Origin of the sequence: [Scytonema hofmanni] UTEX 2349 (genome assembly GCF_000582685.1) — a bacterium.
In the GTDB taxonomy this organism is placed as follows: Bacteria; Cyanobacteriota; Cyanobacteriia; order Cyanobacteriales; family Nostocaceae; genus Hassallia; species Hassallia hofmanni.
Genome location: NZ_KK073769.1, coordinates 1,079,955 through 1,137,625 on the forward strand (window position 1 = coordinate 1,079,955; position 57,671 = coordinate 1,137,625).

Consider the following 57,671-nt stretch of genomic DNA (forward strand, 5'->3'; position numbering starts at 1 on the left):
TCGTAAAAGGTGTATAAGATATTCTACTAAATTAAAATTTGGTGAATAGGGAGGAGTATAGAAAAATTCTACATGAATTTTATCTTGAATATTCAAATCGGATAAATGAGATTGTAAATATGTTTGCATTTTTTGCTTATGAGTTGAGTTATTATCTAAAATCACACTAAGTTTTTGAACACCCTGCTCAATACAATCGCTAATTAGTTCAGCCAAATAACTAGACACATCTTCCGACTTGGATTTTTCTTTTAATTTTAAGTATTCTTCACCCGTAACCGGCATCTACACAGAGCATTCCATTTAATTTATTTCGACGTTTCTTTTCATTACTTGGTACTTGAGGACGAGTATTTTTTTCACCCCAACCGTAAAAAATACTTGGGCGCTCATAAACTGCAAATTCATCAAAAAATACTATTTTCTCCTTCTCTTCTCGGCACTCCAGTTTTTTTTAAAGTAGATACAAATTGTTTCTGTTGCTCTTTATCTGCGTTAGCATAGTCTCGATGAGCTTTTTGGTAAGATAAGTTTAATTCTGCTAAAATTTCATAAATTCGGGCTGATTTCAATTCAATGTTCCATCGATATTTAATTACATTACTTAAAATTTCTCCTGTCCAAATATTTCTATCTATTCCATATTTGATAGGTTTTTGTTCTAAAATCATCCTTTTTAATTCTTGTTTTTGTTCCCTGCTTAATCTGGTCTTTACTTGATGTTTTATTGGTTTTAATAATTCTGATAATCCTCCAGAGATAAACTTATCTATCCAATTTGATAAAGTTTTATATGAACAATTAACCAATTGTGTTACCTCTTCTCTACTTTGTCCTTCATATAAATATTTAATTGCCCATAATCGTTGTCGTTGATATTCTTTTTGATGTAGATAGTATAACTTTTGCCACAAATCTAAATCTAATTGGCATACTTCTAGTCGGAATGTGCGGTTAGCCATAGAGAAAACTGAAAATCCTATTGAGCGTTAATGTGATGGAATATCTTAGTTTTTATTATAAAAAGTCCAATGAGACAAAGGAAGTAATTAGCGATCGCCCTATAGTACAGGTATGAACAAACGGCCATAGCCATCTCCCTTCCCGGACACCCCCTTTGCCTAATTCACAGTCTTTATTGAGTATAAACTCTATTAAGTACTAACCTCAGCTAGATTTATGTAATATGTAAATTACTATCTTACAGTTTAGGGAGTCTTCTGGCAGGAAGGGAGTAAACGCCGATGAACGCAGATAAATTTGTACCTCACCAGACTAGGAAGTGCTATACTACGGTTTTTAAGATTTGTGGTAGTGTTTCGTTTAGTTTGTAGTTCCAACCATTATGAAAAAAGGAATTGAGGATTATGCTATTTAATGGTTCATATCTACCGACGGGTATTGTTTGAGTTACTGTGTTTGATTTGGGTGTAAATTGATTTTGCCAAGTTTCAGCAGAATGCTGTGGCTTTTCTAATTTGATAACTTCGTGCTGCAATATTTGATGTTTTAGTTGTAGTCGAGTTCCACCATCAACAGGTGTTAGCGTCCAAGTAACAATTGATGGCTGATACATCAATTTGTCTTGCCAAGTGTAGGAAAGTCGCTTTGGTTCGTCAAGTTCAATTACTTCGCAATCAATGCTTCCGTCTATTCCTGGTAATGTCGAATACTGAAATTGAAATTTGTGTCCAACACGCGGTTCAAAGTCGTTTTCCATCAGCCATGCTGCCAGTGATTTGGGATTAGTAATAACTTGCCAAACTCGCTGCGGGGGATAAGCATAAAAAACTTCTATATTCAAGTTTCGGAGCATGAATCTTCCTCCAGATAGGTGCCAAGGGCATTGAGTTTTTCTTGCCAGAAATGCTCGTAATGGGCAATCCAATCAGATATCTGCTTTAGTGGTTCTGGGTTGAGTCGATACAAACGCTGTCGTCCTGCTTTTCGCATTTGGACTAAACCAGCTTCACAAAGTACCTGCAAGTGCTGAGATATGGCTGGTAAGCTCATGGCAAATGGTTCAGCCAACTTTTTGACGGGTTGTTCACCACTACGTAACCGATCTAATAACGCTCGTCGAGTCGGATCGGCGATCGCCATAAATATATCCGCACTGGCAGCATGTCTACTCATACCGATTTTCGATGCTTCCTGTACAAGCTTCCAGATGTTTTCCTCGTTATTTAAGTATTTGCTTAAATAATATATTAATTAAACATTCGCTTAAATGTCAAGTCTTGCGCTAGGGAAAATTTAAGGATTTATTAGTAGAGACGTTCCGGTGGAAGGTCTCTAAATGTAGATACATAATTAAGTAAGGCGATCGCGATATTGTAAATAGCAAATTGATGGTCTAATAGCGGGACTAAGAGCGTGAAGTACTTCTTTCTATCAGAGGGATGGATAATTGGCAGAGTTTGGGCATCTGAGGGATTATGGCAGATAACCGCATGGCGACGCCAACCAGATATTCAGCAAATGAATATTTGTCTAGTTGAAGAAAATGAATTGTTATGGCTTTACCGAGTCGAAGAAGCCGTTTTAACCGTTGAAGTTAAGCCCACAGCATCGGTACAAGTAGCCCCCATTGGTCAAGTCGTGCTCAAGCGTCTAATGAGTGCCGAGCAGGTAATTGAGCGCTTAGGTAGCGCTGAAACGAGGTGCCATCTGCAAAATATCGATTTGGTTGTGCGGTAGGGATAGGGGAGTGGGGGAGTGGGGGGACAAGGAAGATAAGGGAGCAATATCTTCCTCATCTCCCTCATCTTCCTCATTTTCCTCATCTTCCTAATCTTCCAATACGGTTCGGATAAGAAAATTCGATAAACCAAAAATCTTGTAGAGACGCAAGGGTATCGCGTCTCTACATACCCTAAATCACCACGAAAAATCCTTAACCGAACCGTATTGCCTCATCTCCCCCATCCCTTCTTTTTCACAAGACTTCCCAGCCGGTTCCTTTGTAACCATATTGGAAAATTTCCGGATGCAGAATTTCTGCCAAAATTTCTAAAGAATCTGCTAATCGCGGTCCGGGACGGTTGAAATAGGCATTGCCATCAGTAATATAGACCCTACCACTTTGGGTGGCGTGGAGTTTTTGCCATTCTGGATTTTGAGTTAATAGCTGCGCTTCTTGACGAGTGCGATTTAAATCAAAACCGCAAGGCATAAAAATAATCGCATCTGGATCGCTAGCTATGAGCGCTTCCCACTGCAACTGACATGAAGGCTGACCGGCAACGCTAAAGAGTGATTGTCCTCCTGCTAAGTTCACTAATTCGGGAATCCAATTGCAAGCAGTCATTAAAGGGTCAGTCCATTCAATACAAGCGACTTTGGGCAGTTCTGTTAAAGAAAGTCCTTGGACTTTTTGCTTGACAATTTGGACGCGAGCTTCTAGGTTTTCTAACACCTTGACTGAATCAACGTTGAAGGCTTTGCTGACTCGCTCAATGTCCGTCCAAACATCCTTTAGAAGATTGGGTTGCAAGGAAATAATTTGGGGTGAACTATTGGTTATAGTGGCAACTGCCTTTTCCACATCGCCCAGACTGACCGCACAAACATCACACTGGTCTTGTGTGACAATGTGAGTGGGGTGCAATTTTTCTAAAACATCTGTTTTAATTTCATAAATGCTGAGGGCAGATTGCAACAAATTGTTAACTTTATCATGAATTTCGCCACTTGATGCATTGGTGTTTAGCCTTGCTTGGGTGCAAATAGGGCGATCTGTAATTTCTGGGGGATAGTCACATTCATGCGATCGCCCCACAATCATATCAGTTAAACCCAATGCGGCTAAAATCTCCGTTCCACTGGGAATTAGGGAGACAATTCTCACGTTACTCTCTCTCATTGCTCCACCTTCGCAACAGCTTACCATTTCAATTGTTGCAAAATTTGACCTTATTATATATCTTCCTTCCGGATCATGGACAAGTGCTAATGGGAAGATAAAAATATAGGTAGAGGGTAAATGGACATTTTTTTACAGTGAATGATCATTTGGATTAATTAAATTCACTTGTGTTATGTCAACTAATTAATTTGTTTTGTGTTTGGGAGCATTTAGAAAGTTGATATTATAAATATATTATCATTCCAAGATAAAAATTGAAACTTGTGTACTATAAAGAACTCAGTATGTATTGCTTCCCTGGGACAAGGTTTGAAAGAATAGTATTACATAATTATGAAAAACTTGATGAACTCATTGTAGTTAAAAAACACTTCTACTTTGACCATTAAACTGCAAAGTAGAGTTATTCCCAGGAGCAATAAATGCGAATGTTGGCAGTGAGAGATGTTAGAGAACGTGAGCAAACGGAAGAAAATTTGCTCAGACTGGAAAATTATCTGCGATCGCAAAGTCAAACACTGATGCGACTGGCAAAAAGCAATACATTCAATCAAGGCAATCTGAACGCAACATTAAGGGAAATCACTGAAGCAGCAGCGCGATCGCTTTTAGTGCAGCGAGTTGGGGTATGGTTATACAACTCAGACCAATCAAAAATTGAATGCATTGATTTATATGATGTCGGCACAAACCAACATACCGCCGGTCTTTCTGTTTTAAAAGCAAATTGTCCAGCTTATTTTCAAGCTCTGGAAGAGGAACGTAGCATTGCAGTAAATGATGTTTACAACGACAAAAGAACCCAAGAATTTGCCGAATCTTATCTTTCTATGTTTGGGGTTAGATCGGTGCTGTATGCACCGATTTGGTTAGGAAGTCGATTGGTGGGGGTAGTTTGCCACCAACACGTTGGAGGTATTCGGCAGTGGACAATGGAAGAAGAGAATTTTGCTGCCTCCATTGCAGATTTAGTCAAACTAGCAATGGAAACGAGCGAGCGACATGCTGCACAATTAACACTAAGAAATAGTGAGGCAAAATTTCGACCTGTGTTTGAGCATTCTTCTATTGGTATTGGCTTGGCAAATATGGATGAACGGATAATAGATAGTAATCCAGCGTTATATCAGATGCTAGGTTACAATCAAGAACAACTATGCGAAAAACGCCTCAGCGATTATATTTATCCGGAAGATTTGACTACATATTTAGAGTGCCAACAAATATTAGCAAAAAATCGTGATTGCTTCAAGAAAGAATTGCGCTTTCAACATAAAAATGGTAGTTTAGTTTGGACTAACATTTCGGTTTCTTTAATTTGCGACACAAATAATCAACCTGAGTTTTTCCTGACCTTTATAGAAGATATTACAGAACGCAAGCGAACTGAGTTGAAATTGCTTGAAACTAAAGAAGCCGCAGAAGCAAGCAGTCGGGCAAAAAGTGAATTTTTAGCAACTATGAGCCATGAATTGCGTACACCTCTAAATGCAATTATGGGTTTATCTCAGTTGCTGCAACAAAAAATAGTTGGCACACTCAATGATAAGCAAGAAGAATATATAAATTATATATATAGTAGTGGTGAACAGCTGCTGGCACTGATTAATGATATTCTTGATTTGTCTAAGGTAGAAGCCGATAAAGAAGAACTAATGCTGTTGCCTTTGCAAGTGCAAGATATTTGTAAGTCTGTAATATCCACAGTGTGCGATCGCGCTTTAGAAAAAAAATTGCAACTCACAACCAAAATAGATTTAGAGGCAGATGTTTGTATTGCTGACGAGGAACGAATTAAACAAATGCTACTAAATTTGCTGACGAATGCGATAAAATTTACCCCAGCGGGTAAAGTCTCCCTGATAGTGGAAAAAGTACCGCAAGGCATAATATTTACAGTTTCTGATACGGGTATTGGTATTGACTCAAGTCAATTTCAATTTTTGTTTGAACCATTTAAACAGCTTGACAGTCGCTTAAATCGGGAGTACGAAGGAACTGGTTTAGGTTTAGCTTTGACACGTAAGTTAGCACGAATGCATGGTGGAGATGTGACAGTAGAATCGACTTTGGGAGAAGGTAGTCGATTTATGCTATTTCTGCCAGATCAAACCTCAGTAGAAGAGAGGGGAAGTAGAGACGCGATTAATCGCGTCTGTACAAAAGTGGGGAAGCGGGGGAAAGAAAATAATTCTTCATTTTCTAGTTTGAATGTCCCGGTTAGTACAACCAATAAACGCATCTTGCTGGTAGAAGAGGAGGAAAACACTGCCATATTGCAAGATTATCTTCAGACAATTGGTTATGAGGTGCAGAAAACTTGCGACTCAAAAAGCTTCTTGCATGGGGTAAGAAATTTTCAACCAGATTTAATTTTGTTGGATGTGGATTTAAACGGAGATATCAGCGGATGGGATTTACTCAAACTTGTGCGACAAATATCTTCTTGGCAAGATTTGCCAGTGGTAATTATGACACCAATGGAAATGATTGTAGATCGCGATGCTGAGTACCGCAACCTTAGGGAACGCTTGTGGGAAGCTGGTGCTAACGACTATCTCAGCAAACCGATTGGTATCGTTAAATTAGAGTCAATATTGATGCAATATTTAAGTTAAGTTGGGCAATGGGCAATGGGCATTGGGCATTGGGCATTGGGCATTGGTAATAATTCTTTTCCTAATCCCCAGTCCCTTGTCCCCAGTCCCCAGTCCCTAGTCCCTATAAATCTGCCATGCTTTAATTATATTTCCTTGCATGAGATAGGCAGCGGCTGAAAGTCCCTTTAATTCAGTGATGTTAGGGTTTTTGGCTAAACCAGGTTCTAGGGATTTTTGTGCTGCTGCTGGTTGCCAATTGTAAAGATGGACAAATGCTAGATACCCGTAAGCATAAGGATTTTCTGGGTCTAATTGAGTTACTTTAGTAAAAGATGCGATCGCATCATTGACTCTTGTTTGCAATACGTTTGCTAAACCTAAAGCATACGCCCAATCACGATTTTCAGCAATATGCTCTAATCTATATTCTAAAGTTAATCTTCCTTGTACCAAATAATCCTGATTTGGGTCGTACTGATTGATACGTCCTACTTCATCAAATACTTTTTCCAGTGCTGATTCACCCTTGGATAAATTAGCTCCTAATATTCGTAATTGCGTTACTAAATCTAACTCTGGTGCAGCTATGGCAGTGGCTTTGGGGTCAATTTGCAAAGTAACTTTTGGCACTTTAATCGGATAACTTTCGCCAGAAATTCGGTTGAGATAAGTTGCTTTTAAGGTGTAAGTTCCTGGTACTGTATCAGCACTTGGTAGCATCGCCATTCTTTCAGTAACTGATAAATGCTCATTTGAGGTGGAATACAAACTCCCCATCCCGATACCGTGATCGTGTAACCATTTGAGCTTTGGGGTTTGGGATTTGGGATTATTTATATTTTGCCAAGTTAATAATACCAAACCTTGTTGTAACTCTTGCGAAAAGCCAGACCACTCATAAGTCACTCTTACAGGTATTCCTGGCGGCGCTTTTTCTGGAACTGTGACTCGTGATAGAATAATCCCAGGGGGAGTCTTTGTGGAGAGAGATTTTACTTCTACTGGTGGCAGCTTTTGATGATAAAGTTTCAGAATACTGCTATCGGGCAACTTCCAAGACTTATTTAGCTGGAAATCTGGTGATGTTTGCACAGCTTCAACTATGGCAGCTTGGTTTGGTGGGATTGAACCTTGATTGCCGGTTTTGGTGAGAAACCAAGAAAGCGATCGCCTATCTTGTTCAAGAAACTTTTTCCTTGTTCCTACCTGTCGTCCATAAACTCGAAAGTTCTCTAATGCCCCATAATAATTGAAATTGTGTTGGTTAATTTCTCCGGTTGAAGGCAAAACTCCCAGGGTAGAATGCAGATATGGTTCTGTTTGGATAATTTGGGCTATTACTTGTTGGTGTGGGAACTCTTGTCCCATATAAGGATAAAATTGCGATCGCGGACTTAAAGTTTGCGTCATCCAACCACCAAAAGCACCTCCTACAGGAAACAAGTTGAATAACATCAAAATTATTGCCAAACCAACAGTAAAAATGCGGGTACGCTTTCCCCAAAGATGACGAGAACAAGTTAACCCGTAAGCCAACAACAATGAGAGTACTGGTAAGTAGGGTAAGACATAGCGCTCTTGTTTGTTCGGGTTAAGGCATGATAACAGATAACTTCCCACCCAAAATATTGCGATCCATTTTAGGGAATAGGAGAGGGGAGGAGTGGAAGAGGGGGGAGATGGGGAAGCAGGGGAAGCAGGGGGAGAAAAAGAATTATCCTCTAAGGACTCTCTTTGTCTCCTTGTCTCCAAGTCTCCTTGTCTCCAAGTCTCCTTGTCTCCAAGTCTTTCTTCCTTAATATGTCCCCAATAGAGTAGTAAAGCAAATATGGGTACAAGTAATAAAGGTAAAGAAACTTGACTTGGTAATTGGCGCCAGTAATAAGTCCAAGCTTCGATTGTATTTATGGGAGCTTGATTTTCAGCGATCGCAGAATCTATTGTTGCTCGTTTACCAGAAGTGAGGATAACTAACCAATTGGTGCGATACCAGGGAGCAAACACCAAAAAAGACAAGCATAAACTACCTAGTAGCTGTGCTAAACGTCCCCACCGTTGTTGACTTAGCGTTGCAAATCCTACCCAAGCGATCGGCGTTAATAAAAAGAATAACGCAGTTTGCTTCACTAAAAACGCTAATCCTAAAGATAAACCAAAAGCAAAGGCACAGAGGAGGGAGGGGAGGAGGGGGGGAGGAGAGGAGGGGGGGAGGAGAGGAGGGGGGGATGGGGAGAAAGAAGAATTATTCTCCTTGTCTCCTTGTCCCCAAGTCTCCCTATCTCCCATAACTTTCCAAACTGTGAGGCAATAAAAACTTAGGGTAACGATAGATGTCAGAGGATAATCTAAGAGAAATTCTAAACGCAGGCGATAAAGACCTGGTAAAATTTGACATAATGCAGCTGCACATAAACCTACAAAATCATTAAATAGCAGTTTACCCAAGCCATAAACTGACCAGAGCAAAATCGCACTAAATAACAGCATTACTAAAGTGGCTTGATCTGGACCAGTACCAAAGATATTCTGAACAATAGCAGTAATAATATAAGTTAAAGGCGGTATTTTAGAAGATAGTAGCCAAAAACTTCGCCACCATTCTACATCCCACCATTGAGCATTTTGTAAAGCTTGCAAATAGGTTAACGTGCCGGTTAAGTAATCTGCTTGATCCCAACCTGGAATTGAGCGATCTAGTGTCAGCCAAATGCGATCGCATAAAGCACCTAACAGCCAAATTATCCCCAGAATCAGCAGACTATTATATTTATATCGCTTTTTTTTGGCAGTCATAAATTGCTTTGCTTCTGCGATCGGTTAAAAGTGAAGAATTATAAATTATAAATTTACAGGAGATTGCGCTTTAATCGAATACACGTAACAGACTATTCTGTGCTACGTCTCTACAAGGTTTTGGATTTTATATACTTTCTAAACCTAAAATCTGCTGTATATAAAATCTTAACTCTGTAGAGACGCGAAATTTCGCGTCTCTACAACTTTTTCCTCATTTTGACATGAGGAATACCCGCTTCTATAAATATTTCTCCCTCTTCGACAAAACCGAATTTGTAGTATAAACCTTTTATATACACTTGGGCGTTAATTACAACTTCCGGAATCTTTTTGTTTGCTATAATCAACAACGCCTCATTTATAATTTTTTTACCAATACCTTGACCTCTAACCGTAGATAAAACAGCAAGCCTTTCTATCTTGACAGTTTTCTCATCCAAATATCTTATCCTCGCCGTTCCCACAGCTTTATTATCTAAATAAGCAATCAAATGATCGCATATTTCATCTTTACCGTCAAACTCTAAAGCTTCTTCAACCCCTTGTTCTTCTTGAAAAACGACCCTTCTAATAGCCTTAATCTGCGAAAAATCCTCAGAAAAATCCGCTAACCTAACCACTAAATCCCTCATCAAACTCTCTCTGCGCCCTCTGCGCCTCTGCGGTTCGATATAAAATTAAGCTGGGGAAACCTCAGCTATACCAAATAAACATAGGAGTGAAAATGAATTATGCGTTGTCCGAAACCCTTGTAGAGACGTAGCAGTGCTACGTCTCTACGTATTTTCGGGAGATGTTTAATTAATCAGCACCTTCAATCGGAGCAAAACCTTGACGTTGAATATTTTCCGTTATCGTGCGTGGTTCCAAGAATTGTAACAGATAATCGGGACCTCCAGCCTTAGAACCTACCCCCGAAAGCTTAAACCCACCAAACGGTTGACGAGCAACGATCGCACCTGTAATATTGCGATTAACGTACAAATTACCGACTTCAAACTCTGACTGCGCTTGTTCAATGTGCGAAGGAGTTCTGGAATAAAGACCTCCAGTCAAAGCATAATTTGTTCCGTTCGCAACTTCCAACGCTTCCTGAAAATCTTTTACGCGAATTACAGCCACAACTGGACCAAAAATTTCTTGTTGAGCGATCGTTGAATCTGCCGATACTTCACTAAAAATCACAGGTCCGATAAAATAGCCTTGATTAGGCGCTGGCATTTGTAAAGCAGCTTTCGCTTCAGCGTGTCCTATTTCAATATACTCCCGGATGCGATCGCGTGCCGCAGCATCAATCACAGGTCCAACTTGAGTACTTGGTAACTCCGCTTCCCCAATATTTAGCGATTTCGTCGCTTCGACAAAGCGCTCCACAAAGGTATTATAAATCGACTCAACCACAATTACACGCGAACAAGCAGAACATTTTTGTCCGCTGTAACCAAACGCCGATTGGACAACTCCCACCACAGCCGCGTCTAAATCAGCACTTTCATCCACAATAATTGCATTCTTCCCGCCCATCTCTGCAATTACCCGTTTCATATGCTTTTGACCTGGTTTGAGAATTGCCGCTTCTGCGTAAATCCTACAACCAACTTCTTGCGAACCTGTAAAAGCGATGACATGAGTATCAACATGATTCACCAAATAAGCACCAACTTGGGAACCCTTACCCGGAACGTATTGAAAAACACCTTTAGGAATTCCCGCTTCCACCAAAACTTCTGTAAATTTAGCTGTAATCACAGAAGAAGTTTCCGCCGGTTTGAGGAGAGTACAATTCCCTGCAACCAAAGCAGCAACCGTCATCCCGCAAGCGATCGCCAACGGAAAATTCCAAGGAGAAATCACCACCGCAATTCCCCGTGGGAAGTAAATATAACGATTATTTTCCCCAGAAACGTCATAATTAACACCCTCATCCAGCCGTTCCATCTCGTCCGCATAGTAGCGACAAAAATCAATCGCCTCAGAAACCTCCCCATCCGCTTCCCGCACAGGCTTACCGACTTCCAAAACAATCCAAGCGGAAAACTCAGCACGGCGTTCTTCCATTAAATCCCCAGCCTTCCGCAAAATCGCCGCACGTTCTTTAACTGGAGTTTTCCTCCAACCAGGAAAAGCAGATTTTGCAGCTTTCATCGCTTCTTCTGCTTGTTCCACACTCAGAAGCCCAACTTTCCCCACAATTTCCCTGTAATTCGACGGATTAACAGAATCAACAACATCCTGAGTTTGGACATATTCCCCATTCACCAAAGGTAAATACGTCTTCCCAAACTGCCGACGAACACTTTGCAAAGCTTCCTGAGAAAGCTTTATTTTCTCCTCCTCAGCATAATCTGTATCTGCTACACCGAGGAAAGAGGAGTGGGGGAGGGGGGGAGTGGGGGAGGGGGGGAAGTCTTGTTGTTTTTCTTTTAATTTGACAACTGGGGGTGCAATTAACTCCTCAACTGGACGATTCTCCAAATTTTGCCGTAAAAAGGAACTATTTGCGGTATTTTCCAACAAACGGCGAATTAAATACGCCATTCCCGGCAGCAACTCCCCATAAGGACAGTAAACTCGAACTCGATAACCCCTATCAACCAACGCTGAAGCTAGTTTATCACCCATACCGTACAGCACTTGCATTTCAAAGCAACGCCGGGGGACATTTAAACTTTCAGCTATAGCGATCGCTCTTGCTTGCGATCGCACATTATGACTACCAATTGCCGCATACACATATTCATGATTCTCCAGCAACAACTGCGTTATCGTTTCAAAATTCGCATCCGTTGCCGCCTTATCATTGTAAACTGGTTGTTGCCAGTGTTTTTGTGCAGCTTTAATCGTTTCCTGATCCCAATACGCGCCTTTTACCAAACGAATTGTAATTGGATAACCGCGCTCTTTTGCCCAGGCAATCAAATTACGTGCATCTTCCTCACTATCCCGCAGATAAGCTTGAATAGTCATCCCAATATCTGTGCGTTGCTGAAACTCATCTTCCAACAAGACTTTTTTCAAAATACCGAAAGTTAAGTTTTTATAAGCGTACTGTTCCATATCAAAGTGAACAGCAGCACCCAACTCTTTCGCACGACGCAACAAAGTACGAATCCGCGAACTTACTCTCTCCTCACTACCTATAGCATCTAACGGGTCAAATTGCGAATAAAACGCAGTTAACTTTACAGAAACCTGGACTTTTGCCACATCAGCTTCATCAATTGCCGGAACTTTACTCCAACCCTTAGACGCTTCCACAAGTTGTTGCATCAATTCCAAATAACGTTCCAGATAAGATTGCGCTTCAGTTTCAGTAATTACCGCTTCACCAAGCAAATCGATGGTGAAAGCCATTTTTTCCTTACGCAGTCTCTCAACCGTTTTGATGACTTGTTTAATATTTTCCCCAGAAATATATTTATGCGCTAGAGTTTCAACCGCAGTCCCTACGGTTGTCGCAGCAACTTGTCCCGGCATAGAATCAGGATTAGCAAAATTTAGCATCCCCTTCAAAGCAGCCGGTAACTCTACAGACTCATCCCCTAAATATTCTTGTAAATGCGCCGCAATTTCTGCTTTACTATTTAAAGCAGGTAAAGTATCAATAAACCGAAATAGCTGCACCCGCAACCCAGGATTACTCATAGCCCAAGCTAGCAATTTATCATCCCAGCGCATTTGATCGCGCAAAGCAGCGAAAAAAGAACGATTTTCTGACGTCGCAGCTAAAAGCTGTTTGGCAATTTCTTGAGTTTTCGCTTCGTAAGCACTTTTTTCTACTTGTAATACCACTCTCTACAGACTCCAATTTTAACGCGAGGCTTTCTTAACAAAGCTTATGTCTTCTATTTTCGCTCTTGGATTCTGTGAATACCACATATATATATGATGCACGAATCATACAAATAGTCAAGATTCATCAGGAATAAAACCTCAAAAAAACTCTGCGTACCTTTGCGCTTACCTTAGCGTTCCTTTGCGTTAAAAAAAGCTAAGAATCAACCTCATCCCGATAAAATAAAAGCAATTCCACCAAAAGGCAGCAATTATGGCAACCCAAATCGGTGAAGGAAAATCTTTGACTGAACTGGTAATTTCTTGGGAAGCTTTACCAGAAAGTTTTCAACTTGAGGATGAACCTGTGGAAAATACATCACAGCCAATTTTAGCTGGTGCGTTGCGTGAAAGCTTAGAAATTGCCGGATTTATTCAACCTCAAATGTTGATTGCGTCAAACTTTGCTCTTTGTGCTACTTTAAACGAGCAATTTATCGCTAAAGCACCAGATTGGGTTTATGTTCCAACTATGAATCAAAATCTCGGAGAACGCAAAAGCTATACACCCAATTTAGAAGGTGATATTCCCGCAATTGTGATGGAATTTCTTTCCGATAACGATGGGGGAGAGTATTCAGTTAAACGAACTTATCCACCTGGAAAATGGTTTTTCTACGAGCAAATTCTCAAAGTTCCCATTTACATAATTTTTGACCAAAATGGAGGGTTATTAGAATTTTACCAACTGGAAAATGGACGATATGAATTGCAACAACCTAATTCAGATGGACTTCATTGGATTGATTCAATGAGCTTATTTTTAGGGACTTGGCAAGGAACAAAAGAAGCGAGAACGGGTTATTTATTGGTTGCGCTGGTGGGATGAGTCAGGTAATTTGTTGCCGTGGGCAATAGAAAGGGTAGAACAAGAGCGTAAACGTGCTGAAATTGAACACCAACGTGCTGAACAAGAACGTCAGGAGAAAGAAAAACTGATTGCCTATTTGCAATCTCAAGGCATCGATCCTAATACTTTACTTTCAGAATAAATCGATTCAAAAATGATATTAAGAGACGTTCCGCCGGAACGTCTCTACGACGATCGCTTTTTATTAATGTTAATTAAACCGACATGATATGAAATATTATTACGCACTTTCACCCCTACTTTTTGGCGTATGTTTATTAAAGATAGGACTTACGCAAAAAGACCAAAAAGTGATAGCCAAAACCGACAAATCGAGAACATTTCACAGGAATTACTCAGAAGTGAAAGTGAAGGTGAAATTTAGTCACAGATGGTCGAAGCAATTGGAGAAGCACTCCTTGTCTGATTCAATCTGGGTTAGCGTGGGAGATCGAGGCAGTGACATTTTTTCCTACAGCTGACAGCATACTTTCCGAATTGACTACAACTTGCTCAATTTAATCTGACACGGAAGCGAACAAAACCGAAGTTGCTACCAGTTGCTTGTGGTAAATTCCCAACGTTGACAATCACAGCACCGTTGCGATTAGTTTGATCAATGCAAGAATTACCCGCAGGTAAAGGTGAAAGAACTGGGGAAAAGCTGCCTCTATCTGTATCTGCCGCATTCGTTACAGATGTATTTGTCCCAGCTAAACCTAATAGTACACCACTGCCCACCCCGAAACTATCGGGTACAAAGACGGTATCATCGGGAATTAAATCGCAAAATCTAGCGTTTTGAATTGACTGTGTACCATCGCTGAGAAAATACAGAGTATATTCAACTTCATCACCACTCAACAAACCAGATTGAGAACTTAAACTGATAACTCCCAATGGTGATAATTGCGACCATCCGGCAGCATTATCGTTGCTGTCGTTGGGGTCATCAATAAAACTATTAAAGTTAGCTATTCTCAGCGGTGCGTTGTTGCGGAATGCGTTGGAAATCCGCTTGACAAAACGCAGATTTGGTGTTCCATTTAAGCTGACTGGTGTCGGCACATTATTGTTAGTGGGATCGCCATCATTATTATTTGCTCCAACTGTACCACCAAAATCTGGGTTTACACCATCGGTTGAGTCATCAGTTACAGGTGTGGTGTTACCAGGACTAGTTGCACTAGCTCTTGCAGTATTGTTAAATGGACCGAGATTACTACCCGGTGTAACTCTAACACTAAAATTAATTGTGGCACTACCACCTATAGGTAGAGTTTCTGTACCTGGGAGCAAATTGCGATCGCTATTCCCGTTAAAGTTAACATTAGCTGCTGTCAGCGCACCACTCACAGTTACAGGACTGGAAATAGCCACAGCAGTAGCCCCATTAAATGTACTATTAGCATTACCAAATAAATCTTCGCTGACTTGGACGTTATTTAAGGGGACAGTTCCAAAGTTGCGGACAATGATGGTGTAAGGTACTGTGTAGGTGCGATCGCTATTATTCACCACACTACCAGCTTGCTTGGCAACACCAATACGCCGTCCAGGAGTCAGGCTGACAGAGGTAGGACTAGTATTGTTATTGGGGTCTAAATCGCCGTCGGGGTCAGTATTAGTACCGTTGTTAGAAACATCTGTAATCGTTACTCCCGGAGGACTAGCCGGGTAAATAGCTGATACGGTGGCAGTATTATTAAATGGACCAAAATTACCATTAGGAGTGATGTTGACATTAAAAGTAATAGTGGCAGTTTCTCCACCACTAAGTCTGTCGTTCGTAGTTCCCTGCAAAAGATTTTGGTTGCTCTGACCGTTGAAGCTAGGATTAACTGTTAAGCTGGGACTAGAGCTTTGAATATTACTAACAGAATTAATCGTTGCACCAGCAAAGGTAGTTGCCAGATTGTCTGTTACTTGGACGTTTGTCACCGTGTAAGGAACATTCGGATCTACGGGGGCGAGGTTCTGCACCGTCATGGTGTAAGGTATAGTGAAGCTACCATTGGCTCCAGGAACGGGAGCACCTACACTTTTGGCGATACCGATATTCGGTCTACAAGCTTCAGCACCAATTGCAACAATACCAAAGTCATCACCATTGTCTCCAGTTGCCGCATCTAAAATTGATATTGTAAAAGGGTTGGGTAGAGTTGCTGGGGTGGTGAAACGAATTACTGTTCTATCCCACAAATCTTGACCATTGTGTCCGGAAGCGGGGTCAGAGTCATCAAATACGGTGAATCTTTCACCAATGGGTATACCATTAACTAAAAACTGGATGACGGGATCATCCGGTGCAGATCTATCAGTAGCAATGGCATTACTAACATAGGCATAAAAAACATAAGTAGTATTTGGCTGTAATGATGTAGTGGGAATGTTTTGCTGCCAAATTGTATATGGTGCTCCTGTAGTGTTACCGTTGGAATATAACCAAGTGTTAGAAGCCGGCACACCATTTGCCGCATCTCCAGGAAAAGGCACTTGCTGGACAACACCATCAAAGTAATTCACTGCTCCTGTTTGAATAGCTACATTTGTATCGGGAGGGTAAACGTTATTACCAACATAAGGAACGCTACTACTCCAGTTACCAGGTAATAAAGTATTCGGATCAGCAGCACCACCTGGTTGCTGAGTAAAGTAACCGTTGGTAATTACAGAATTTGTTACACCTTCTATTTTTGTGCCGGCGGGACAACCAGTACCTCTATTTTGTTGAGCTTTTGCAGTTTCTAAAGGTATCAGACTGAAAAACCAAAAAGGCGACAATAACGTAGCCAAAGAAATAGCCCGGAGTCGAAATTTTAATGACTGAGATTTATCAAACATTTCATGCATTAGGAGTGAAAATAAGGGCACTTTAACTGGCGAATAGTACTTTACCTGCCGTTTTGGTATAAATTAATTTGACTTGTCTATAAAAATGCCTGCTTTCTCATTCAGTTACTTAAAATTGTCACGCGAAATTTTTACACGCAAAAGTTACCTGCTGCAATCAGCAACAGATAGGGAAGACAAATATGTCTTCACCAATCAACTCTAAGATAGATGAAGATATCAGTTTTTTGTGGCAACCAATTTTAGACAAGAATCAGTATAACCAGTTGCGGTGACAGTACTTAAAATATTTCCTGAATTTATAAAAATTTTATATAAATTGGTATGAGAATATACATTAAGTTAATGATGAGCTTAATGTTTTTCTATACGTAGTAAGCGCTGAAGCGCTTATAAAGCACTCTTCGTGCTTACTACGAAACTTTTTTTACATCTCGACGAGTTCACGCACCAACTGTGCCAATTTTTCTGCGCTGTCGGGAACTGCGATCGCTTTGCTTTTTGAAGCCATATCAGCTAATGCTTCGGGTGACTGCAACAAAGACAAAACTTTACTTTGCAATACTTGTGCGGTTAACTCTGATTGCTTGAAAGCGATCGCCGCACCGACTGAGGTAAATACTTGGGCATTGTAAGTTTGATGATCTTCTGCTGCAAATGGATAAGGAATCAAAATTGAAGGCAAACCACATACTGCCATTTCTGTCAAGCTTCCCGCACCAGAACGACTAATTGCTAAATTAGCACGTTTCAACAATCCCGCCATATTGTCATAAAACGCTAAGGCAATATATTGCGGATGCTGCAAATTTTCGGCTTCTGGGTCGTTATCTCCGGTTAAATGGACAACCCAAGCACCAGCATCAAACCAAGCTGTAGCGCATTGACGCACCAACTTATTAACCGCGACGGCACCTTGGCTACCACCAAAGACAACAATTAAAGGAACATTCTCAGGAATGGGTAAATCTAGCGAGACAATTCCCGAATTTAGGAATGGCGATCGCACCGGAGTATTGGTATAAATAGTTTTGGCACGAGGTAAATATTTAGCTGCAACTTCAAACCCGATTGCTACAGCATTACACCAGGGACCAAAAAAGCGTGTTACTTTACCAGGTAAGGCGTTTGACTCGTGGAGAATCACAGGTAAACCAAGCGATCGCGCGGCAATTACAGCCGGTCCTGCAATATAACCACCGGTAGTGAAAACGCCTTGAAAATTGCCTTTTTTCAGCAGTTTTCTCACTTGGAGAATCGAACCGACGAGTTTAGCCAAAATCCGTAAAGATGAAAATCCCAACCCTTGCTGAAACCCCTCAACTGCAATAGTATTCAAGGGGTACTGCTTGGGAACAAGCGATCGCTCTAGCCGATTTGGGACACCAAGCCACTCAATTTGATAATCTGGCAATTGTTCGGCAAGTGCGATCGCCGGAAATAAGTGTCCACCAGTCCCACTAGCTGCTATTAATAATCGTATCGGTGCGTTTGCCATCAACCCTCTAGCGTTCTGAAGAGAAGCTTAACTAAGATAAAACAATTTACGAGCCTTCTGTAACTAAATCCTGAACCTATCAACAATGCATAACCTAATTGTCTTACTACTTAAACGCCAAAGAAAATTTCCAGCTTCAAACTGGCTAATTTTATTTTTACTGACACTTGGTTTATTATCCGGTTGGAAATGCGCTCAAGCCATTACCCCAGATAATGCACCGACAGAACTGAAAAATTTATTGACGCAAATTGATACAGCAGCAAGTCAAGGTAATGTGACAAAAGTTATGCAGTTTTATAGTCCCAATTTTACTACTGGGGATGGCTTAACTCACGCCAATATGGAAAAAGCCTTGGTTGGACTGTGGAAACGATATCCACAATTAAAATACACTACGCAACTGCAATCTTGGAAATCAGAAGGTAATGTCATTATCGCCGAAACGATGACTAATATAACTGGCTCACCCTCTGCTAACAACAATAATTTAGCTTTGAAAGCGACAATTACATCTCGTCAGCGCATTTTGGGTACACAAATTGTTCGTCAAGACATTTTGACCGAACGCACTCAACTTACCTCTGGTGCTAAACCACCCGAAATTAAAATTAATCTACCACAGCAAGTGCGAGTCGGACAGCAATATAATTTTGATGCGATCGTTACTGAACCAATCGGTGATGATTTTCTTTTAGGCACCGCTTTAGAAGAACCGATTAAACCAGAAAAATATCTATCCCCCACATCGGTAGATTTAGAATTGCTAACAACAGGTGGACTTTTCAAAATTGGACGCGCACCAGCTACTCCTGGTAATCAATGGGTTTCTGCCGTAATTTTACGCGGACAAGGCGTGACAATGATAACTCAACGATTGCAAGTTGTGAAATAAGTAGATGGTTGGTTGTTGGTTGTTGGTTGATAGTTGTTGGTTGTTGGTTGTTGGTTGTGAAAAAATACTCCTATCCACTATCCACTAACATTGTACAGACGCGATTAATCGCGTCTCTACCACTACCCACTACCCAATAATGATTCAAAATCAAATTGTTTTAATTACCGGTGCAAGCAGTGGTATTGGTGCAGCTTGTGCAAGAATTTTTGCTCCAACGGGTGCAAAATTGATTTTAGCAGCGCGTCGCCAAGAACGTTTGCTTTCATTAGCTGCGGAACTTGTAGAGAGGTTTGATGAAACGTCTCCACAAATTCATTTATTACAGTTAGATGTACGCGATCGCTCTGCTGTAGAATTAGCCATATCTAATTTACCTGCTGAGTGGTCAGACATTGACATTTTAATTAACAATGCTGGTTTGAGTCGCGGTTTAGACAAACTCCACGAAGGCGATACTCAAGATTGGGATGAAATGATTGATACCAATATTAAAGGTTTACTTTACCTCACCCGTTATATTGTCCCCGGAATGGTGAAACGCGATCGCGGTCATGTGGTAAATATTGGTTCCATTGCCGGACATCAAACTTATCCCAAAGGCAATGTATATTGTGGCACTAAAGCCGCAGTGAAAGCAATTTCTGAAGGCTTGAAACAAGACCTTTTAGGAACTCCTATACGTGTAACTTCTGTCGATCCTGGTATGGTAGAAACAGAATTTAGTCAAGTACGATTTCATGGGGATAGCGATCGCGGTAAACTTGTTTACCAAGGAGTAATTCCCCTGACACCAGATGATGTGGCTGAGGTGATATTTTTCTGCGTTACTCGACCAACTCATGTAAATATTAATGAAGTTATATTAATGCCAGTTGACCAAGCTAGCGCCACCCTAGTTAATCGCCGAACTTAAAATGGTAGGCATTGCTGAATTGATGTATGAATCCGGATGTAAAGACGTTCCGGCGGAACGTCTCTACATGCCCTAAATCACCACAAAAAATCCGATTGCGAACCGTATTGCTACGTCTCTTGGGTAGGCAAATATTTCCAAGTATTTATTAGTTGTATAATTTTTTATCGACAACAAACCGGTTATTTTCAACTTTAACTAAGACACCAATACCGGGTAATGGTTAGCGATCGCGTAAATCGTTAAATTGCACCTTTGCACTCACACCATCGGCTGAAAAACCACGCTCATTCAACACTTCGTACAGCTTTTGACGAGTATAATTTCCCTTAGTGCGTGTGAGTGCTTCAACCATCGCCATCGTAGCATCATAAGACATTGCAGTTCGCCAATTCACGTCTCCAGTTCCCCAAAGCTTCACAGATTCCTGCTCAAACTTCGAGTTAGGACTATTACTTCTGTGCCAACGAACGGCAATTCTCAGTTTATCAACTGGAATATTAGCTTGACTTACAGTTTCCAGATATGGAGTATCTGCACCGAGTATGGTGATATTTTCGCTTTGGTTAATGATCAGTAGTGCCGCAATTCTTGCCACTTTATCGCTAAAGGCTAACATGATTACTTCTGCATTACTTTCTTTTGCGTGTTGTAAACAATCTAATACTTCAGATGTGCTTTGAATTACCGCACACTCGTTAACAAGCTGTTTTCTATTTAGAAAGACAACACTTTCAAATTCTTTCTTTAAAGATGCAGCAAATGTTTCATTAGGTTCATAAAAAATAGCTACTTTATTCAATTTTTGATAACCGATATATTTGATTAGTTTATCAGCCGCAGCCGAGTTATCTGGAGATACGCGAAAAATGTAGTTATTTAGTTGAAAAGCAGAATCTCTAACAGCAGTGCTTGTAGGAGATATAGCCACCATTTTTCCATCATAAGCTGGGGCAGCTTCTTGTATACTATCACTGGTATAATAACCGATGACTCCTAAAATATTTTCTTGAGTAGCGATCGCATCAGCTATTTGCCTAATTTTATTCTTCTGCCAACTTGTACTCACAATTTCTAGAAACAAAAGTCTTCCGTTAATGCCCTGATTCTGATTAAAATTATCTTGAACGTGAGCAAATCCGCGCAACATTTGTTCGGCAATGTCATTTGAACCATTAAGCTGATCGTCAACAATGGGAACAGTAACGGCAATTTTTAGAGGATTTTTTGCTATAGCTGCTTTCGCATTGTTTAGATAAATTCGTGCTTCTGGATCATTTTGATTAGAAGCAAGGTAGCTTTTAAAATATGCAATAGCTTGGTTGAACTTCTTTTGCCCAAATGCAGTAGTTCCTCTGATCTTGTCGGCAAAAATGGCGTCAGCAATCTTGGGATTTTGGGGAATCAGAATTTGTTCTCCACAGCTAAAGCCTGATTGATTTTGAAAATCGCAAATAGGGGGATGTGTCAACCAGGGAATTAAGAATGCGATCGCACTTCCTAATAAAACTAATCCTACTGGTAAAAAGACTTTCTTTCTCAGCCTCTTCAGTCTCAAATAAAAACTTGTTGTATTGCGAATTGTCGTCTGACTAAATTCTTCAGATTCACGCGGATTTTCCCTATTACCAGAAGGCTTTGAATTTAGCGATATTTGCCCAGAAAGAGCAGTAATTACTGATTCAGCAGACTCATAACGATCCTTTGGTTGATATGACAACATCCGATCTAAAATGTCTGCCAGATTATCGTTTACATTAACGTATTCTCTCCAAATCCACCTATTTTGATTCCAAAGCTCATTGACATTTTTACCTGTAAGCAAACAAATACAGGTTACAGCTAAAGAATATAAATCTGAGGAAAAAAATATTCCTTGACCAGCTAGTTGCTCTGGTGGTGCAAATATTGGAGTTCCCATTGCCATTGATTGCTCAACAGGGATTTTTGGCTCTAATTTACGCTTCACCGCAGCACCAAAATCTATCAAATAAAGCGTTCCATTTTCGTGACGAATGATATTAGAAAGCTTGATATCTCTATGAATAACTTGTCTTTTTTCATGTATGTACTTCAGGACGTTCAGGAGTTGACCTAAATCCTGTAAAACTTCAGTTTCTGAAAAACGACCTTTCTTGTTAAGTTCCTTATCCAAAGTTTCACCTTGGACATATTCTTGCACCAAATAAAATAATTCTTTGGGGAATTCTTCTTGTGATTCATTTGGTACTCGCAATTCAAAGTAATCATACAATTGAGGAATTTGTTCATGCTTAATATCTCTCAAGGCTTTTGCCTCTTCCTCAAAAGACTTTTTTATCAATTCAAGCTCGGAGTCTGAAAAAGGCTTTCTAGAAGTATTTCTCGGCTGCAATTGCTTTACAACACACTGCTGCTGAAGATGAGCATCCCATGCACGAAATGTCTTGCCAAATCCTCCCCATCCTATTTGCTCTAAGGGTAGGTAGCGAGTCTTCAGAATTAAAGTCATTCCACAGCTACTACAGTATCTCTGCTGGTGGTTCCTCTGATTGAGGTACTCATCATGGACTTGGTTTTCTGGATGCGGACAGTTAGGATTAGTGCAGTAAATATTCATTTGAACTGAGTATTATTTCAGTATAATAAGCCATTTTATCTAGGATGTAACACGGAAAGTAATAAAAAAATTAGGCGTTGCATTTATTTAGCTACAAGTCTAAATTTACACCCGCTATCAATCCGAAATTACAGACGAACAGTTGCGTAAGTCTTGGGGAAGTCAAGGTTGATATAGCTATTAATCAAACCGAATTCTTAAGTCTTCACGCTCCTATTCCAGAATACTGCTTTAATCCCCGATGTCACAGTAACCGATTTACACCTTACTTTTGAGGGTAACTAAGTACAGAGGCACAACTAAATATAAGATAAAACCTCACCCTTAAGAAGGAGAGGGAAACGGTTGGTAGGGTGAGGTTTTATATTTAATTTGACCCGCTTATTTGGTAACACTTTTATTATTAAACACTTAATCTGTTAGATACAGGCGATCGCTTGCTGAAATCAATAAGAGCGATCGCTCTTTTCCTTGTATGGTAAATTTCAAATATTGCCGTATTTGTACTGAGCTAAAAATATATACATAGTGCATATCTTAAAATATCCTGTTTGTGTCAAAAGAAGCAAAGTATCTCCTTATTGGATTGAGAAACTTCACCAATCTGGGAGGGGGAAAGGAAAAAAGGGGAAAGGTTAAGAATATGCAAAAGCAAAAAAACAAATTCAGTCACCTCACTGCAATAGAAAGAATTTATCTATCATTTCCGGCAAAGTTTTTATTAGAAAAAGACCTGCTGAAAGGTAAAATATTAGATTTTGGTTGTGGCTTGGGGAATGATGTTAAATTATTACAACAAAAAGGCTTCGATATTACAGGATACGATCCTTATTATTTTCCAGAACATCCTCATGAAAAATTCGATACAATAATTTGTTTTTATGTTTTAAATGTTTTGTTTCCCGAAGAACAAGCAAATGTTCTCATGGGAGTATCACACCTATTGAAACCGGAGGGCAAAGCGTATTATGCTGTTATAAGAGATATAAAAAGAGAAGGTTTTCGAGAACATTATATCCATAAGAAACCTACCTATCAGTGTAGTGTGAAACTTCCCTTTAATTCTCTTAAATTAGACGATAACTGTGAGATTTACGAGTATGTTCATTATAATCGTCAAAGAAATTCAAGCAATAATTGTATATTTTGTAATCCTTATACTCATCTAACTTTTTTAACCGAATCTGCTACTGCTTATGCAATGTTTGACGGTTATCCTGTAAATAAAGGTCACGTTTTAGTTATTCCTAAACGCCATGTGAGTAATTATTTTGAGCTACCATTGAAAGAGCAATCTGCTTGCTGGCTGATGGTTAATAAAGTACAAGAAATTCTCACCCAAAAATTTAAACCTGATGGTTTTAATGTGGGGATGAATATTAATCGAGATGCGGGTCAAAATATGATGCACGCAAGTATTCATATCATCCCTCGTTACAAAAGTGATACCGTTGGTGCTAAAGGTGGGATGAGAAATGTGATTCCCAAAAGTAAATAGTTTGTAAGTTGAGTGCGATCGCGCTTCGCTTTTCCATGACTCGTGCGTAAGTCCTGAACCAAGAACCGCTATAAATACGTAGTAAGCGCTTCAGCGCTTAATAAAGAAAGCACTCTTCGTGCTTACTACGTATTTATAATGCGATCGCCACAAGAATAAATATTTATATCATTAACTATACAAAACCTCCGCGTACCTTTGCGCTTCCCTTTGCGTACCTTTGCGTTTAAAATTATCTAGAGCGCAACAACTGCACAAACGTATCACTCACTGTATGATCCTTCGTGTTGGCAGCGTATTGAATCAAATCTTCTCGCAGAGCTTTAGCTTTATCCAACGGTAGCAAAGTTGCTAATAAGAAGTATACACCACGAAAGCGCGGATCGCTCATGTGGTCAACCAGGCGTTGTTCTGCTGCGTCACCATCGCCGAGAAAGGTTTGTACTAGAAAGAAGTCCATAATTTTATCATGGCGGAAGTAGCATTCTTTCTTCGGTTCTCCTTTTTCATCTAGCCACTGACGGCTAACAACCATTTTATATTTCTCATCTTCCATCGATTGTAATTCTTGGTGGAAAAGTTCACCAGATAAAGCTTTCTCATCATTGAGTCGCATTTGGTAGACAGCTTCGGAGAACTTTTTCAAGGGAAATTCATGCTTCCATTCTTGCAAGTATTCTGCTGCCATTTCTTTATATTGCTGTTCTTGCAGGCGAAACAAATCAGGTTGCTTGCCTTGTGATAACATTTGAGCAACCAAAGTTAAATCCATCGGATTGGAAAGAGTTCGTTGTGCTGCTTCTAACTCTTCGCGAGATTGCTGTTGGTTGAAGGCTTCTTTCAAGTAGTTTTTGCAAGCTTGCTCGTAAGCAGTACCTTGTATTTTCGCATCTTTAGGTAGTCGCTGCTGTCGGGTAATCAAAAATTGTTCAATTTGTTGACGTTCTAAAGGTTGCAAGTAATACATTTTTGCCGTTGAGGGGGGTATCCACTCTAGCGGCTGGGTAGTCATAATGATGTTACCGCGAAAGTAGCTCTCGACGAACTGGGTAATTTTGGCGCGTGTGTCTGCTGTAACTTCGTTCAGTCCATCGATGCAAATATCTATGGCACCGCTGTAAATCAGGTTTTTCAGAAACTCGGCGTCTTGTGCTTGTCCGTGCAGCTTTGCTTGAATTGCCTCAATTACACCTTTATCGCATTTGTGCGCCGGCAGATAAACGACAATTGTTTGAGAAGATTTTACCAGATGGCGGAGAAACATTGACTTGCCTAATCCAGAATCGCCTTCTAGGACGATTTGCCCTTTGATGCTGGGAATTTCTTGGGTAATTAATGGGATTTGTTTTTGTTGGGATGAAGACGCGATGTTTTGGGATGAAGACGCGATGAATCGCGTCTCTACAATGCCGGATTGGGGGAAATATGCTTGGGAATTAAAATTGTTTAATCCTGCATCTGCTAGGAGGGAAAATTTAAATGGTTCAAATAGTTTGCGACGTAAGAAGGGAACCCAAGCAAGGATAAAGCCGACGTAACCCATACCAAGAATGCGACGTACCCAAGGGTTCCAGAAGAAGATTGCTTGAACTTGGGGAAATTTTGGGTAAGCAAAGATAAGGGCAAGCCAAAAGGTAATATGAATAAGGATAATGTTTCTCGCACCGAAGAACCACTTCCAATATTCGAGCTCATTAATCACCGACTGCACCGTATCCGCTTCGTTATATCTGTCTTTTTTCAGGTTGTCGTGGTGACTTTGAAGTAAGATAATATCTTGTGCTTTCCATGAGACTTTTTTGTTAGCAACAACATTGCCTATTTGCTTTGCTAAGTCGTTTTGTAATCGCTGAAGCTTCTGAGTCTTACTTGCTTCCCAAGCTTTGAGAAAGACATTGAGAGTTTTAACGCCTTTGTCGTGATTCAATTGGGTGGGGGTAGGTTTGTTGTCAGGATTGCCAAGCCATGTCAGCAGCGTTTTCACTTCATTAGTACCACCACCAAGGAAGTAGGTTAAGAAACGCCAATTCAAGTATTTTTCATTTGGCTCATAGACATTATTTAGAATTACAACAACCTCTGTCAACTCTAGTTGTTTGATTTTCCCTAATGCTGACGCTGCACTGCTACGAACGTTAGTGTCAACTTTTTCATCTTTGAGGATGTTGAGGATTTCGGGAGCGTACTTTGCCCCCGCTTCTCCCAAGTTCCCTAATGCTTCTGCTGCACTGCCACGAACGTAAGCGTCAACTTTTTCATCTTTGAGGAAGTTGAGGATTTCGGGTGCGTACTTTGCCCCCGCTTCTCCCAAGTTCCCTAATGCTGACGCTGCACGGTAACGAACGATAGCGTCAACTTTTTCATCTTTGAGGAAGTTGAGGATTTCGGGTGCGTACTTTGCCCCCGCTTCTCCCAAGTTCCCTAATGCTGACGCTGCACTGCCACGAACGATAGCGTCAACTTTTTCATCTTTGAGGAAGTTGAGGATTTCGGGTGCGTACTTTGCCCCCGCTTCTCCCAAGTTCCCTAATGCTGACGCTGCACTGCCACGAACGTAAGCGTTAACTTTTTCATCTTTGAGGATGTTGAGGATTTCGGGTGCGTACTTTGCCCCCGCTTCTCCCAACTTCCCTAATGCTAACGCTGCATAGCGACGAACGTCAGCGTCAACTTTTTCATCTTTGAGGAAGTTGAGGATTTCGGGAGCGTACTTTGCCCCCGCTTCTCCAAAGTTCCCTAATGCTGACGCTGCACTGCCACGAACGGATGCCTCAACTTTATCATCTTTGATGAAGTTGAGGATTTCGGGAATATACTTTGCCCCCGCTTCTCCCAAGTTCCCTAATGCTGACGCTGCACTGCTACGAACGCGAGCGTCAACTTTTTCATCTTTGAGGAAGTTGAGGATTTCGGGTGCGTACTTTGCCCCCGCTTCTCCCAAGTTCCCTAATGCTTCTGCTGCACTGCCACGAACGTAAGCGTTAACTTTTTCATCTTTGAGGATGTTGAGGATTTCGGGAATATACTTTGCCCCCGCTTCTCCCAAGTTCCCTAATGCTGACGCTGCACTGCTACGAACGCGAGCGTCAACTTTTTCATCTTTGAGGAAGTTGAGGATTTCGGGTGCGTACTTTGCCCCCGCTTCTCCCAAGTTCCCTAATGCTTCTGCTGCACTGCCACGAACGTAAGCGTTAACTTTTTCATCTTTGAGGATGTTGAGGATTTCGGGTGCGTACTTTGCCCCCGCTTCTCCCAAGTTCCCTAATGCTGACGCTGCACTGCCACGAACGTAAGCGTTAACTTTTTCATCTTTGAGGATGTTGAGGATTTCGGGTGCGTACTTTGCCCCCGCTTCTCCCAAGTTCCCTAATGCTGACGCTGCACTGCCACGAACGTCAGAGTTAACTTTTTCATCTTTGAGGATTTTGGCAGCTTTCTGGGCAATATCCTCCGGTTTCTTTGGCAGAGCTTTCAAATCTTTCGCTTCATATTCAGCTAATTGTCTGAAAGCAAGTTTCTGCACTTTCGGATAGCCATCGTCAAGAGCCGCTAATATACCATCAATATGCCACGGTTGCGGCTTCGGTTTGGGTGCTTCTTTGGCACTTACCCAAGAGAAGGAGAGGAGGAGAACAAGGAATAATGTAAAAGGGAAAAGGAAAAAGGGGGAAAGCTTGCTAATTTTGCGGGCAGTTTTGAGCATGGGAGAAAGCACAAGATGATGATACGCCGCTGTTGATATAATATAAGTTGGTTAAATATCTTCTGTTGTTCAGGAAACAATTGTATTAACCACAGAGCAATCACCCTCAGGCTGGAAGCCTGGGGCTACAGGAACGAAGCCCACCTACGTGGGCTAATTAGCGCTCTTTTATTACTCTCGCCAGATGATATTTGAAACCATCTTTTCAGATTAGTCCGCGCAGGCGGACTTTGTTTATGTAGCCGCGATTTTAATCGTCGGGGTTTCTACGAGTTTATAATGCGATCGCATATAACAGTTATCAGTTGGGTGCCATACATCAAAGAATTAAGCAAACGCAGATGAACGCAGATGGACGCAGATAAAGAAGAATGACGACGACTCGTTATTTTATAAAGATGTTGGCTGAAAACCCCGAAATTAGAACCTAAAAACTTTTTGGGTTTTTAGGTTCTAATGTCTTTTAAGTCGGGGATGAAAGCCATGTGGGGGATTTATCCCCCAGTGACATTATGTGTTATCTTATTTCCAACAGGAATGGTAATCAACCTGTATAAAAACCTAACTGCCTAACGGCAATCTGTACCTTGATAACTGAATCTATGCGGTTCTACTGCATTGTTCTAGTTTCTTCCTAGCAGTAGGTAAAAGATTCATAGGAACTAGACGACTCAGAATTTTGGAACAAATCGTTTCAATTAAATAGGACTTGCAGCAATGCAACTAGGGTAGGGCATACCCAAAGTTAACGCTTGGGGAGAGTCCCACCTCTATCTTTAGGTAACGCAAGGAACCTAGTTTAAGTGGTCTCGTTGAACCAAGAATCCCCGTCGATTTATCGCGGGGAGTGTCAATAAGTCACTTATCTGCTGAGAACAAACGCTTACTCAATAATTTCGTCATATTGACTGGTGTTGTCTTCGGATAACTGTTTCATTTCTACCAGCACATCCGTCAAAGTTTTTTCATCTAGCCATTGATGACGTTCTTTGGTATAATCTCCTTTACCTGGATTGAAGTATTGAATAAACCGAATAGTATCGGCAATTCCCAGAGAATTGATTAACGCATCGTAGCCCTGTTTGATAATTTCATTTTGGGTTTTCATCATTGTTTTCCTCGGCTTGTATTACGAATGCTAGCCATTGAATGGGATTATTAATCAATACGTTAATTAATTGAGAGTTTTTTTTAGCTTTGTTGAAGAGTCTGTCATCTGTTGTGAGAAATACATCACCCTGACTTCTCTCTGCGCTAGCGATGTGGGTGGCATCATAGCTTGAGAATCCTAATCTTTGGAGTTGGGCTGCTCTGTCTTCAATGAAGCCGCTATTAATAACTTTTATTTTAGCAATGTCGAGTAATTTTTTGACGTTTTGTAGTCTTTCTAAATCAGGTATTTGGTTCAATTCGGCAATTAAAACACTGCTGTTGATAAGTTTCCAAGTCCCTGATTGACATTTACTCAGAATTGTCATCACTGCCTGTGCTTCTAAATAAATACGGGATTGCGTCTGATCATCAAACGGACGATTAAAACAACAAGCATCAAGATAAATTTTATATTGTTTGCTCATGGTGTTTACTCATTGGTAATACCCTGCAATGCGATCGCATCCCCATACAATTCGATTGGATCGCGATCCGATGCCATTGGATCGCGATCCGATGCCATTGCATCCCGATCCAATTCGATTGTCACCCGATCCAATGCGATGCGATCGCGATACAATACGATTGTCACCCGATACAATGCGATTGTGACTCGATACAATGCGATCGCCACATTTTCTCAAGACGCGATTAATCGCGTCTCTACAAGGATTTCGGGCTTAACTGAAGGGTATTGTAATATAGTTAAGCCACGGTTTCCTTGACAATAGTGTTCTATGCCTAATTTTTTATTAGAAGTCGGTACAGAAGAATTACCCGCAAGCTTTGTCAGTAGCGCTGTTAAGCAGTGGAAACAGCGCATCCCCCAAAGTTTGGAAACACACAACCTAACTAGCGATGCGGTGGAAGTTTACGGTACTCCCCGACGTTTGGCTGTGTTAATTACAAATCTACCAGCGCAGCAACCAGACAAAGAAGAAGAAGTTAAGGGTCCCCCTGCACAAGCTGCATTTAAAGATGGTAAACCAACACCGGCAGCGTCAGGGTTTGCAAAAAAGCAAGGTGTAGATGTTGCTGATTTTGAAATTCGTCCCACAGAGAAGGGGGAATTTATCTTTGTGAGAAAAAAGACTCCCGGACGTCCGGTAGCAGAAATCTTGACGGAATTTGTCAAGGAGTGGATTTTCAACTTGGAAGGTAAGCGGTTGATGCGCTGGGGTGATGGTGATGTGAGGTTTTCCCGTCCGATTCGTTGGTTGGTGGCTTTGTTGGATGATGCGGTGCTACCAATTGAGTTGGATAATGGATCTGAGGTGATTAAGAGCGATCGCTTAACCCATACTCATCGTGTCTTACATCCACAACCAGTCACTATTCCCCAAGCTAGTGATTATCTTACCACGTTACGTTCGGCTTTTGTGATTGTTGATGCCGATGAACGCGCAACTACAATTAAAGAGAAAGTTCTTTCATCTGTACAAAATCTCGATGGACACGTAGAAATCTACCCCGATTTGTTAGAAGAAGTCACAAATCTGGTGGAATTCCCCTCAGCGGTTGTCGGTAAATTTGAAGCTGATTTTTTAGAACTTCCTACAGAAGTGATTACCACGGTGATGGTGAGTCATCAACGTTATTTCCCTGTCTTCAAATCAGCCAACAGCAAAGAGTTACTTCCTTATTTCGTCACGATTTCCAACGGCGATCCCGCGAAATCAGATATTATTGCTGTGGGGAACGAAAGAGTTATTCGCGCTCGTTTAGCTGATGGGAAGTTCTTCTACGACAGCGATTTAAAGAAGCCTTTAGAAAGCTTTTTACCGCAATTGGAAAAAGTCACCTTTCAAGAAGATTTAGGTTCGGTGCGTGCCAAGGTTGATCGAATCTGTCAAAATGCCGCAGCAATTACAACCCAACTGCAATTAACTCCAGAAGAAACTAACAACATTCAAAGAGCAGCTTTGCTTTGTAAAGCCGATTTGGTAAGCCAAATGGTGTATGAGTTCCCAGAATTGCAAGGCATTATGGGAGAAAAATATGCAGCGAAAAGCGGAGAATCTCCAGAAGTCGCAACCGCAATTATTGAACATTATTTACCAAAAGGTGCAGGTGATAACTTACCTGAAACTCTCACAGGTCAAATTGTCGGTTTGGCAGACAGACTAGATACTTTGGTAAGTATATTCGGTTTGGGAATGATACCCACAAGTTCATCTGATCCCTTTGCTTTGCGAAGAGCAGCAAATGCGATAGTTAATATTACTTGGTTTGCAAATTTGGCAATTAACTTGCAAGAATTAATTGAGGTGATAGCAAGTAACTTTGCCACAACTTACAATAAAGATGCAGGGAAGTTAGTTACAGCATTAAAAGACTTTTTTCGGCAACGCATACGCACACTGTTACAAGAAGAAAAATCTATTGATTACGACTTAGTGAATGCAGTGTTGGGAGAAAACGACGCAGAATATGCCGATCGCGCTTTAATAGATTTATTGGATGTACGCGATCGCGCTTTATTTTTGCAACAAATTCGCAACGATGGCACATTAGATCAAATCTATGAAACTGTGAACCGTTCAACTCGGTTAGCAGCACAAGGCGATTTGGACTTTATCCAGCTTAATCCTACAGCTACAATCAACCCAGAACTATTTCAAAAATCCTCAGAACAAGCTTTGTATAATGGTTTAATCGAGTTAGTGCCAGAAACAGAATCCGCAAAGCGATCGCGCAACTATCGACAGCTAGTAACAGAACTCGAAAAGATTGCTCCTGCTGTTACCAACTTTTTTGATGGTGCAGAAAGTGTCTTAGTAATGGATTCAAATCCCGAAATCAAGCGCAACCGATTACATTTGCTGGGATTACTTCGCAATCATGCTCGTGTTTTAGCTGATTTTGGCGCCGTCGTCAAAAATTTATAGTTTAGGCAACAAAATTTTGTGTAAAATGTGCCAATAAACGCTACCATAGTGACACTTAACCAGGGATAACTGCTACAGTCTATGTCCAAAGCTCATGTAATTGGATTCGGAAAGTCCGGTGTTGCTGCGGCGAGATTGTTGAAAAAGGAAGATTGGGAGGTGGTGATTAGTGATTCTGCTAATGCGGATATCCTTGCTTCACGTAATACCTCCGAAAACTTCCTTCACCAGCAACAAGAACTTGCCGCCCTAGCAATAACTGTTAAACTGGGGTATTCCCTCGACTTGAATGATGCAGATTTACCAGAGTTAATTGTTGTTAGTCCTGGTGTACCTTGGGATATTCCGCTATTAGTCAAAGCGCGAGAATTGGGAATTGAAACTATCGGCGAAATGGAACTCGCTTGGCGTCATTTACAATCTATACCTTGGGTAGGAATTACTGGCACTAATGGTAAAACTACCACCACAGCCTTAACAGCCGCAATTTTTCAAGCCGCCGGTTTTAACGCCCCCGCTTGCGGTAACATCGGCTTGGCAGCTTGCGAAGTTGCACTTTCTCAAGATGGGGCACAAGGGGAAAGACGTTCCACTGGAACGTCTCTACCAATTGACTGGGTAATTGCTGAATTTAGCAGTTATCAAATAGAATCTTCTAATACTGTTGCTCCCCGCATCGGTGTTTGGACGACTTTTACACCAGATCACCTTGCTCGTCATAAAACTTTAGAGAAATATTACGATATCAAAGCTAAATTGTTGCATCAATCTCAGTTACAAGTCTTGAATGGGGATGACGCATATTTAAGCAAGATTGGTTTAAGTCAGTGGAGTAACGCTTATTGGACAAGTGTTAAAGGTAAAGAGCATCTAATTGGTGAAAAAGGCTTTTATATAGAAGATGGTTGGGTTGTAGAGACGCGATTAATCGCGTCTCTACAAGAAGATGAACGCATAGTTGAAGTATCAGCTTTGCGGATGGTAGGCGAACACAATCAGCAAAATCTGCTAATGTCTGTAGCAGCAGCGCGGTTGGCAGGAATTGAAAAAGAGGCTATATCTGCTGCAATTCGTGAATTCCCTGGCGTTCCTCATCGTCTTGAGCATATCTGCACTTGGGAAAATATCGATTTTATCAATGACAGCAAAGCAACTAACTACGACGCTGCGGAAGTTGGTTTAGCATCGGTGCAAGCTCCGGTGATTTTGATTGCCGGTGGGGAAGCGAAAGCTGGGGATGATACAGCGTGGCTGGCAAAAATTAAGGCGAAAGCTTCTGTAGTATTACTTATAGGTAGTGCGGCAGAAAGTTTTGCTAAACGTTTAGAAGAGGTGGGGTATGATAGTTACGAAGTTGTGGAAACAATGGAAAATGCGGTTAAGCGATCGCCATCCTTAGCACTCACACATCAAGCGTCTGTTGTACTACTATCTCCAGCTTGTGCAAGTTTTGACCAGTATCCTAATTTTGAAGCCCGTGGTGATGATTTTCGCGTGTTGTGTTTGAAGTGGGTAGGGACTAGGGACTAGGGACTAGGGACTAGGGACTGGGAAAGAGATTTTTATATTTCTTGCTTCTGTCCTTTTCCTTTTTTTGCGTAAATATAAAGTAGGATTCTTTGTCCCGATCCCCTAGTCCCTAGTCCCTAATCCCCAGTCCCCATTTTATGGTTAGCGATCGCTTAAACAACACAAATAACTTGACTCCTAAGTTTGAAGGCTTTTTTATTGAGATGGTAATGCCAGGACAAAAGAAAAGAGTCCAGGAAGTTGTGACTCAAGCTTTTGGTTTAGATGGTCAGGTGAAATCAGTTGGTGACAATCAGACTGAGTTTCAAGTCACTCTCAAGAAGAAAGTTTTATCGGTGAAGGATGCTTGGGATAAATCATATCATCTGCGATCGCAACCAGGAGTGGTGGATGCACAGCCATTGTTTGCGGTTCCCCTAGCTGATAATTCCCAATCAGAACCGATAGGTGACACTCAAGGTCAAATAGAAGAACAAAGCAGTGATGTAGAATGGAGTCTCAAACAAATTCGCGTTTTTGAAGCATGGTCGCGCTTTTTCCCTGACCCGCAGCGACCGCCAGGACATGATATTATTATCGGGCTGCCGGATACAGGTTATTCAGAACATCCAGAAATTATTCGTAATCTGCTTTTGGCAAAAGGCTACGATTTTCTAAAGAAAGACAAAGACCCAAAAGATGAATTAGAAAGACCTTTTGGTCAAGTTGTAAATAATCCCGGTCACGGGACATCAACAGCAAGTGTACTTATCAGTCCCAGAGGAGCGCAAGGCGATTATCTGAGTGGGAAAGCTGTTACAGGAGTTGCACCTGGTGCAAAAGTAGTACCTCTGCGAGTTTCTTATTCAGTGGTATTATTAAGTGTGCAAAATCTTGCTGAAGCGATCGAGTATGCGGCAGATAATAATATTCATGTTTTGTCAATCAGTCTAGGGACTGGTTTCTTTAACCAACGTCTGCGGACTGCGATAATTTATGCTCAAAAACGAGGCGTAATTATAGTAGCAGCATCTGGGACTTATATTCCCTACGTAGTTTGGCCCGCTGCCTATGATGAAGTGATTGCTGTAACTGGTAGCAATGTACTGCGTGAGATTTGGTCAGGTGCATCCCAAGGACATCAAGTTGATGTTACCGCACCTGCTGAGAAAGTTTGGTATGCGAAAGTTGATAAGATAGATAATGAATTTAGATATAATATACTTCAAGGCTCCGGGACTTCATTTTCGGCGCCAATAGTTGCGGGTGTAGCGGCTTTATGGCTATCGTATCATGGACGACAGGAGTTAATTAAGCGCTATGGTGCCGAAAAGATTCCTTTTATCTTTAATCAGATTCTGCGGGATAGTTGCGAAAAGTTCCCGACATGGAAGCCGGATAAATTTGGTGCAGGAATTGTCAATACAGAGAAAGTTCTTGCCGCACCATTACCTGATAATGTTAGTGGTACTAATTTTGCACCAGCGATCGCCTTACAACAACATCCAGCTATAGACAACGGTAGGCTAGAAACTTTCACCCATCTGTTTGAAAACCAACTAACCGACAGTCAACCAAAAGATAATTTTATCGCGGTAGCTGGCGATCGCAATAAACTTCTTGCAACTCTGGCAGAACTGTTACAAACAACAGAAACTCAGTTACCACAACGATTGAAAGAGGTAGGACAAGAGTTAGCCTTTCATATTACCACAAATCCAACGCTTTATCAGCAATTAGCAAAGGCTTTATCTATTGAAAAGCCCGATGCAAATCAGTTGAAAACAAAATCTCTCACTGAGTCATCAAAGTCAAACAATTTGGATTCAGTACGCGAGATTTTGTTGCAGAATGTATCTGAAGTTTTGAAGACAAAGTTGAGATAAAATAATGGTCTATAATCTCACTTCCCAACTATGTATTCCAAGCTCATAATAAGCGGTAATCCACTCATAGCAAGGCTTTCAATGATTAGAGCCGTCTTAAGTATTAGTGTAAATACATATAAGTGACTAAATAGGCAATCCGAAATAATGCTCATGACATTCTGTGTATCTACCAAATATATTGAACTTTGGAAACACAAGATAGACTATTTCATGAGCTTTTTTCCCTATTTGATCAGGCGCTTGCAGTTATCTACTTTACTGATATTCTTAGCGAGTGTAATTGTCACTCTTGCTCTCGGTTGTCTGCCAACTCCCAGCCAGACTCTTACACGAGACAAGTTTCTCCAACCCTTTTCATCCACATCCCCTTGGAATATGCCCATAGGCTCAAATGCCCAATACATACCTGCCGGCATCGATAAGGCAGGTTATACTGCGGCAGATGAGGAGTACTTCTACAAACTCAAAGCAAACGACCCCTACCATCCAATTTATAGTCCTGGTGCTTGGGGTGAAGGGCGCTGTACAGGCACTAAACCTATGGAATTGTGGCTACCCATTCCACACGATTTAATTGTTCAAGATGCCACGAGTCAGCCTTACAGCACTCCCAATAATGCGAGTGCTTTTTTAATGCCAAATGGTAAAACTTTAGTGCAGCTTGAACCCCTGGCTCGTTGTCAACCCGGAGGTTCAATTTATGGTTGGCGTTATCCGGACGTTGACATTTACGGAGAAGGAATAGGTGGAGCGCATTTTGGTTCTGGTCTTTCTGCGATTGGTGGCTCTGTTCGCAAAGGTGAACTCACCAGCAATCAGCCAATTCATCATGCATTGAAAATTCTTCTTTGGGGAGAAAAATATTATTATTACTCTCAGTCTAATCCTGGGTATCGCTGGCCCGCAGATCGTGCAGATGCCAATGCCGCCAAGCAGTATCATGGTAAAAACCCCGCCCTTGTCCAAGGAGCGCTTTTAGCAATTCTTCCCAGCCAAACCGAAGAAAGTCTTAACTTGCAAACACCTGCGGCTAAAAAACTATTTCATGCCTTGCAAGATTACGGTGCTTATATTGTTGATGATGCCGGTTGGGACGCTCATTACCTCGCAATGGAAAGAGGAGTTGTGGATGAGTTTCGCAACACCTTCGGCTATGATTTCGAGGGTAAAAGCGGACAATTTCAGGACGACTTTATGAAGCTATTTCAAGCGTTGCAAATTGTCGATAACAATACAGCAAGCAGTGTTGGTGGCGGTGGAATTCCCCGTGTTGCTCTTGCTCCCCCGATTGGAAACTGAAGAATTAGTTTAGACGTTCCAGTGTAAAGACATTCCGCTGTAAAGACGTTCCGCTGTAAAGACGTTCCGGCGGAACGTCTCTACGATGGTTGCACACTAAAGACGTTCCAGCGGAACGTCTCTACGACGGTTGCAATATTTTTATTAACGTTAATTAAACGGACATCATATAATAAACGAGATTGTAGCTAATTGTTCCCCAAGATATAACGGTGAACTCGAAGAATTCATGGTGTTTCGTTGTCAAGAGATTATGAAACACCACGACTTTGTTTGACTTTTTATTTGAGCGATCGCATTGCTTCTTCACAAAAATATATATATAAAAGTCCTGTTTGATTATAAACTTTCTGATGTCAGTATAAGTGATTTAACTTGACTAGGCTGTGCCTTTATAGGTTCAAATTTTTTCTCAAATACTGCTCATAAAGAAGGAGATTGATCGTGTTTCGTAAATCTATGTTTATATCTTTTGGTTTGGGTTGTAGCTTGCTTACCTGTGGTATCGCTCAGGCTTTACCCAAACCCATTGCAAAACCAAATTCAGTAGCGCAAAGTTCTAAAGATAATAAACCTTCTGGTTCCCCTTTTGGCTTCGTAAATATAAAAGGTGCAGTAGTCCGCAGTGATGGCACTCTTGCTCGTAGCTTAGGAGCAGTATCATCAAGCTTGCTTGATACAGGAGCATATGAGGTAGAATTTCCACAAAATGTAAGCAATTGCATCTACAATGCAACTCTTGGAGAACCTGCTCTAGAAAATCCGGAAACAGGAGAAATTGTAGTGGGTCTGCGCCGTGGTAATCCTAACGCTGTGTTTGTTGGAACATTTAACAGCAGTGGAGAAAGCTCCAACAAAGCATTCCATTTAACAGTTACTTGCCCGGTAAATCGTGGTGGGTATCGGTAAACCATGAGAAAGAGGGGGAAAGGGGAAAGGTTAAGAAGTTATTCACAACACGCATAAACTTTTTTCTTTCCTTTCCTACTATACGGGTTCAAAGCCCCCTCCTTATGATTGAGGTCTCCCCCAAGGGGAGGTCACAATCCTCCTCTAAATTCTTTCCCCTTTCCCCTTTCCCCTTTAACCTTTTCCCCTCTTCGTGAACCTTTACCCCTCTTAAAAAAACCCTTTTTTCCTTTCCCCTTTCACCCAAACAAATTGGTGAGATTATATCAAGAACCAAAAGTGAATAATTTTCTTATTTTTGCAGCTATGTATGGTCGCCTTATTTGGGCATCTTTTAAAAGAAAGATAAAATCTTTAATTGATATTTTTTCTTTTTTAACAAACTCCATTGGTTTAAACTTAAAAAATGTTTTTTGACTATACCAAGTCATTAACATTTTCTTTTCTAAAAAGAGAAAAGGTGTCTGATTAGCAAATTTTAAATTGGACTTTAAATGAGTAGGAAAAACATCATAAACAGCAGAAAATGCTTCTGTAATTATGGTGATGCCGGAAGTTTTCAGCATAGAGTTAATATCTCTAATAGCGGTAATGGGGTCAGTCAAATGTTCTAAAACTTCAAAAGAAAGCACAACATCATATTGAGATGTAAGACAAGAATTATAATCAGAGATAATATTTACGCGATCGCCGATCAAATCGTAATGGGCAAACCGCTTTGTCGCAAATTCGTATGTTTTACTTCCAGGGATGTCGAAATAGTTAATTTTAAATCCATTATTAACAAGTTCTAAAGAATCATTGCCGGTGCCGTCACCCAACATGAGAATTGTTAAATCATCAAGTGATCGAGCATTCTTTTGGGCGTATAAGCGAATCCTTTCAATCGCTTGTTGAATCCAAAGCTGTCTTTCTTTTGTTGCCCAAAAAACCATAGTCTCAATTATTAATCCATGTCCTTCTTTGTAGAGTTTTTCCATCTTGTCGTCATATTGATGGGGAGTTACTCCAAAATGCTTTGCTTCTTGAATTACGGTTCCTTCACCTATAGCCTGCATCCACACTCTATGTTCTACTTCCTGTCTGGGCAAATCGGTAAAATTAACTAGTTCATCAACAATTTCTTGATAACTGAAAGGAAGTTTAATGTTCATAGTTTTGTTTTGTACTGATTTTTGACCTGTAGAGACGCGTTAGCGAAGCGGGACGAAGTTCAATTTCGCGTCTCTACACTCGGATTTTAGGCTTAACACCAAGCGTATTGGGGCATAACCAAATCTCAGTAGATTGAAAACTTTTGTAATCTAAGCGTCCTAACTTCAATTACATTGTAGCTAGGACGCTTAGATTAACCTAAGCGCCTTTTTTGTCAAGACCTCAAAATTTGTAAATAGCCGACAAGGGTATTTCTCTCTTTGGTTGATAATAGTGGAAGCAGTAGCAACAAGCAAGACAGGTAACGAGCTGAACCAGGTAATGTACTTAAAACTAAAACAGCGATGGTGATGCCGTACCAAATAAGAGCTTTAGTGTAATTTAAATTGCCCAATTCTTTGACTATATATATATGAAGTAGTAGGTAACTAGCTAATGCACATATTTCAGCCCAGCCATAACCAATTATTCCCATTTGCGGTACTAGGAAAAATGCACCACCGGCAAAAAGTGCAACATGAGCTGCATGAAACCAAGCAACTAATAAATTTTTACCCAGCAGATAAAGTACTGAGCAATGTAAATTGAAGATGGAATTGGAAAGATAGCCAACGGCAATATATGGAAAGACTTGCAGCACTGGAGTCCAATTTTTCCCAAAAATCAGTAATAATACCATCGGACCGAGTAGCGCAAAACCTGCCAATGGAACGCCAACTGCTAACGCTTGCAAACGCATTCCCTCTTCAATACTATGACGCAGGCGAGTTTTGTCATTTTCGAGTTTAGCAAGGGCTGCCATAGCTAAACGCCAAGTTACTGACTTAGCAAAAGAAAGCATTTCGACTAAACGAATGGCAAGAGAAACAAAACCCACAGCTTCAGCACCGGCAAAACGTCCGACAATGACTGGATTGACAAGCGATCGCAATTGCCATAACCAAGTTGAACTAGAATAGCTTAAACCATACTTCAACATCTCCCGAATCAAACTTGGCTTCCAGCATAAGCGCGGACGAAGTTTAGTACTCGAATAAGTCAGCGCAACCATGCTGATTTGCTGAAGCCACAAACCAGCAGTTGGCGCCCAAGCACCAGATCCTTGATGCGCTAGTGGCAGCGCGATCGCATAGTAGCTAATTTGACTGATTAACTCGATATATGCCACCCGCTGAAAATTTAAGTCGCGGTCGAGTTTAATTGTTAAAGGTATATTTAACAATGATAAAGGTAAAGTCAAACCCAAAGCCGCCAAAAAGGGTGCTGCTTCTGGAAGGTTAAGCATTTGAGCAATAATATGTTGCCCTAATACCAAACTCAGTGCAGAGGTTCCACCAAAACATAGCAATAGAGTAAACGCTTGGTCATAATCTTCTTGCTCTGGGTTGCTGGTTTTGCGTAATAAATAAACATCCAAACCCCATATACCCAAACCACCTATAAAACTGACAATTCCATAACCTACTCCATACAAACCGTACTGGGCAGGTCCAATAACTCTCGTAATAAATATTACTCCTATCAGGCTGAGTAATATTCCCAGAGCTTGTCTTATAACCAGTAAAGCTCCACCCTTAATAACTTGATTTCGCAGTCCCACAGTTACTCCAAAAAGCGATTAGATATTAGGAATTGGGCATGGGGCATGGGGCATGGGGCATTGGGCATGGGGCATTGGGGTTTCTCCCCCTTGTCCCCCCTTGTCTCCCCATTCCCCAATTCCTTAAATTGCACGAAATGACAAACGCCGACGTAAAGAACGATTAAACGATCGCACTTTTTCATAACCTTCAGATCCCAGCCATTTTAGTGCGGCGATCGCTACACTCAAACGCATAAACCAAGGTCGTAAAAGTAGTTGCGGATAGTTGGCGATCGCTAAGTTGCGATAATGTGCCGCTTGTTGGAAATCTTTGTTATCTATAGACCTCCAAGCAAGAAAGACATACAATCTTCCATAGCTTTGCGGTCTTAAATACAACACTTCTGTTGGCAAAGTTCGATATGTTTTCTCGATCAATCGCCGGAAACCTTCTAACATCGACTGGCAATCTTTTGATTTATTATGAGGATGTTGTCGATATCTAACCAAGGGTTCTTTGATCACTCCATAGTAATAACGAGCGGCGATTCTAATCCACATATCCACATCTTCGATGTAGCTATTTTCATCAAATAAGCCAAGAGTTTCAAAACAAGAACGGCGAATCATGGGTGAACTTCCACAGCAAACCGAGCTATCACATGTTTCAAAAACCTTTTTGTAGACATCACCTTCTTCAGTGTGCCTCATAACTATGCCTGTGAGCTTACCACTTTCATCCATGTAAGCTGTCCAAGCATCAACTAGACCAACTAAAAGATTATTATCTAAACAATTTGCTTGTTTTTCTAACTTAGTCGGTTCCCAAATATCATCAGCATCTAAAAAGGCAATATACTCACCTTGAGATTCAGTAATTCCTTTATTTCGTGCCGCAGCCGTACCTTGATTTTCCTGGGAAATAACCTTGATTCTGGGGTCAGTTATTTGAGAACCCCATTCCACAATTTCATCGGAACTACCATCATTAACAATCAATACTTCAAAATCAGTCAAAGTTTGCTGCAAGACGCTCTCCACGGTTTCCGGGAGGTATTTCATTGCATTATATGCGGGAACAACAACAGATACTTTTGGCATGTTTTTATCTCTCAAATTGTCTACTTTGGTAATTAATACCAAATCAAGTTGAAATTACTGTTTTTTCTTAAGTCCGCGCACCATCCGGACTTTGTTTGTGTGCGCGTAAACTCCGGGAATTCCATTTGCCAGGGCTGCATCGGATTGTTTGCACAAGCGATCGCACTCTGTCATAAGTTTGTGAACCTAGCAATTTGAGCAGCGACAAAGCAATACTTTGACGGATAAAATCCCAAGATAAAATTAGTTGTGGATGATGAGCGATCGCTTGATGATTATAATGACTTGCCTGTGCAAAATCCTGATTATTAATCGCTTTCCAAGCTAAATAAAGATTAAGGCGACCATATCCTTTCTCTCTTAAAGGTAGGACTTCAGCGGGTACAAATTCAAAAGCTTGTTCTATAATTGTCCGAAAAGCTTCTAAAGTTCCTTTACAGTTACTAGACTTACTTTGAGGATGTTGTCGATAACGAACCAAAGGTTCTTTTATTGCGGCAAATTCATAACGAGCCGCAAGACGAATCCACATATCTAAGTCTTCGAGAAAAGGTAAATCTGGATTAAATAATCCAACATTATCAAAACAACTACGACGAATCAAAGGTGTACTATCACAACAGCAAACAGGTTTAAATTGTACAAGTTGTTTCCAAACATCACCCTCAGCAGAAGAAACAATTATTCTTCCTGTAGATTTACCTTTTTGGTTAATTAAAATCGTCCAGGTATCTACTAAACCTATTGAGGGATTTTGTTCTAAAAAACGTACCTGCTTTTCTAACTTGGTTGGTTCCCATAAATCATCAGCATCCAAAAGCGCGATATATTCACCTTTCGCGGCAGTAATACCTGTATTTCTCGCAACAGATGAACCTTGATTTTTTTGGTAAATTACTCTCACTCGTGGATCTGTGATTTGCGTTGCCCATCCAGCAGTTCCATCGGAACTACCATCATCAACTATTAACACTTCAAAATCAGAAAAAGTCTGTTTAAAAAGGCTCTCTATTGTTTCTGGAAGATAAGCAAGAGCATTGTAAGCCGGGATAATTACAGAAACTTTAGGCATATAAGATCCTTCATTTAATTTGAAAACGCTCTCCATTGTTTCTGGAAGATAAACAAGAGCATTATAAAACGGAATCATTACAGAAACATGAGGCATATCAAACCCTCCATTTAATAAGTTTGTTTTGATTGTGCAATCGTTTCTAAAATCGCGTCGCGGTAGCTTAATGTCACCCCATCCCAGCTAAAGCGCATAGCGTTCAGTCGTGGTTGTATTTCTTTTTTTGAATCGAGAACTTTTGCCAGTGCAGCCGCGTAAATATCTGGGTTAGTTACGTCACACAAGATCCCACCATCAGCGACAATGTAACGTCGCATTTCGTCGTCAGTAGCCACCACAGGTAAACCACTTGCCATTGCTTCTATATAAGCCAATCCGAATGGCTCATCAATAGAAGGTAGAGTAAATACATCTGCACTGCGATAGATTTCTGGCATTCGCTCATAGGGAAATGTGCAGATAGCAAAGCGTTGGGAACCGAGTAACTCGTCACCGAGAGATTGAAAGTAAGAGCGATCGCATCCATCACCACACAATAAAAGGCTAGCGTGGGGTAGTCGCGCTACTGCTTGCATGGCAAGTTCAATGCGTTTATGGCTGTTGCGCTTTAAAGAAGCTACACACAATATGATTGGTTTCGCCAAATTAAAATCGATGGTAGTTCCTAACGGTGTAAATTGATTAAGGTCTACACCGTTAGGAATAACGTTAACAACTTGCTTCGGTTTTTGACTATGAACAAAATCTGCCATTGCTTGGGAAAAAACCACCAAGCGATCGGGTTGAAAACGCAGGTTGCGTTTTAATGAAAGTCCATCCCCCATTAATCCCACATGTTCGGTAAAAAGAATCGGTGTACCAATTAAAGCTCTAACAAAAGCCGCCATCCCTAACCCACCATAATCATTACAGGGAAATATTACATCTGCGCGGCGACGTAATAAATGAAAAGCACAAGGTAGAAAATTGGTAAGATGCTCGATAACGATTTCCGGATGAGTGGCAAATCGATGCACTAATGATGCAATTAACGGATGTCGTACCGCACTATAAGCTTGAACGCGAGAAATACCACCAGTAGGATGACAAAAAGAACCGCAGTCAGCTCCACTTAACAGTTCAACGTCAAAGTAGGCACTCAATCGCTTGGTTAATTCTATCGCAAAAATCTCAGATCCACCACTCCAATTAATTCCCGCACTCGGATGAACTAATACAACTCGATGACACCTTTCATGTGACGTTATTGCGGCATTATTAGTATCAAGTATTTCCTGGTTCATAATTTTCATATATTTGAAAAATTGAATTCGTAGTGAGCGCTTCAGCGCTCTCCTTACCCCTAATATCAAATCTATAATTTAACGAAATGATTTTTTAAAGCACTGTTAGCGTTTCTAAGAAAAGCTTTCCCGTAGGGTAGCGCTTAATACGGTTCGTTTAAGGATTTTTCGTAGTGATTTAGGGTATGTAGAGACGCGATACCCTTGCGTCTCTACAAGGTTTTTGGTTTATCGAATTTTCTTATCCGAACCGTATTGGGGTAGCGCTGACTACGTTGTCGCTAATTTCGGTTTCACAATTGAAAGCAATGGTTTCTCAATATAAGAATAAACAGCACATCCAAATAAAAGAGCTATGAAAGCAATTATCAATCCCAGTATATTTAAAATCAGAAGATTTTGAGTAATATCAGGAGCAACTTTCAGGAAAAACTTGGTAATATTATTGATAACAAATCCGTGTATTAAATAAATAGAATATGATGCATTTCCTATATAAATCAAAAACTTATTTACATGTACATTTTTCCTCATTTCTAGAGATGTAGAACCAACTACCAAAAGCATCGAAGGAATACCAAAGGAAATTACAGACGATATATCTACAAGTTTGTAGTAATAATTGATTGCTCCTAAAGTATATAAAAAAGCCCCCACACAAATTAAAGTCATTTCTTGAGGAATTTTATGTTTAGATACAACGTAAGCTGCTAGGCAACCGAGAAAAAACTCAAGATTATGTTCGTTGAAAAGAAAACCAAGCATAAAGCTGTCTTTGGGCAAATCAAAAATTCCGAGAAAATGTGAAAATGTCAATAATAACCATGTGAAAACTATGGGAAAACAGAATTTTGGTTTTAAGGCAATTAATAAACCAAATACGATATAAAAGAAAACCTCAAAACTCAATGTCCAGCTAACACCGAGAAAGCTACTTGAGAGAATTTCTTGACTTTGAGGAAATAAGATAAAAGCTTTGAATATTTCTAGAATACTTCTCTGACTGGTGTCAGGATCATAAGCAAAGAATAAAGAAGCGGATAACTTGAGTGTCAAAACTACCCAATAAATCGGGTAAATTCGGGTAACTCGCTTAAGAAAAAAAGACTTCAGCTTGCTTCTATTCCCAATATCTGATTGATGAATATATAAGATAATAAATCCACTCAAAACAAAGAAGAAATCTACACCTGAACCACCAAAATTAAAGATTTTGCCGAAAAAGTCTTTTTGGAAATTTTGATTAAATATCAAGTCGCAGTGAGCAAGTATTACCATGACTGCGGCAAGTCCTCGAAACACCTGGAGGAGATTTAGTTTTTGATGTTTTGTAGTTTTTTGCATGAAAAATCTCCTTTGTTAATAAGGTTTGGTGAATAAAGGAGTTTGTGGTTGAAGTTTATGCCAATTCCAATCAGCAACTGCTGATACAGTCCACCAGTAAAAAAACAGAGTTGTATGAGTCCAAATGTTTTCGGTAATCATCCCCACAGGGATAGCTAAAAAAACAGCTAAAAGAGTTAAACAAAAATCATGTTGAGCGGTGCCGCTAGGTGTATCTTTAATTAAGCGGATCAAACGCACAATTTGAGCTATAAAAAAGGCAATAAAACTCACCATCCCCACAATTCCTTGTTCTACCAAGGTTCGGATATAATCATTGTGGGGAAGAAATCCATTACCAGCTACTTGTTTACTCAACCCCAAACCATAACCTAAGATTGGGTATTCTTGCCAAGCTTTTAGTAGCATATACCATTGAGAAAGTCGCCAGTTGAAGCTGTTATTATCGCCTTGTGATAAGAGAATTGCTCGCGATATATCTATATCTGGATTGAGAAGCGGTGTATTCCCAATTGATGCCAAACGTTCTTGTCCGAATTCGGTACTAGCAAATAAGCCGATGACAATTGCTAAAAAAACTATCCCACCAAGTAACTTGATAATATTCAATTTTGGCGAAATCAAAACTAGCACAAAAACGGCAAGCATGAGCAAACTAAATAAAGCTTTAGTACTCACATAAAAAAATGCCAGTAGGGACAGCAATATCAGCCAACGCCAACGTTGTTTTGAGTGACTTAATTTCCACCAAGTAAGACCAATGAACAGCAATAAAAAGGTGGCGAAGGTATTAGGATGACCTAATGTTCCATTAATGCGAGAGGCTTTTTCAAATGAAACTTCATCACCTCCCCCAAACACAAATATTGGCGGTAAAAGCGAAGGTGGTAAAACTGTCTGCATCAATGCTACTGTGAGGGGAAAAATCAGCGCTAACAGTAAAGCAGAAACAATTTTTTCTGGATGAAGTCGGTCTTTAAGCTGCATGACTATCAGGTAGACCATCAGCCAGGAAAAAATACGTACCCATTCGCGAATGCTGTCTGACAAAAAGGCAGCATTTAGCCCCAATCCTCCCAAAGGCAAAAGTATCACCCATACGCCTTGTAGCGCTACCCAAGCGGCAAATAGCCACCAAAATTTATTGGTGCGTACAGTTTGCCCTGTTAACAACATTACTGTGACATAAAGTATAGTCAGGGCATCTAGACCAATGGCAAACGCGGCTGGTAACTGTTGACCAGAAAACGGATCTAAAGCCGATCGCAAGATTAATAGACCGAGTACAGCTTGCTCAAAGAAGGAAAAAAAGCAGATAATTGCTGCGATCGCTCCCAACGCTACACCCAGATAAAAGGGTTGAGCACCTGCCGCGAAGCCTACAACTATACCACTTGCTGCGCCTAGGAAGCTAATCAATAGCGCTAGACGCAAACCACGTCTTGAACCTTGATTATTCAGCATTTTTACGACCACCTTCGACTGCGATTAAACGCTTTAGCGATCGCCCCCCTACCGGTCGTTCATTATCAACTGGATAGCGTAAATACTTTTCTGTCTGCTGTGTCATTCCATTGACGACTACTCCCAATACTGGTATTTGATTATGCTCTAATTCTGATACCGCTCTTTGCAGTACCTCTTTGATGGTGATGCTAGGACGTGTTACCAGCATGATTCCATCACTCTGTCTCGCCAATGTAGCGGCATCTGCACAAGCGCTGATAGGTGCAGTGTCTATTATAACCATATCGTAATTTGCCGCCGCTTCTGCTACCAATGACTTCATCGCCAGTGACTCTAATAACTGCGAGGGACGTCCGTGGAATTCGCCACCAGTTAACACATGCAAATTGTCAATTTCTGTGGGCTGCACTGCTTGTTTTAGGCTTCTGCGCTTCTCAATTACATCTGTAATTCCCGGCTTTGGCGCTAAGTTAAATAGTGTATGCTGCATCGGGCGACGCAAATCTGCATCTATGATTAATGTCCGCCGAGATAACATGGCGGAAATGGCGGCTAGGTGCGATGCAACTATTGACTTACCTTCTCCAGAAAGTGTGCTACTGACAACAATAATCTGCACCTTATCGTTACTGCGAAACTCCAAGGTTTTCAGGAGCATTCGGTAAGGCTCAACTAAGCTGATATCATCTAAAAAGCGATCGGCTGGCTCCAAAACGAGAGTTTTAGCAGGCAGACGCGGCAACACTCCAAGTAATGGCAAGCTCAGTAGTTCCTCGGCTTCTGAGGCATCTTTTAAGGTGTTATCCAACACCTCTAAAAGCAACATCACACCAGTACCTAAAACAGTTCCGAACACCACAGCTAGCGCCAGTACTGCTGAACGATGTGGAGAAGAAGCGATGATTGGTGGTTTCGCGGCTTCGATCAAACGGAGATTGCTAACCTTTTGAGCTTCAGTGATGCGTGCTTCCTCTAGTTTGCTTTGTAGCGATTTTAACGAAGCAGTAGCGTCTTCGCGTTCGCGGGTTAGTGCAATGAGGGGTTGCTGTTGAATCGGTAGCCTTGTGAGGCTAATTTGCAGTTGAGTTCTTTGAGCTTTTACTGTCTTAAGTTTATTTTCAATTGCCGATCGCTCTGTCTCATTCGCCAGAAATTTGGAAGTCAAGTCTTGACTAATTTGATCGCCGGCGACACTGTTTGTCGCAACCGATGAATTTGCCGGCGACACGCGAGCAAGTTGCTCTGTGTACAATTTATTGACCTGATCTCTTTCCCCAACCAGCGCAATTACACTTGGGTGGTTTTCTGTTAAACGCAAACGCGCTTCAATTAACTTTGTATTTAACTCTGTTAACTTAGCCCGTAAAGTTTTTAGTTGTTCATCTTGTCCACCGCGTACAGATGCGTAAGCTTTATCTAGGCTTTTAGCGTTGGTGATTTGCCGCAAAGATGCATCTCGTCCTTTTGCTTCTTGCAGTTGAGCTGTCAGACTGCGCTCTTGGTCTTCTAAAGTGGCTAAACTCTCAACTGCGCTTTTAGTTTGCTCTTCAAAAGAGATGATGCCGCTGGTATACCTATACTGGCTTTCTTTTCGTTCAGCTGTTGCTACACGCTTACGAGCGTTAGGTATTTCGCTATTTTCTAAAAATTCCCGTACTTTCGTCGCTTCCGAACTGATTGTTTTGGTATTTTCCTCAATCATTGCTTGAGAAACGGCATTCAACAATTGGGCTGCAAGTTCGGGATCTTTCGATTTGTAGCTCAGTTCCAGAATGTTGGTAGCGGGAACAATTTTCACACCCAATCCTTTATTAAGTTCTGCGGATGTGATTTTGCTTGTGGGTGAACCATTGTTGCTGGATTTGAGAGAAGCCAGGGCGATCGCTCTTTCCAAAACACGTTCGGATTTGACTAATTCGGCTTGGTTAGCCAGGGGACTCGGACCACCAGGGGCGCCCGAAGATACAGAAGTCAAGTCGCGACCCAATTCAGAGACGCTCACCCTTCTATCATCCTGTATCAGTCGCGCTGATGCTTGATACAAACGCGGAGTAACGGTGAGGTAAGCAAAAGCCCCACCAATTACTGCCGTAAATGTCACTAATGCGGGCAATGCACGCCGTTTTAGAACCGCTAATAATGAGGATATACCCTTCTCCATCACACAAAACCTTGTTTCATTGGTGATTTTTTCATTTGTTATTAATTGGTAGAGCACCTAACAACTTAAACAAATGTTATTTTTTGCCCATTACCTCAGCCAGCTTGCTTTCACGCTGGGAAATACCGACTGCTTGACTTGGTGCAGGGGATTTCAACAGCGTGGTATACAATTTTAAGGTTTCAGAGGTAATGCGATCCCAACTGTAGTTGTTTTGTATGTGCTTTTGGGCATTTTTAGCCATTATTGCTAGTTCTTGGGGGTGATTAATTGCCCAATCTAAAGATTTAACGCAGGATTTAACGTTTCCAGCTTCAAAAAGCATTCCCCGTCCATTATTAATTAATTGTTGGTGCGGTGGAATGTCGCTTGCTAGTACGGGAATACCTTCGCGCATTGCTTCTAGCATTGCTAATGGTAGTCCTTCTAAGTCAGAAGGCAGAACAAATAATCCAGCCCCTCGGACAATTTCTGCGAGTCGAGAACCTCTGAGTTCTCCAGCAAAGATGATATTGCGATCGCTTGCTACTTTTTCTAATAAATCGGCGGTGAAGGTTTTGGTATCGCTGACACCACCTGCTAATACTAATTTCCACCCTTTCGGTTTCAGGGCAGAAAAGGCTTCAACCAGCAAGTCGGGACACTTTTCGGGTACAAGTCTGCCCAAAAATACAATATAGCGTCCCCGCTCCAGACCCAAGTCAGTGCCGTAGTCAAAATTGGGGTCAGAATCAGCGTAGCTTGCAGGGGCGTTGGGGATGTATGTTGTTTTGCGATTGTAAGTTTCCCAAAAGTAGTTTTTCAGTGCGTCTGATACAACTATAAATCCGTCGGCGAAACGGACTGCGGCTTTCTCCCCTAGTTGAATTAGCCGAGTCGAAAAACTACCCCATTTGGCACGTTGCCAATCTAATCCCTGACAGGTGACAACTACTTTTGCTTCGGTTGCGATGTTGGGCAAACAAGTAAATAAAGAAGGACCTAGAGCATGAAAATGAACGATATCATATTTTTTGCCACTTGCGGCGATCGCTCCCAATCCAGAAGTAATAAATGCATCTATTCCTCTTAAGTGTCCACCTGGTAGAGGAATGACTCGCACGCCTTTGTAGTCGTAATTCTCAAACCAGGAACTGTCAGTGTAAGAGCAACGGGCGAATAAATCGACACTGTGTCCCTCTGCAACCATGCGCGGATATACTTCTGCACAGTAATGCTCTATACCGCCTTGTTTCGGTGGTAGACCTTTTGCACCAATTACAGCAATTTTCATTTTTATCACTTTTTTTGTAGGTAGTGTACAACTTGATACGCAGACGCTATGAAGGTCTGAAAAACTGCAACGCCGAACGCGCGATTAGGCGCTATTTTTTGTGTTTTACAATGTTTGCATTACTGCCTTAAGGAGTTGCTAAAACGAATTCTTGTACTTGTGGTTGTATTTGAGTTAACTGCATTTTTGGTGTTTAGGCTCTAACAGTCGAGCCAACTCGCTGTTCCCAGCGATTTAACATTTCAATGTAGATATCTCGAACAACCGTTTTGGCTGCATAGGGTCGTGCAGTCCGGATACACGATTCAATCGGATAATCTTCTGGATGCTCTAGTACCTTGCGTAACGCATCAGCGATGCATTCGCTTGTGCGTTGTCCACAAACAACTCCACTGTTAGGAGTTAGCAATTTTGGGGTTTCACCACATTCAGTTGTGACTACTGGGGTTCCGCTAGCTAGCGCTTCTAGGACAACCAAAGGTAAACCTTCATAAGCGCTACTCAGCACAAAAGCATTGCAGATACGATGCAACTGTGCCAGTTCTGCAATTGGAACTGCCCCAAGCATTGTGACTCGACCTGTCAAACCCAATGTATCAATTTCTGTGCGAACTTGAGCGGCTAATTCTCCATCACCCGCTATCAGTAGATGAACGCAAGGATCGTTTAAAGCTGCAATTGCACGTACTAACAATGTTGGATCTTTCTGTGGATGCAGGCGACCAGCAAACAACACAAAGCGTGTATCATCTGATAAACCTAGCTTTTGGGCTAGTTCGCGTTTTTTTACTTTCTTCTCTGGCTGGCTCAGAGGATAAAAAAGCTCGTTGTCATAGGAGTTTTTAATGTATGCAACGCGATCGCTAACACTAGGATAACGCTCTTTATAATGTTTGACCGCATCGCTATTGCATGAAAGAATTTGGCTAAACTGAGGCACTAATAAACTCTCGACAGCGAAATATGCTGCGGGAAATCTTCGCCAAAGAATTGCCTTCTTATCACCCACGCTTTGCATTTGTGTGTGGATATCATTGTGTATGAATAAAGTTTTTTCTCCTTGCCAATTAAGGGCTGCTAAGGTTGGCTCTAGCCGATGAAAATGCATGAAATCTGACTCAAAGCAACGCCCTACAAGCGCTGCTGTATACTTTACCGTCGTTGGTATCAAGTTTCTAACATTATCGTTTTTCAGAGTAAAAAGAGGTAGGAAACTAATTTCTCTACCTGCAAATTCGGCTTCTTGCCATTTGAGAAGAGGCTGGCTTTTATCGTTTCCTGTTCCTACAAGTCGCACCGCAAATTCTGGAGGTGCGTACTTAATAAATGTGTTTATTAGGGTTTGGATACCCCCGATAGTAGTGTTCCAAGGATTGAACTGGTAAAAAATTGTGAGAACTGGTTTACGCATTACTACAATCCGGGACAACTTGTGTAAACACTAATATAAGTTTTAACACAAAATTTTAAAGTAAGTGTAATTTTTACTATATTCTTAGATTCATTTAGTTTCATCTCCACTTCGTAGTATCTCTTAAGTAATATTTTTCTTCTAAGTGAATTAAATGCCGTCAGAGTAATTTTTCGATCTACTTGTCTAATTTATTTAACTTGCGAAAATGGTATGAAAGAACACAACTTTTTGCTCAGTTTTATACATGAATAGCAAAATGCTTGACATGAGCTTAGTCATCAGTTACCCAACTCCAAATTATAGAAAAATTCACTTTCTAAATTTGCAATTAATTATTATCTACTTTAATGAATTCTTAAGATACACTTCAACGTAGTGCTTACTTTTAGGTAGTGAAAAGATGCGCTTACCACGATCCGCCAACAAGCCGCAAGGCTTTTAATTTAACGATTGAGCCTAAGGGGAGTGTAAATTTAGAAGGTGAAAATTTGCAACAGTCTCATGCATACTAACTGATAATATCACGGGAGTGCAAATCATACATACTAGATATCTCCAGAATTTAATTATGCTTTGCCCGAAACCCTTGTAACAGACTTAGCAATGCTACGTCTCTATGTTTTTTCTATGCGTATGTCGTCCTGTAAATACGTTGCTTTCGTCACGTCTCGACGACGGTAGGTAGGTTTTTATTACTCTTAATTTGACATTAAGGAAGTAAGTAGCAACTAACAGCATTTCTTTGCCAAACTAGAATTGAAGATATTAAAACACGGTCAAACAGTATCCAAGGAAACTTCTAATACTTGAATGATATTCTACTTTACAAATATGTACACCGATGTTAAGTCGGTAAATTCATTAACAAAAACTTAACTTTCGCAAAAAGTTTAATTAACTAAAATCCCTTTCAAAAGTTATAAATATAACTCAAATGCCAACCAATATAAAGGGCTTTTGAGGAATAACTTTTGAATAAGAGGAAAATTGCACATCGCGTATCAATAAAATGATCGCTGTTATTTTGAGGATCGGTATTCCTAAATGACATGTTGCACCCAATTAAAAACCGCAATAAGTCGAAACTTCTCCGCGTTTTGGATTAAGGTTTAGGTGCATTAGGCAATAACACCTAAGCACCTAAATGGCGCATCTATTACAGCTTGGATTTGGCTTCTAAATTTTCCAAGCGGCTTTTGAGTTCTTGATTTTGTTGTTTTACTTGGTCGAGTTCTTCGCGTAATTGACGCAGAGTTCCTTCTGGACCGATATGAAGACTCACTTTGCTGATTTCTTCTTCAGCATAACGACGCACGCGTCCATCAGCTGTTTGATCGGCAAGCGATCGCAAAATTGAGATCGCTTTGGGAGTTTCCATTTGTCCAAGTGCGACAACCACTGCAACTTGCGTTAAAAAGAAGCTTTCTTTCGCAAGGCAATTCAATCTATTTAAAATGGTTTCTAAGTTTGCGGCACTTTGACCTACAGAAATTTTTCCCAATGCACGAATTGCCGATAAACGCAAGGGTTGCGGTATACCGATTTTGGTGTATTCGAGAATTAAATTTAAAGCGGCTTCAGAAGTTTTGAGTTCAGCTAAACCAGCGATCGCACCACTGCGGACAACTTCATTCCAACCTGCTTTTTCTGACAAAACTGATTTTAGCAGCTTTAGTGCCTTTTCTTCCTTGGGTTTATCATCCAAGTTAGCAGAAGCGATCGCACCAATTGAGCGAGCTGCCATTGCCTCCACATAATAACTAGGATCGCCATGTTCTAAAAGCGGTTTTAAAGCCTTAAAGCTTTCATTGGTCTTGATTGTACCAAGTGCTTCCACCACAGATCGCCGCACGAAAGAACTTGTATCTTTTAATCCAACAACTAACCTCTCAAAAGCCTGATTTAACTTGACATTTGCTAGTTGCTTGGCTACTTCCGCACGTACTCCCCAGAAGGAGTCATTTTGTAACGCCGCAGACAACGCATTTACCGCTTCTAAACCTCCTTTTTTCGCCAAAGCTTCGGCTGCATATATACGGGAGATAGGATTTGGGTCAAATTCCATCTGTGCTTTTAACTCCGAGACCGCATACTCTAAAGACACAGTTTTCAGATAATTGTTCCCGACATCGAAGCTAATAAAGTTCGGTTTTGACGTAAGTGGAAAATAAAAGCTTTGTTCGCGTTCATTCACACGCACTGTAAAAATTTTCAAATTAGCAGTAGAGACGCGATTAATCGCGTCTGTACGATCCCCGTAAAGACTTTCCTGTGGAACGTCTCGACGATCTTCGTACAGACGTTCCGCCGGAACGTCTCTACCTTCTTGTGGGGTATAACCAAAACCAATGGGAATTTTCAAATCAAATAATTTATTACCATTACTTTCTGTGGTAACTTGGTTTTGAGTAACAGTGACTTTCGCCAGCTTTGCATCTTGATCCCAAGAGTAAGCGACTTTAAAATCAGGATGACCACCCCGATAAACATACTGGTCGAATAAAAACGTCAGATTGCGTCCAGTAGCTTTTTCAATCGCCCTTATTAAGTCGATTGTTTCGACAGTTTTGTGGGCATTATCCCGGACAAATGTCCCAATTGCTTGCCAAAATAGTTCTTCGCCTAATTCTGCCCGAATCATGTGATATACACAAGAACCTTTTTCATAAATGTGGCGATCATAAAGTTCGATCGCTTCTCGGTAAACATGTGTCACCATCGGACGGCGATAACGAGATGCATCTTCAGCTAAATAACTACGTGCTTCCAGTAACCGATAATATGCAGCTTCTTGATCGCCATATTCATGTTCTGTCCACATCACCTCAGAATAGCTTGCCATTCCTTCCTTGACCCAAGCGTGTGACCAATGTTTTATCACCACCAAATCGCCAAACCATTGGTGTGCCAGTTCGTGGACAACTAAACTTTCAGTGTTGCGGTTATCTAATCCAGCACGTTCATCCAACAAACATCGATCAGTTAACAGTGTGGTGGATGTGTTTTCCATCCCACCAAAGATAAAGTCATCAACGCATACTTGATCGTAGTTGGGGAAAGCATAGGTATAACCATATTTTTCGCTTAAAAACTCCATCATGCGCGGAGTTTTGCCCATGCTGCGTTTAGCATCTTCCTCTCGTCCCTTTTCTACATAGTAGGTGACGGGTTTGCCTTGCCACTCATCGCGAATTGCCGCAAAGTTGCCTACAGCCAAAGTCATTAAATAGGTAGGATGAACTTGTTGCTGTAACCAGTGGTATATTTTATCATCGCCGTCTTCTGTGGTGTCAATCAGTTCGCCATTGGAAATGGCTACAAACTGTTTGGGTACTCGGACTTTGATTTCACTGGAAGATAATTGTCCTGGGTAGTCGAAACAGGGAAACCAAAAGCGCGAATCTTCGTCTTCTCCTTGAGTCCAGACTTGGGTAGGTTTGTCAGGGTAATGTTTGTCAGGTTGAATAAAGTAAATACCGCGTTGGGGTTTTTCGACAGAGTAGGCGATCGCCAGAAGCAATCTTACCCCGACTTGCGTCGGTTGAGAAAGCTGAATCAAAAGCTGTTCTCCATCGTAGTCAAACTTGGATGGCACCTCGTTGACTTCGACAGACTTAATGTTCAAATTCACCGCATCCAAAGTCAAGCGATCGACACCATTGCTGATCGGTAATAAGCGAATGCGACAACTACCCTGGTAACTTTGGTTAGGAATATCCAAGCTGAGGTCTAGATAAATATGCTCTACCTGTCCTGGGCGATCGGGGTTATAGTGTGGTTTTGCCCCTGGTAACTCAAAGGATCTGTGATGATTATTCTCGGCATCAAAAGAAAACTGCGACATTGATACTTACTAACCTTTTAGGGAAAGAAAACTCTTACTGAATCTAGATAAGACAAATAGCGAAAGAAGTGTTTTTTGCCCAAGTCAACACATTCACGAAGAAGGGGAAAGGGGAAAGGGGAAGGGGGAAAGGGGAAAATAAATTGAATTCCTGATTGCAACCCCCATCAATTAAAGACCACTTAAAAAGTGGGAGCTTTAAACCCGTATAGGGGGTCATGTAAGAAAAAAAAGTTTTAAGCCTGTTTCACTCTTGTTCCATCCCTTTCTCCTTTTTTCCTTTCCCCTTTCCCCCTCCCATCTGGCAATTTAGGTCGTTAGTTAAGGAGGACAGCTCCACAAGAAGGTTTCCCTCTGGTATCTGTCTTCAATAAATGCACCTGAAAAGCGATCGCACCCCTTTAACACTTTATTAACAGCACTTTACGCTGATCGCGATTCAATACTCTTAAGCGTTTCTATAGCTTAGAATAGTTGACCAAAGACGCGATCGCTTTAAGTTGTGAATTAACAACATAGCATTTACGGATTCATTCCTCACCCCATTGAAGTAATTTTTGGAGGAATTTCCAATTCAATTGAGTTGTTTGCCCTTACATTTATGTATGGGCTTCTCCCCCCAACTCCCCTTCCTCTTCTTGACGCTTGTACAAGCCTCAGTAACAATTTGAGGATAATAGGATAACATCAATGCCCGAAACTAAATCAAAATTTTTAATTCCTGCTATTGGCGCTGCTGTAATTGTGACAGGAAGTATAGCGGCTTATATGTATCTAAAGGGACCGTTTGGCAATAGTTCAGACGCTTTGGCAAGTGCTAAGATAGTTCCTTCTGAAGCATTTATTGCAACTTATATATCTACTGACCCTCAAGCTTGGGCGAAGTTACAGCAATTTGGCACACCAGAAGCACAAAAAATAGTCGCAAAAGGTCTGGATAGCTTAAATAAAGATTTGCTCACAGAAAGTAATATTTCTTATGAAAAAGATTTAAAGCCTTGGGTCGGGGGTGTGATGATTGCTGTGCTACCATCAACCCCAGCAAACCCAACTCCAAATGCTCCCCCAGCGACACGAGAGCCGAATATTTTGATGGTGGTGGGAATTAAGGACAAACTCGCTGCCTTAAATTTTGCGAAAAAATTACAGCAAGAAAAAGGCGTAACTACAAAGGAAATTGACTACAAAGGCGAAAAAATCACCGAAACTACAGGTAAGGGTAAACCTTCCTATAGTGCGGTTTTAAATAATACTTACGTGGTACTTGCTCCATTAAAGGAAACTGTAGAAAATTCTATTGATACGTATAAAGGAGAACCTTCTTTTGTTAGTAAATCAGGTGCGGACAGCGTTTTTGCGAAAAATGTAGATGTAAAAAATACGGTAGCGCAAATTTACGTACCAGACTATAGCGGGATGGTACAGCAATTAGTAGCGACAAATTCCCAAACTACGATACCTCCAGAAACTCTCAAGCAGTTGAAGCAGGTGAAATCGATGGTCGCGGATATTGGTGTTGATGATGCGGGAGTGCGGATGAAAGCGATCGCCAATTTAGATCCGCAAGTCAGCAAATTTCAGTATCAAAACACGAGCGCGAAAATAGTAGCAAACTTTCCCAGTGATACCTTAGCGCTAATTAACGGACAGGGGATCAGCAGTTGGTGGTCAGCAGTAGTCGAACAGTCAAAAGATTATCCAGAATTTAAGCAAGCAGTCGAACAAGCTCGCGGACAGCTCAAAGCAGTAAATTTTGACTTAGATAAAGATATTTTTGGGTGGATGAATGGAGAATTTGGTTTTGCAGCGATTCCTTCTAATCAAGGTATTTTAGCGCAACTTGGTGTTGGTGGAGCCTTTGTCTTTGACACAAGCGATCGCAAAACCGCTGAATCCACCTTCGCTAAACTAGATAACCTCGCCAAAACCCAAAAAATCAAAGTCGCTCAAACAAATATCGGCGGTAAAGATATAACTGAATGGCAAATTCCCCAACAAGGTGCATTGTTAGCACATGGTTGGCTAGATCAGGATACCATATTTGTGGCGTTAGGTGGTCCAATAGGTCAAGCGATCGCTGAACCCAAAAATCAATCTCTCGACAACAGCGACAACTTTAAAGCCGTCACCAGTTCCTTACAAAAACCTAACGGTGGTTTCCTTTACCTAGATATGGATAAAACCGTTTCTCTTGTAAATCGTTATGCCGTCCAAGGTCAAGCCATCCCCCCAGAAGTCGCTGCCATCCTTAGTTCCATTCGCGGACTCGGTTTAACTGCTACCAGTCTCGACAAATCCACCTCTCAAGTAGAAATGTTGTTAGCACTCAAAGCAAAAACTGCCAAATAGGGCATTGGGCATTGGGCATAGGGCATTGGTAAAAATTCTTTTTCTAATCCCCAGTCCCCAGTCCCCTTTC

39 protein-coding genes and 1 pseudogene are annotated in these 57,671 nt (G+C 41.0%); 12 read left to right on the forward strand and 28 right to left on the reverse strand.

Going from position 1 to position 57,671, the window contains the following annotated elements:
- From TOL9009_RS0135035 to TOL9009_RS0135055, 4 genes are all read right to left on the reverse strand, one after another.
- Positions 1-285: transposase (locus tag TOL9009_RS0135035; RefSeq protein WP_029638072.1), on the reverse strand; the 285-nt coding region annotated here is incomplete at its 3' end.
- Between the two features lie 122 nt (positions 286-407).
- Entirely contained in the window at positions 408-962 is a 555-nt protein-coding gene (locus TOL9009_RS0135045; protein ID WP_029638074.1) for a winged helix-turn-helix domain-containing protein, read from the reverse strand.
- A 323-nt stretch (positions 963-1,285) separates the two neighbouring features.
- Positions 1,286-1,816 (reverse strand): SRPBCC family protein, encoded by a 531-nt coding sequence (locus tag TOL9009_RS0135050; protein WP_029638076.1) that lies wholly within the window; start codon positions 1,814-1,816, stop codon positions 1,286-1,288.
- Positions 1,801-2,136, reverse strand: coding sequence for an ArsR/SmtB family transcription factor (locus tag TOL9009_RS0135055; RefSeq protein WP_029638078.1), 336 nt, complete (start codon positions 2,134-2,136; stop codon positions 1,801-1,803). The genes TOL9009_RS0135050 and TOL9009_RS0135055 overlap by 16 nt, the downstream gene beginning before the upstream one ends.
- 240 nt (positions 2,137-2,376) lie before the next feature.
- Here TOL9009_RS0135055 and TOL9009_RS0135060 point away from each other — a divergent pair, with 240 nt between their 5' ends.
- Positions 2,377-2,700, forward strand: coding sequence for a hypothetical protein (locus tag TOL9009_RS0135060; protein ID WP_029638080.1), 324 nt, complete (start codon positions 2,377-2,379; stop codon positions 2,698-2,700).
- Positions 2,701-2,938: 238 nt separating this feature from the next.
- Here TOL9009_RS0135060 and TOL9009_RS0135065 read toward each other — a convergent pair whose 3' ends face one another.
- Positions 2,939-3,865, reverse strand: a complete 927-nt coding sequence (locus TOL9009_RS0135065) for a cobalamin-binding protein (RefSeq protein ID WP_029638083.1) — start codon at positions 3,863-3,865, stop codon at positions 2,939-2,941.
- A gap of 425 nt (positions 3,866-4,290) precedes the next feature.
- Between TOL9009_RS0135065 and TOL9009_RS0135070 the strand changes: the two genes are divergently transcribed.
- Positions 4,291-6,486 carry a GAF domain-containing hybrid sensor histidine kinase/response regulator gene (locus tag TOL9009_RS0135070; RefSeq protein ID WP_029638085.1) on the forward strand — a complete coding sequence of 732 codons (2,196 nt, stop codon included), beginning with the start codon at positions 4,291-4,293 and terminating at the stop codon, positions 6,484-6,486.
- Between the two features lie 96 nt (positions 6,487-6,582).
- On the opposite strand, the gene TOL9009_RS0135075 is transcribed toward TOL9009_RS0135070, so the two are convergent.
- The 3 genes from TOL9009_RS0135075 to pruA form a co-directional block, all read right to left on the reverse strand.
- Positions 6,583-9,261, reverse strand: a complete 2,679-nt coding sequence (locus tag TOL9009_RS0135075) for a glycosyltransferase family 39 protein (RefSeq protein WP_029638086.1) — start codon at positions 9,259-9,261, stop codon at positions 6,583-6,585.
- A gap of 200 nt (positions 9,262-9,461) precedes the next feature.
- Positions 9,462-9,896 (reverse strand): GNAT family N-acetyltransferase, encoded by a 435-nt coding sequence (locus TOL9009_RS0135080; RefSeq protein ID WP_029638088.1) that lies wholly within the window; start codon positions 9,894-9,896, stop codon positions 9,462-9,464.
- A 169-nt stretch (positions 9,897-10,065) separates the two neighbouring features.
- Positions 10,066-13,056, reverse strand: coding sequence for an L-glutamate gamma-semialdehyde dehydrogenase (pruA, locus tag TOL9009_RS0135085; protein ID WP_029638090.1), 2,991 nt, complete (start codon positions 13,054-13,056; stop codon positions 10,066-10,068).
- A gap of 256 nt (positions 13,057-13,312) precedes the next feature.
- Between pruA and TOL9009_RS41515 the strand changes: the two are divergent.
- Positions 13,313-14,090 (forward strand): annotated as a pseudogene (locus TOL9009_RS41515) (Uma2 family endonuclease).
- A gap of 371 nt (positions 14,091-14,461) precedes the next feature.
- On the opposite strand, the gene TOL9009_RS42435 reads toward TOL9009_RS41515, so the two are convergent.
- Positions 14,462-16,744 (reverse strand): DUF11 domain-containing protein, encoded by a 2,283-nt coding sequence (locus TOL9009_RS42435; RefSeq protein ID WP_186227763.1) that lies wholly within the window; start codon positions 16,742-16,744, stop codon positions 14,462-14,464.
- A 484-nt stretch (positions 16,745-17,228) separates the two neighbouring features.
- The gene (gene murG / locus TOL9009_RS0135100) at positions 17,229-18,299 is read right to left on the reverse strand and encodes an undecaprenyldiphospho-muramoylpentapeptide beta-N-acetylglucosaminyltransferase (RefSeq protein ID WP_029638095.1); all 1,071 of its coding nucleotides are present in this window, start codon (positions 18,297-18,299) and stop codon (positions 17,229-17,231) included.
- An 85-nt stretch (positions 18,300-18,384) separates the two neighbouring features.
- On the opposite strand from murG, the gene TOL9009_RS0135105 reads away from it, so the two are divergent.
- Entirely contained in the window at positions 18,385-19,194 is an 810-nt protein-coding gene (locus tag TOL9009_RS0135105; RefSeq protein WP_029638097.1) for a hypothetical protein, read from the forward strand.
- A 139-nt stretch (positions 19,195-19,333) separates the two neighbouring features.
- The gene (locus tag TOL9009_RS0135110) at positions 19,334-20,110 is read left to right on the forward strand and encodes an SDR family oxidoreductase (RefSeq protein ID WP_038298285.1); all 777 of its coding nucleotides are present in this window, start codon (positions 19,334-19,336) and stop codon (positions 20,108-20,110) included.
- 223 nt (positions 20,111-20,333) lie between these two features.
- Here TOL9009_RS0135110 and TOL9009_RS42440 read toward each other — a convergent pair whose 3' ends face one another.
- A complete protein-coding gene (locus TOL9009_RS42440) occupies positions 20,334-22,709 on the reverse strand; it encodes a bifunctional serine/threonine-protein kinase/ABC transporter substrate-binding protein (RefSeq protein ID WP_084763448.1) in 2,376 nt (791 codons plus the stop codon).
- Between the two features lie 411 nt (positions 22,710-23,120).
- Positions 23,121-23,243: a hypothetical protein gene (locus tag TOL9009_RS49900; protein ID WP_260676010.1), complete on the reverse strand. Its 123-nt coding sequence runs from the start codon at positions 23,241-23,243 to the stop codon at positions 23,121-23,123.
- Positions 23,244-23,352: 109 nt separating this feature from the next.
- Between TOL9009_RS49900 and TOL9009_RS0135120 the strand changes: the two genes are divergently transcribed.
- The gene (locus TOL9009_RS0135120) at positions 23,353-24,207 is read left to right on the forward strand and encodes an HIT family protein (RefSeq protein WP_029638102.1); all 855 of its coding nucleotides are present in this window, start codon (positions 23,353-23,355) and stop codon (positions 24,205-24,207) included.
- A 232-nt stretch (positions 24,208-24,439) separates the two neighbouring features.
- On the opposite strand, the gene TOL9009_RS0135125 is transcribed toward TOL9009_RS0135120, so the two are convergent.
- From TOL9009_RS0135125 to TOL9009_RS0135140, 4 genes are all read right to left on the reverse strand, one after another.
- A complete protein-coding gene (locus TOL9009_RS0135125) occupies positions 24,440-27,910 on the reverse strand; it encodes a HEAT repeat domain-containing protein (protein WP_029638104.1) in 3,471 nt (1,156 codons plus the stop codon).
- An 883-nt stretch (positions 27,911-28,793) separates the two neighbouring features.
- On the reverse strand, positions 28,794-29,018 hold the full coding sequence (locus TOL9009_RS0135130; RefSeq protein WP_038298287.1) for a hypothetical protein: 225 nt from the start codon (positions 29,016-29,018) through the stop codon (positions 28,794-28,796).
- The gene (locus tag TOL9009_RS0135135; protein ID WP_029638108.1) at positions 29,002-29,487 is read right to left on the reverse strand and encodes a PIN domain-containing protein; all 486 of its coding nucleotides are present in this window, start codon (positions 29,485-29,487) and stop codon (positions 29,002-29,004) included. The genes TOL9009_RS0135130 and TOL9009_RS0135135 overlap by 17 nt, the downstream gene beginning before the upstream one ends.
- A 5-nt stretch (positions 29,488-29,492) precedes the next feature.
- Positions 29,493-29,696, reverse strand: a complete 204-nt coding sequence (locus TOL9009_RS0135140) for a hypothetical protein (protein WP_029638110.1) — start codon at positions 29,694-29,696, stop codon at positions 29,493-29,495.
- Between the two features lie 103 nt (positions 29,697-29,799).
- Here TOL9009_RS0135140 and glyS point away from each other — a divergent pair, with 103 nt between their 5' ends.
- From glyS to TOL9009_RS42445, 5 genes are all read left to right on the forward strand, one after another.
- A complete protein-coding gene (glyS, locus tag TOL9009_RS0135145; RefSeq protein WP_029638112.1) occupies positions 29,800-31,950 on the forward strand; it encodes a glycine--tRNA ligase subunit beta in 2,151 nt (716 codons plus the stop codon).
- A gap of 81 nt (positions 31,951-32,031) precedes the next feature.
- Positions 32,032-33,480 carry a UDP-N-acetylmuramoyl-L-alanine--D-glutamate ligase gene (gene murD, locus TOL9009_RS0135150; protein WP_029638114.1) on the forward strand — a complete coding sequence of 483 codons (1,449 nt, stop codon included), beginning with the start codon at positions 32,032-32,034 and terminating at the stop codon, positions 33,478-33,480.
- A 137-nt stretch (positions 33,481-33,617) separates the two neighbouring features.
- Complete coding sequence (locus TOL9009_RS0135155) at positions 33,618-35,345, forward strand: S8 family peptidase (RefSeq protein ID WP_029638116.1); 1,728 nt, start codon at positions 33,618-33,620, stop codon at positions 35,343-35,345.
- Positions 35,346-35,498: 153 nt separating this feature from the next.
- Positions 35,499-36,647 (forward strand): hypothetical protein, encoded by a 1,149-nt coding sequence (locus TOL9009_RS0135160; protein WP_242055619.1) that lies wholly within the window; start codon positions 35,499-35,501, stop codon positions 36,645-36,647.
- Between the two features lie 444 nt (positions 36,648-37,091).
- Positions 37,092-37,556 (forward strand): hypothetical protein, encoded by a 465-nt coding sequence (locus TOL9009_RS42445; protein ID WP_144238458.1) that lies wholly within the window; start codon positions 37,092-37,094, stop codon positions 37,554-37,556.
- A 266-nt stretch (positions 37,557-37,822) separates the two neighbouring features.
- Here the strand turns inward: TOL9009_RS42445 and TOL9009_RS0135175 are convergent, their stop codons facing one another.
- The 12 genes from TOL9009_RS0135175 to TOL9009_RS0135225 form a co-directional block, all read right to left on the reverse strand.
- Positions 37,823-38,710 carry a class I SAM-dependent methyltransferase gene (locus tag TOL9009_RS0135175; protein WP_029638123.1) on the reverse strand — a complete coding sequence of 296 codons (888 nt, stop codon included), beginning with the start codon at positions 38,708-38,710 and terminating at the stop codon, positions 37,823-37,825.
- Between the two features lie 215 nt (positions 38,711-38,925).
- Complete coding sequence (locus TOL9009_RS0135180; protein WP_029638125.1) at positions 38,926-40,311, reverse strand: oligosaccharide flippase family protein; 1,386 nt, start codon at positions 40,309-40,311, stop codon at positions 38,926-38,928.
- A 2-nt stretch (positions 40,312-40,313) separates the two neighbouring features.
- Positions 40,314-40,445: a hypothetical protein gene (locus tag TOL9009_RS49905; protein ID WP_260676011.1), complete on the reverse strand. Its 132-nt coding sequence runs from the start codon at positions 40,443-40,445 to the stop codon at positions 40,314-40,316.
- Complete coding sequence (locus tag TOL9009_RS0135185) at positions 40,435-41,394, reverse strand: glycosyltransferase family 2 protein (RefSeq protein WP_029638128.1); 960 nt, start codon at positions 41,392-41,394, stop codon at positions 40,435-40,437. Before TOL9009_RS0135185 ends, TOL9009_RS49905 begins: the two co-directional genes overlap by 11 nt.
- 67 nt (positions 41,395-41,461) lie before the next feature.
- Positions 41,462-42,562, reverse strand: coding sequence for a glycosyltransferase family 2 protein (locus TOL9009_RS41535; RefSeq protein ID WP_063628734.1), 1,101 nt, complete (start codon positions 42,560-42,562; stop codon positions 41,462-41,464).
- Positions 42,563-42,576: 14 nt separating this feature from the next.
- Positions 42,577-43,749, reverse strand: coding sequence for a glycosyltransferase (locus TOL9009_RS0135195; RefSeq protein ID WP_029638130.1), 1,173 nt, complete (start codon positions 43,747-43,749; stop codon positions 42,577-42,579).
- A 270-nt stretch (positions 43,750-44,019) separates the two neighbouring features.
- Complete coding sequence (locus TOL9009_RS0135200) at positions 44,020-45,093, reverse strand: acyltransferase family protein (RefSeq protein ID WP_029638132.1); 1,074 nt, start codon at positions 45,091-45,093, stop codon at positions 44,020-44,022.
- Positions 45,094-45,108: 15 nt separating this feature from the next.
- Positions 45,109-46,557, reverse strand: coding sequence for an O-antigen ligase family protein (locus tag TOL9009_RS0135205; RefSeq protein ID WP_029638134.1), 1,449 nt, complete (start codon positions 46,555-46,557; stop codon positions 45,109-45,111).
- Positions 46,547-48,721, reverse strand: a complete 2,175-nt coding sequence (locus TOL9009_RS0135210; RefSeq protein WP_029638136.1) for a GumC family protein — start codon at positions 48,719-48,721, stop codon at positions 46,547-46,549. Before TOL9009_RS0135210 ends, TOL9009_RS0135205 begins: the two co-directional genes overlap by 11 nt.
- Before the next feature lie 76 nt (positions 48,722-48,797).
- On the reverse strand, positions 48,798-49,994 hold the full coding sequence (locus tag TOL9009_RS0135215) for a glycosyltransferase family 4 protein (RefSeq protein ID WP_029638138.1): 1,197 nt from the start codon (positions 49,992-49,994) through the stop codon (positions 48,798-48,800).
- Positions 49,995-50,187: 193 nt separating this feature from the next.
- The gene (locus TOL9009_RS0135220) at positions 50,188-51,405 is read right to left on the reverse strand and encodes a glycosyltransferase (RefSeq protein WP_029638140.1); all 1,218 of its coding nucleotides are present in this window, start codon (positions 51,403-51,405) and stop codon (positions 50,188-50,190) included.
- Between the two features lie 1,159 nt (positions 51,406-52,564).
- Positions 52,565-55,252 carry a M1 family metallopeptidase gene (locus TOL9009_RS0135225; protein ID WP_029638142.1) on the reverse strand — a complete coding sequence of 896 codons (2,688 nt, stop codon included), beginning with the start codon at positions 55,250-55,252 and terminating at the stop codon, positions 52,565-52,567.
- A 690-nt stretch (positions 55,253-55,942) separates the two neighbouring features.
- On the opposite strand from TOL9009_RS0135225, the gene TOL9009_RS0135235 reads away from it, so the two are divergent.
- Positions 55,943-57,601: a DUF3352 domain-containing protein gene (locus TOL9009_RS0135235; protein WP_029638145.1), complete on the forward strand. Its 1,659-nt coding sequence runs from the start codon at positions 55,943-55,945 to the stop codon at positions 57,599-57,601.
- The last annotated feature ends 70 nt before the right edge of the window (positions 57,602-57,671 follow it).

Bases quoted from the DNA above. Each gene is read 5' to 3' on its own strand.
- TOL9009_RS0135045 (WP_029638074.1), bottom strand. From the start codon at position 962: ATGGCTAACCGCACATTCCGACTAGAAGTATGCCAATTAGATTTAGAT.
- TOL9009_RS0135050 (WP_029638076.1), bottom strand. From the start codon at position 1,816: ATGCTCCGAAACTTGAATATAGAAGTTTTTTATGCTTATCCCCCGCAG.
- TOL9009_RS0135055 (WP_029638078.1), bottom strand. From the start codon at position 2,136: ATGAGTAGACATGCTGCCAGTGCGGATATATTTATGGCGATCGCCGAT.
- TOL9009_RS0135065 (WP_029638083.1), bottom strand. From the start codon at position 3,865: ATGAGAGAGAGTAACGTGAGAATTGTCTCCCTAATTCCCAGTGGAACG.
- TOL9009_RS0135070 (WP_029638085.1), top strand. From the start codon at position 4,291: ATGCGAATGTTGGCAGTGAGAGATGTTAGAGAACGTGAGCAAACGGAA.
- TOL9009_RS0135075 (WP_029638086.1), bottom strand. From the start codon at position 9,261: ATGACTGCCAAAAAAAAGCGATATAAATATAATAGTCTGCTGATTCTG.
- TOL9009_RS0135080 (WP_029638088.1), bottom strand. From the start codon at position 9,896: ATGAGGGATTTAGTGGTTAGGTTAGCGGATTTTTCTGAGGATTTTTCG.
- murG (WP_029638095.1), bottom strand. From the start codon at position 18,299: ATGGCAAACGCACCGATACGATTATTAATAGCAGCTAGTGGGACTGGT.
- TOL9009_RS0135105 (WP_029638097.1), top strand. From the start codon at position 18,385: ATGCATAACCTAATTGTCTTACTACTTAAACGCCAAAGAAAATTTCCA.
- TOL9009_RS0135110 (WP_038298285.1), top strand. From the start codon at position 19,334: ATGATTCAAAATCAAATTGTTTTAATTACCGGTGCAAGCAGTGGTATT.
- TOL9009_RS42440 (WP_084763448.1), bottom strand. From the start codon at position 22,709: ATGAATATTTACTGCACTAATCCTAACTGTCCGCATCCAGAAAACCAA.
- TOL9009_RS49900 (WP_260676010.1), bottom strand. From the start codon at position 23,243: ATGCACTATGTATATATTTTTAGCTCAGTACAAATACGGCAATATTTG.
- TOL9009_RS0135120 (WP_029638102.1), top strand. From the start codon at position 23,353: ATGCAAAAGCAAAAAAACAAATTCAGTCACCTCACTGCAATAGAAAGA.
- TOL9009_RS0135125 (WP_029638104.1), bottom strand. From the start codon at position 27,910: ATGCTCAAAACTGCCCGCAAAATTAGCAAGCTTTCCCCCTTTTTCCTT.
- TOL9009_RS0135130 (WP_038298287.1), bottom strand. From the start codon at position 29,018: ATGAAAACCCAAAATGAAATTATCAAACAGGGCTACGATGCGTTAATC.
- TOL9009_RS0135135 (WP_029638108.1), bottom strand. From the start codon at position 29,487: ATGAGCAAACAATATAAAATTTATCTTGATGCTTGTTGTTTTAATCGT.
- glyS (WP_029638112.1), top strand. From the start codon at position 29,800: ATGCCTAATTTTTTATTAGAAGTCGGTACAGAAGAATTACCCGCAAGC.
- murD (WP_029638114.1), top strand. From the start codon at position 32,032: ATGTCCAAAGCTCATGTAATTGGATTCGGAAAGTCCGGTGTTGCTGCG.
- TOL9009_RS0135155 (WP_029638116.1), top strand. From the start codon at position 33,618: ATGGTTAGCGATCGCTTAAACAACACAAATAACTTGACTCCTAAGTTT.
- TOL9009_RS0135160 (WP_242055619.1), top strand. From the start codon at position 35,499: ATGACATTCTGTGTATCTACCAAATATATTGAACTTTGGAAACACAAG.
- TOL9009_RS0135175 (WP_029638123.1), bottom strand. From the start codon at position 38,710: ATGAACATTAAACTTCCTTTCAGTTATCAAGAAATTGTTGATGAACTA.
- TOL9009_RS0135185 (WP_029638128.1), bottom strand. From the start codon at position 41,394: ATGCCAAAAGTATCTGTTGTTGTTCCCGCATATAATGCAATGAAATAC.
- TOL9009_RS41535 (WP_063628734.1), bottom strand. From the start codon at position 42,562: ATGCCTCATGTTTCTGTAATGATTCCGTTTTATAATGCTCTTGTTTAT.
- TOL9009_RS0135195 (WP_029638130.1), bottom strand. From the start codon at position 43,749: ATGAACCAGGAAATACTTGATACTAATAATGCCGCAATAACGTCACAT.
- TOL9009_RS0135200 (WP_029638132.1), bottom strand. From the start codon at position 45,093: ATGCAAAAAACTACAAAACATCAAAAACTAAATCTCCTCCAGGTGTTT.
- TOL9009_RS0135205 (WP_029638134.1), bottom strand. From the start codon at position 46,557: ATGCTGAATAATCAAGGTTCAAGACGTGGTTTGCGTCTAGCGCTATTG.
- TOL9009_RS0135210 (WP_029638136.1), bottom strand. From the start codon at position 48,721: ATGGAGAAGGGTATATCCTCATTATTAGCGGTTCTAAAACGGCGTGCA.
- TOL9009_RS0135215 (WP_029638138.1), bottom strand. From the start codon at position 49,994: ATGAAAATTGCTGTAATTGGTGCAAAAGGTCTACCACCGAAACAAGGC.
- TOL9009_RS0135220 (WP_029638140.1), bottom strand. From the start codon at position 51,405: ATGCGTAAACCAGTTCTCACAATTTTTTACCAGTTCAATCCTTGGAAC.
- TOL9009_RS0135225 (WP_029638142.1), bottom strand. From the start codon at position 55,252: ATGTCGCAGTTTTCTTTTGATGCCGAGAATAATCATCACAGATCCTTT.
- TOL9009_RS0135235 (WP_029638145.1), top strand. From the start codon at position 55,943: ATGCCCGAAACTAAATCAAAATTTTTAATTCCTGCTATTGGCGCTGCT.